Source organism: Candidatus Seongchinamella marina (assembly GCF_026262685.1).
Classification (GTDB): Bacteria; Pseudomonadota; Gammaproteobacteria; order Pseudomonadales; family Halieaceae; genus Halioglobus; species Halioglobus marinus.
Map to the genome: position 1 here is coordinate 576,716 of NZ_SHNP01000003.1, position 57,063 is coordinate 633,778.

Sequence of the window (57,063 nt, forward strand, 5' to 3'; positions counted from 1 at the left end):
AGCCCACGGTTTGTGTCATTGAAGACATAGACGCGCCCGGTTGTGTGTCCGCATGGTGGGGTGAAGTCCACACAGCCGTTCATTTGGGTTTGGGCGTGTCTGGCGCGTTGACCAATGGCGTGATGCGAGACTTGGATGACCATGAGCCGGGTTTTCCTGTCGTGGCTGGTTCCATTGGTCCGAGTCATTTGTTTTGTCATATCACCGAGCTCGATATTCCTGTAACTGTTTTTGATTTGGCCATTAGCCCCGGTGAAATAGTGCATGCCGATCAACATGGTGCGGTGGTGATTCCTGAAGACGTCATGCCGGTCTTGGGCGAGGCTATCAAAACCCTGTTGACTAATGAGCAAATAATCATTGGTCCCGCTCGTGAGCCGGGTTTTGATATCTGCAAATTAGAGGCGGCCTGGAAAATATTTGAAGAGGCACGAACATGATGAAAGGGTTTGACGAACAATATTCCGACCTGCCTGACTACATTTTAAAGTGCACGGCCCAGATCTGGGAGGGCCGAGATATTGCATCGCTCGACTGGCACTATGCCGACGATATATTCATCCGAACTCCTTCAGGTTTTAGTCGCGGTAACGAGGCTGGTAAATCTAACACGATGGCGACACTGGCTGAATTTCCAGACCGGCAATTGTTTGGCGAAGACGTGATTTGGTGCGGCAATGATGAGCAGGGTTTTCTTTCCTCTCACCGTATTGTTTCAAGCGCGACTCATCGAGGTGGGGCGTTTGGTCCTGCCACAGGGAAACGCGTTGTATTCCGAACTGTCGCTGATACGTTCTGCCGTGAAAATCGTATCTGGGATGAATGGTTAATTCGCGATAACGCTGCGATTGCTGTTCAAATAGGAACAAACCCGAAAGACATGGCGCGCTCTATCATCGCAAGAGGTGATGATGGTTTTCCGTTCACACCCGAGTCTAATGTTGTCGGCTTGTATACAGGCTCTGGAAATGACAATGAGTGGGGACAGCGGCATGCTTCGATCCTGCAGCGGGTTATGAACGCAGAATTTTCTATTATTCCTCAGGAATATGATCGAGCGTGTCATTTATCGTTCCCTCGTGGTGAGGACGTTCACGGTTGGGCCGAAGCTGATAAATTTTGGGTTGGAGTGCGCAGTGCATTTCCGGCAGCAGAATTTAAAATTGAACATCAAATTGGCCGCGTGGATGACCTACTGAGCCCTCGTAGCGCTATTCGTTGGTCGCTAACCGGGTGCCATGAGGGCTGGGGTCGCTTTGGCGCGCCTACTGGTGTCAATGTTCACATCATGGGCGTTAGCCACGCAGAGTTTGGCCCTAAGGGTCTGCGTAGAGAGATTACTCTTTTTGACGAAATTGAAATTTGGAAACAGATATTGCTACAAGCGCCGGCTGATTGCTGACGCCTTCACGCAAAGCCATGACACGATTATCACGGTATTCGCTACCCCGGTTTGTGATCTGCAGTGTAAAGTTCTGTGGACCGCATTATTGGGTGACCGAGCGCGTACATTCCTTGATACAGATTGGTGAAGTGCAGAGCTGGGGACGAAATTACGCCCCCTGATAGGTGCTACTTACTCGGTGATAAACACCATTTCTACTCGGCGATTTTTGGCTCTTGCCTCGAGGGAAGCGTCTGGTACCAGGGGCTTTTCTTCGCCCATTCCGACCACTTCCAAGCGCCCGCTGTCTACCTCATAATTGCTTTCAAGGTAGAGGGCAACGGCTTTTGCCCGCCGCTGGGACAAATCCAGGTTGTAGGACTCTTCTCCTTGGTCATCAGTGTGGCCCGCAACACGCAGTTTAAGTTGTTCCAACTCTGGGCTCACTAGCGCGGCACCGAATTCATCCAGTTGGCGAATGCCATCGGCGGCCAGTTCGTCGGAGCCAAACTCGAAGTTAATGCTCTGCACGTCGAAAGATACTTCGCCTATGGCATCGTTCAGGCCCTCTTCAGCTTCGGTGCTCTCGACGACTTTGCGGATTATGCCGCGAGTGGTGTACTGCAGGTCGGGATCGCTCATGGCCAGTTGGCTGTTGCCCACCAGGTAGCTGGTTTCCGCCAAAGCCAGTTGGCTGCTGGCTGCTGCCATACGTATATCGCCCAACAGCTGGTTTGTCCCGGTCTCATCCAAGGTTACGTACCCCGGAGAGTTATTCAGCAGGGTCTCAGCACTGGTCAGCGGCGCTTTCGCTATAATGGCGAATACGGTTTCCTTGCCCTCGGGTTCAGAAGCCTGCAGGCTGCCGCTGCTGGGGAAATAACTGCCGGCCTCGGCATTGCTGCAGTCGCTGGGACGCATCAGTGAGGTGGTGCCTTGGGTGTCTATGTGAACCAGGTAGCAGTGGCCGCCCTGACCTGCGTTCAGGTGATAGCGCACCGGATCGCCCAGTGCCAGGTTCTTTTTGCCACCTTCCAGCGCCACTGATAAGTCAGCATTCCAGGTGCTGTTGAGCTCGCGCAGTTGATTGGCAGCTGAACTTGCTAATGCACCATGACTAATGAGCAAAGCCGCGGCAGACGCTAGCAGCGTTTTACCAAAATGTTTTTGAGTGAATCGCATCGTATCTAATCCCCTTGGAGGCATACTCTGTCTCTCTCGATTATTTGAATAGTCCCTGGACTCGCTAGGCATACGATAAGCAAGCTACCACTTTTTAAGCTATGCTGGGGAAATAAAGGTGTACTTTTTGCTCTATTAGGGTGATATAGGAGTGGATCAGGTGCAAAACTGCGTCTAGCTGTATGAGGGTTTAGCGTCGTAAACGAGGCGCACACGCGGCTTGAGCAGGCATCTTATATAACTAATCGAAATACGGAATTTCGAAATAATAATGAAAAATACTAAGGCAGCATTACTTCCGTTGCGCCTGCTTTCCTTAAACGGAAAGTTGACGATGCTAACTATCGGGCTGGGTGTGTGTTTATCTACCAGCGCTGGCTTGAAATACACTCCGCCAGAAGAGGGGTTGGAGAACGCAGCAGGGCAAGTCCCTATCCAGCGCCCGGCGGCAATCGAAGAAGAATTTTTAGAGGCTGAAAACATTGAGGCGCTGATGGGCTCTGCACCCGAAGCCTTTGAACGGCAGAGCCTCAGCAATAGCGCCATGCGGATGGTGCCCGACGTCAGTGATTTTGAAGAGCTAAAACTGCGTTGGGAGAAAAGCTTTGGTGGAGTCCGTCCCGACGGCTTCACCGAAGTGATCAGCCGGCGTTCCGATCTCGCTACTATCGCCGTGGGCCACAACAGTTCCGACAGCTCCGGTCGTTCCGATGCTTGGGTCGTCGCTATCGGCGACGATGGCCAATTGCTCTGGGAAACTACCATTGGTGGAGCGCGCAATGATCGCGCCAATGGCGTTTACGATTTACCCGACGGCAGTCTGATTGTGGTGGGCGCTACTGTCAATGAATTCAGCGGCCGCTTAGTAGGGCTGGTAGCCAAGCTCGATGAATCGGGCGAGGTTTTGTGGCGCCGCGAGTTGAGTGGCAGCGATGATCTGACACTCAATACGGTAATTGCCGTTGCCCAGGATCGCCTGGTAGTGGCTGGTACCAGTGGTAAATTAGCCGGCTATGTGGCGGAGCTGGATGTCGATGGTAAGCCTGTATGGCAGCAAATGTTGAAGGATAAAGGGCCCGATATTGTTCACGCCCTGGCGCAATTGCCAAATGGCGAGATTGCCGTTGCCGGCGAACGCACCGAGCTGTTTTCCAGCGACGCCTGGCTGGTGCGTTTATCGGCTTCCGGTGAACCGGTATGGAGCGCCTCCTTCGGCGGTGTCGACGGTGATATATTTAGCGACCTACTGGCACTGACCGATGGTTCGCTAGTTGCTGTCGGTTCTACTTATACCGAAGCAGCGATGGAACAAGGCTGGATGGTGCGCGTAAATACCGACGGCGACATCGTCTGGGAGAAGAGCTTTGGCGGTATCGGCGTTGACAGTCTGTCTGGTGTTACTGTGTTGGGTGACCAGTCCCTGGTGGTGGTGGGACGCACTGATGCGGGTAACGAGCAGGCACCCAATTCCTGGGTGCTGCGGGTTAGCGATTCTGGTCAGTTGATCAAGGCCCGCGCCCTGGGTGAAGAATATGGCGACGGTCTGCTGGCCATTGCCGCTCGCTCCGATGGTAGCTTCGCTGCGGTTGGGTTTACTCAACCAGATTTCGACTCGCAGATCGACGGCTATGTTGTCTTGCTGGGCACACCCAGTAGTGCAAAGATGCGGCCCGTTTATGCGGCCGCAGATGCCCCAACCTTGTTTGTGCCGGGCGGTGGTCAGTTGCTCACCGAGCGCGCCACGGTAGAGGTGCTGGGCAATGTGATTCATAGCCGGCCGGTGCGCCAGCTTTTTGTCGACGGTCAGCAAACAGAAATTCTGCCCAACGGCGCCTTTGTGAAGCAGCTTAGCGTGCCACTGGGGCAAACCGAGATCACTGTGGACGCCGTGGACGACCGCGGCGTTATCGGCAGTACCACCATTAGAGTGGTTCGTACCGAACAGGGTCAGTTGCAGTCCGATGGTGACTTGGCGGAGCTCATGGCGGCGGTGGATTTTGGTCGCTACCATGCCCTGATCATTGGTAATAACAACTACCCGGCAGCCGATATTCCAGCGCTGCGCTCGGCGGTAAACGACGCTAGAACAGTGGCCGAAGTGCTAGAAAGCGATTACAGCTTCGATGTCAACCTGCTGGAGAATGCTACCCGTAGTCAAATTATCGCGGCACTGGATGAACAGTCGCGCTCGCTCGGCCCGCAGGATAACTTGCTGGTGTACTACGCGGGTCACGGCTATTACGACGAAGATGTCGACTTGGGATACTGGTTGCCCACCGATGCCTCTCTGGCGAGCAAAGAAGCCTGGATACGCAATAGCGCAATTACCGACGCCATCAAAGGCATGAAAGCCAAGCACGTTCTGTTGGTGGCCGACTCCTGTTTTTCTGGCACCCTGCTGCGCAACGTTGATGTAAAACGCACTGGCCGTTTCTATGAGCGTATGGCCGGGCGCAGTGCGCGCCTGGTGATGACCTCCGGCGGTATTGAACCAGTGATGGACGAGGGTGGTGACGGGCACTCGGTATTCGCCCGTAACCTCATTCGCAAGTTGCGCTCATCGGATCAGATTATCGACGGCACTAGCCTTTACCAGGCCATTCGTGAGCCAGTGGTCATGACCTCTGAACAGGTGCCACAATATAGTAATATTCGTTTTATCGACAGCGACGGTGGGGATTTCTTGTTCGTAAAGCAATCGCGATAGCGCTGACTTAGTTTTAGAAGGAGACAGCTTTGATGAAGGCCGGACGTCTAGGCAAGTTTTTTCTCGCAAGTAGCATCGCCGTAGTGGCAGGCTGCGCCACCACCCAACCAGATTCTGTGCGCGTGGACTTAATGCAAACGGGCGTAAAATACGATGACGATGAGTTTGTTGCCGTTTTTACACCCAAGTCCACCACAGCCGCTCTCGACACCACCGATGGTCCTCGAGTCACCAACCTAAAACAACTTACTAACAATACCGAGCGGAGCAACCAGTATAACCGCCCGGCTTTGTCGCCGAACCAGGATGCAATGGTCTACGTAGAGTTTGCTGGCGGCAAAAGCAGTATTTATCGCCAGAGCCTGGGCTCGCCTGCCAAGTCCCCAATTTCAAGTGATGCGGGCATGAATCTCACGCCCGCGTTTACACCTAACGGTCGTTTTCTAATTTTCAGTTCGGATCGCTCTGGTGAAAGCCAGAGTCTTTGGCGTAAGCGCTCCGACGGCGCCGGTGGCATTACCCAGATTACTAGCTCCAACTCCTTCGATTGGCAGCCGGCCATCGCCTCCGACGGCGAAACTATTATTTTCCAGAGCCATCGCAAAAATAATCAAGCGGCGTCCATCTGGAGTATCAATATGAACGGGGGTCTGCTCACCCAGTTGACGGAAGGACGTTCGCCAAGTATCTCGCCCGATGGCCGGCGCATTGTGTTTGTGCGCCCCAACGCCAGTACTGGCAAGGATCAGGTGTGGAGCATGCAAGTTGATGGCTCGGGCCTCACCCAACTGAGTTCGGGCAATGCCAACGATGTGGACCCCAGTTGGCACCCCAATGGCCGCTACATCGTATTCGCATCTGACGCCATGGTGGTTCAGGGCGATGTCTTCGCCGATTATAATATTTGGATTATGCGCGCCGATGGTACCCAGCGCGAACAGCTCACGGAAAACTTTAGTCACGACGACGCTCCGGTCTTCGACCGCCGCGGCCGCACCATTGTGTTCCGTTCAAATCGCGGTGGACATTGGAATTTGTTCAGCTTTAATCCGCAACTTTAATAGCCGGTAGAACGGTTGGGGTCAGTTATGCAGAGTCGGTCATCGTGTTTACGAGCAGCGGTTCTAATCTGCTCAATAGTGCCGTTGGTGGCAGTTGCTGACGTGAGTTTCGAGCGCTCGATATCAGTGCGGGCCTCCGGGCCGGTGGCCAGTTTAAGCGCGGAAACCCGCGTTAAAACCCAGGTATCCTCCGATCGCAGCCGCACTGAAGTGATTCCCTCCGATGACATGGCCGCCGACCTGTCGGTCGCAGATGTACGGCTCATCCGGCTCGATCAGGAAATGGGCTACATACTCAATCCCGATATCCAAAGCTATAGCCAATTTACGCTCGAGGCCCTGGCGGATGAACTCGCCGGCCTGCGAAGTCAGCTAAACGCTGAGGCTGGTGGTCAGGTGTTACCGGTGGCGACGGAAAACTGCGAGTGGTCGGAGGCGCGTTTCAAAGCCAAGAAAACTAAAGAGAAAGAGCGCATTGCCGGCAAGCGGGCTACACGCCATATTTTCACTATGAGCCAGTCCTGCACCGATGAAATCAGTGGCCAGTCGTGTGATATGCAGTGGATTATGGAGCCTTGGCTAGCAAATAAGCTGCCCGGCTATGAAGAAGTAAGCGGTTATTATGCCGATTTTTCCGACTATCTGGGTATGGACTACCTCATTCCCCAGATGTCCGGTGCCAGCCAAATGCTATTAGCGCTTTTTCCTAACCGTTGGGAAAGCCTGCTTGATGAATTAGAGGCTTTTAAGGGCTACCCCATGCGCACGATGATGACCATGAAAATTGGTGGCCGTGCCTGCTTCAATGGGGAAGGGGAGGCAGCTGAGGAAGATAATATGTGGGGCAATGCCGCAGACAGTGCCTCTAGCGCTGCCGTTGGCGCCACCGGCAGTGAGGCTAACAGTGCGATTAGTGATGCCACCAGCGAGGCCATGGGGGACAGTATAGGCGGCTCCATTGGTGGTTCGGCGATAGGCGCGGCGACGGGCGAGATCATCGGCGGTTTGTTTAGCAAGAAGAAAAAAACAGCAACCAAGAAGAAAAAGTCAGCCAATGGGCCAGTTACCGTGTTTCGTATTGTCACCGAGATCACCGAATGGGACGACGATCCCATTCCTGCGCAGCGGTACGATATTCCTATGGGCTGGCAGCTTCAGGAATAGCTGATCGTTTGGCGCGCACCAACTCGTAGCGCGCCCGCCAGGGGAGAAACTCCACTGCTTCAAAGCCCGCTGTTTGCAGCGCTCGGTGCATGGCTGCCCTGCTTTGGTGCCGGCCGGGAAACAGGAAGCCCCAGTAACCCGCTGGACGCGTCATAATCAGGTCGCTACCGGGCGCGGCGATTGCGCCCAGCTTTGCAAGCAAAGAGCGGTTGTCGGCAATAAACTCTGCTGCCTCCATGAATAACAGCAAATCAAATTTTTCATTTTGCATGCTGAGCCAAGTGTGTAGGTCTTGCTGTTGCAAGGTGATATCGCAAGCTTGGTAGGTGCTGTCGTTGGCAATCTGCTGTTTGAATTGAGCCAACATAGCGGCAGAAAAGTCTACTGCCAAATAGTGTGCTTTGATGCCTAACCGGGAGGCGGCTACCAGTGTGGCGCGGCCACTGCCGCAAGCCAGGTCAGCTATCCTGGCGGGGCTATCGTTGTGGCCCAATACAGTGACGGCCTCGAGAATAAGCGCGTCGTAAGCGCGGTAATCGTGCCGCTGCCATTTTTGGTGGTAGCCCGCTGCGGCCCGATTATACAGCCAGCGGTTGCCTTTACACGGCAGCCAGCTGAGCTCCCCGGGGTAAATTGCCCAGACACCGGCGATCGTTGCTACCGCCACTAGTAACCACAGCATCAGTGGCCGGCGACGGTTTCGAAGTTAGCTTGAGCACAACGGGTGAGTTGCTCGCTGTTGTAGTCGAACTGGTAAATATCTTGTACCCGGTACTCTCCGTCTTCGCTCAACGGTAGAACCTCGGCGATGGTGGCCACAGTGCGTTTGCCCGCTAACCGTTGCAGTTGGACCACGATATTAATCGCCGAAGCCACCTGGGCGCGCAAAAAACGCAGCGGAATTTCTTCTCCGGAAAACAGCGCAAGCGTTTCCAGTCGACGCAAAGACTCCACCGGGGAATTGGCGTGCACAGTAGACATAGAGCCGCCGTGGCCGGTGTTCATTGCTTGTAACAAATCGAGGGCTTCGCCGCCGCGACACTCACCTACAATGATGCGATCGGGCCGCATGCGGAGGGAGGAGTGCAGCAGGTCACGAATGCTCACTGCTCCTTTGCCCTTGCGGTCGGGCGCGCGGGTTTCAAGCGAAACCACATGCTCTTGATCGAGCTGTAGTTCAGCCGCGTCTTCAATAGTGACGATACGGTCGCTGTTGGGTATCAGCGCCGATAGCGCATTAATAAAGGTCGTTTTACCGGTGCCGGTTCCACCAGAAATTACCATGTTCTGCTCGCGTTCCATGGCCCGGCGCAAAAATTCGGTGGACTCCTCCGAAATTGAACCCAGCTTCACCAGATCGCTGAGACCAAAGCTGCTTTTACTGTGCTTGCGTATGGTCACTGATATGCCCGCCCGTGAAACCGGGGGCAACACAACGTGTACTCGGTGTCCGGCGGGTAGGCGGGCGTCGAAACGTGACACTTCATCGTGCAAGTGCACACCCACGTACTGGGCGATATTACGTACCGCGGCCATCAATTGCTCCGCATCGGTGAAGCGGTAATCACTGAGTTTAAGTTCACCATTTTGTTCGATGAAAATCTGGTCGTAGCCATTGATCATCACCTCGCGCACGGATTCGTCTGCCATAAGCTCGCTAATGGGCGCTAAAAAATAGCCCAAGGCGGCATTGAATACTCCTTCCGATATCGTATTCATGGTGCGGTGTCACCCTTGGGTACGATGTTTACCGTTACTATTTCGACCGCCAGCGGGGTTCCCGCTGCCTCGGTGAGCCACATTATTAATTGCTCGCCGGGAGAGGCCATTTCGCCAAACTCGTGGTAGCGGGCCCAGTCCTCTACCAGGCCGGAGCCCTCTATTTTTGGGGGCATGAGTGGTTTTCGAGTTAGCACCAGCACAATCCACTCTTGGCCCAGAGGTTCCGACGCAGCCATGTCTAATTCATCACCTACGGTGATATTAGTGTCGGCCAATACCCCCAGTGTGGCGCCAGCTGGATTAGGGTATACCAAGGTGGCAAAATTATCGGAACTCAGGTGGATAAAAGTGATGGCTCCTTCCATAGGCGGGTTGATAGCGATGTGCAAAGGGGTATCGATTGGCAGTGTGTAGCTGCCATTGTTTAGCGTAGCCGTGGGAATGGTGGCTCGAAAATGTGGAACCTCGGCCCACTTCTCGCTGAGAAATTTCATCGCGCTAGCGCTATCGCCGAGGTAGAAACTGCGTTCCAACTCCGCCTTGATCTGCAGTTGACCGTCGGTTTTAGAGGTAAGTTGTGAAAGACCCTTGGCCACCGTTAACTCCACCGGCTGATAGCCGGTTTTGCTAAAGCTGAGAATATCACCAATTTTAATCTCAGCGGTGGTGGGCGTGACGGCCTTTTGCGCTGCGCCGTTAATGCTAAAGGCGGCATCGGCTGGTGTACTGAGAAGTTCGATGTTGTAGACCTTGGGCTTTGAGGGCAGCAATAATAAGGCCCCCACAGCGGTGAGCAAGAGTACGCTAACGCCCATGGTCAGTTTGAACCACAGTGGTTTTCTGTTTTTCTCGTCGCCATCCGCTCCACTCTCTGCTTTGCGCGCCTTGACTCTGGGATCGCGGGCGGTGGGAGCACCCAGCCGCATAGCTTCGGCTTCGCGCAGGGCCTTAATTTCAGCGATAACTTTGGTGCAGTCAGCCGGTCGCTGTTCGGGATCGCGAGCAGTCAGGTTGGCGATGAACTCGCTAATTTCTCGAGATATGACCGGATTCAGTTCACACAGCAGTGGCATGACGACATTGCTGGACACCCAGCGCTGCCAAAATGTGGCCGTGCTATCGCGTGTCGGCGCAGCGCCTTCACCGAGCTGAATCAACATGGCCTCGCGAGCGCTCTTTTCGTACTGCTGAGAACCCAAAATCAACTCAGTGGCCATCACCCCAACAGAGTAGATGTCTGAACGCACGGAGATCGTATCCGGAGCATTCAATACTTCCGGCGCAGCGTACTTGCTGCCGACGAAGGGCAGTACGTCTTCATCGCCGCTCATCGCTACACCGAAGTCTGCCACTTTCCATTCACCCTGGTGGGCGAGAATGTTGTCGGGCTTTACGTCACGGTGAATGAGGCCGGCGTCGTGTATGGCCTGCAAGCCGCAGCATACTTCCTGTAGCATTTTTAATGTTTCATCTGGTGACATGGTCGAGGCTCCCACGCGGTTCGCGAGGCTGCCTCCATCCATGTACTCCTGCACCAGGGTTGCCGCTTCATTTTCGAGCAGTACGTCGTAAACCTGCACCACGTTGCGGTGTCTGACCTTGGCCATTTTTCGAGCCTCGCGCATGAACATGTCGCGAACCTCCGGGTCCTGACGCAATTCTTCGGCGATTTCTTTTAGGGCGACATCGCGCCCTACTACGCTGTCCCAGGCGCGGTATACGATCGCCATGCCACCTGCGCCGACATAGGTTTTATTCTCGTAGCGCTCGTTAGCCATTGTTAACTCGTTAGTTGATCGATCCCAGGCACGTGGCCCCGTAGCGATAAATCGGTGATTGAATATCTGCATCCAAACGCATGAGCACGCGGCACAAGCGTTTGACTTCGTATGTTCTCTCGTTGGCGCGCAATACCCGCAGGCGCACTAAAAGTGCCTCCGCCAAGTTCGCCCGCCGAGTCTTTTCTGCGGCACTGATTTCGGTGGGCTGGTAGGCCTCGTAAGCGGCGCTCAACTGCGGCCAGTCGTCGGGAATACCCGCGTTACGGCCTCCTTGCCAGCTGAGGTAGGCGGCAACACCGATAATGGCGACCAGGTACACTGCCAGGAGCGCACGCACAACGGGTGATGCCAGTAAGCCCGAGGAGGCCGCTTTCGTTGCGGCTGGCGCTTTCGCGTCTTTGTCCTCTTGCTTTTGCCGGCCAACCAATTGCCACTTTACTTCCAGTTGGTGGTGGCTGCCTATGGTGATCTGGGCACCGGGCTTAAGCACCGCTTCCTCTATAATCAGAGTGCCGTCTACTCGCGTTCCGTTGCCGCTGATGTTTTGCAGTATCACCTGGCCGTCGCGATCAAAGAGTGCAACATGGTTTCGCGACACCGAGCCGTCGGCGCCCGTGAGGATCAGCGCCTGCTGGTCCACCTCCGGACGCGGTTCGCGACCGATTAGTAAGTAGCCTAGGTCATATTGTTTGGTAGTCCCCTGCATGGGGCCCTGAGTAAAACGTATCTGCAGTGCTTGCATCCTAGAAGAGTCCTGAAGAAACGAGTTGAATTAGAAGGGGGCCAATGATCAGCAACAGCACTGACACCATGATCATCATATTGGGAAAAGTCATCTTTGTAGGTGCTTCCACTGCCATTTTTTCGATCTCCTGCAGCCTCCGTTCGCGAAACATTTCCGCCTGAGTTATCAGAGTGGCAACCATTGGTGCACCGGTTTCCTCGCCTCGATTAATCGCTGTGAGAATAGTTTCAAGTGACTCTAAGCCAACTCGCTGGCCCATGCCACGCAGCGCCGCGGCCTGGGTGGAACCTGAATCCATTTCCAGCAGAGTGATGCGCAACTCGTCCGCCAGAGGGTCATTCTGTAATGAAATTTCCTCCAGGCCTTCTCGCAGCGTGCCACCAGTTTCTAATACCAGGACCGATAAATCGAGGGCGTAGGGAATGCGACGATAAATCAGCCGGCTGCGCTGTGTGGCGTTGCTGTCGAGCATGGAGGGTTTAATCCACATTGCCCATAGCACCCCGCCTGCTGTGCCAAGGAGTAATCCTGAAACTGGCGACGACAGCAGACTAACGGCCAGCATGATGCTAATGCCACCTAACAAACCCTGCCATAGTCCGTCAGCGACATAGTCTTCGGCATTGCGGCCAACGCCAGCGCGCAGCAGGTTCTTCTTTGTTTGCCGAAGAAGTTTTTGTACAGAGGACATTGGCCGAACTGTCTCCAGTAAAACCGTGCGCACGAATTCGGCACCGGCTTCCACCTTGCTGACATGCGAGGCGCGTATTTTGATCCATAATTGCTCTCTGCGCTTGAGGGCATCGCGGATACTGAAACCTACAAAAAGTACTGTGCAGCTGGTGGCAATGAAAGCGGCAACCTGAGCAATAAGCAGTGTCTGATTCATAATAATTAAATGTCCAGCTCAATAAGCTTTTTCATTATGAAGTACGCGCTGATGTCCATGGCGATCGCAATAACCAGAACGATATTGCCAATCAAATTGTCGAATAACAGCATGACTTGGTCAGGCTCGATCAAATAAAGCAAGCCGCAAATGAAGAAGGGCATGAGAAACATGATTCGCGCCGATAAACGCAGACCGGCGGTTTCAGTGCGCACCCGCTCTTCGACCCGCTCTATTTCACGAGTCGACTCCGCTAAGCGGTCCATTAGCGATGCCAGGCGGCCGCCGCGTTCCAGCGAGATGCAAATAGTCTGGAATATCAGTGACAGCCGCGGCACCTGCAGCCGTTTATCGGCTGATTTAACGGCTGCTATCACCGGTTGTCCGGCGTCTATGCGTTCGCGAATCAGTGCAAATTCTTCAGATATCGGCGGGTACATGGTATCAACCATTTCAGAAAAGGCTTGCTCGATAGTCATACCGCTTTTGATACTGGCGCTAAGAGCGGTCATCACGTCGGCTGTTTGCGCCTCCAGGCGTTCACGGCGACGGCGCAGGATATTGTCCAGTAGTACTTCCGGAAGCAAGTAGATGACAATGCCAAGGAATATGCCGAATACGAGACTATTCATGAACCACAAGCCGATGAAAAAAGCGGCCAGGGTGCCCCCATACTTAAGGATCAAAAAGGTGCGTGCTTCGCTGCTGGTGTAGAAAATGTTTTGCAGCTTGTCGTCGATTTCTTCTTGATCGCTGCGCCAGCGCGTTACAGCCACCGGCACGAAGCTTTGTAAACCTGCGTATACCAATGCGGTGACAGAGACGGCAATAAGTGCGTAGGCAATGATCAATCCCATGCGAATAATTCCTCCAGCGACAGGTCGCTGCTATCCAACAAGCTGTCGGCAAAGCTAGGCAGGTAGCCAGTGAAGCGCAGCTCCGAGCCGCCTTCGGGCAGACTCACAAGTTTGAAGATATCCTCCATTACGATTTCACCCTCGGTGACATCGTAGCCGACAATTTCACTGATGTGGGTAATCTTTCGTGAGCGATCTCGCTGCCGCTGTATCTGTACGATGATGTCGACGGCGGCGGCAATCTGTTGGCGGATAGCGGTTATTGGCATGTCTTCACCGGCTTCCATCACCATCACTTGCAGCCGCTGAATCATTTCCCGCGGAGAGTTAGCGTGGCCGGTGGTCAGCGAGCCGTCGTGTCCAGTGTTCATGGCCTGGAGCATGTCCAGTGCCTCGCCGCTGCGGCACTCACCCACGACTATTCGGTCGGGCCGCATGCGCAGAGAAGCACGAACCAAAGCTTTAATGGGGATTTCACCTTTACCTTCGAGATTTGCTTTGCGGGTTTCAAGATTGACCTGGTTAGGTTGTGGCAGTTGCAGTTCAGCGCTGTCCTCGATCACTACCAGGCGCTGATCGAAAGGGATTTGAGACCCGAGCACATTCAGCAGTGTGGTTTTACCTGAGCCGGTTCCCCCGGATATCACCATGTTCTTGCGTGCTACGATGCAGGCGGCGAGAAAGCGGCCAGCCTGCGGTGTCATCGAACCAAAGCCGATCAGATCCGCCAGGGTGAAGGGTTCTTCACGGAAGCGCCTGATGGTAACCGAGGTGCCGTGAATAGCCACTGGTGGAATTACAATGTGCACGCGCGAGCCGTCTTCAAGGCGGGCATCGACAATGGGGTCGGCCCGGTTAAGCGCGCGGCCAATGGGGCGAACCATCCGATTCACCGCTACGTTCAGGTCGTCTTCGCTGGGAAAGGCGCGGCCGGTTTCCTCCAGGCCGCCACCCTTTTCAATGAATATTTTATCCTTGCCCACAACCATAATCTCGGTGATGTCTGGCAGCTTCATGAGGTCTTCCAGCGGTCCCAGGCCGTAAACCAGCGAAAGGATATCGGAGCGAATAGAACCTTTGGCAATGTACTGTTTTTGTCCGGGGGATAGGGCTTGAGAGTTGCGAGCAAACACTTCGTTGAACTTGTCGCGCACATCGGCAATGCGTAAATTGTCATAACTCTCGTCGATGCCGATGTCAGCCAAACAGGTAGAGACCAACTGGTCGAAGGCAATGCGATCGGCGCTGTTTTCCCAATCAAGGGAGCCGCGGCTGCTATCCTTGAGGCGGCCTCGTACCACTGTGTTAACTGCTTCTTCTCGGGTGGACCTTAATACAATATGTTCTAGCAGTTCATCATCGATGCTGTGCACGCGTTCCAGCAGTTCGGTAAGTTTGACTTCGATTTCGCTGGCCATTTCTGCGTCTTTGGACTCCATCACCACACCGGTGAGGTTGGCTTTTTCCAGTAAGTCAAAATGGATGATGCGTTTGAGTTCAGAAAGGTCACGCTCTTTTTCGAAGTCGCTAGCTTGTTTGGTAGGCCGCAATCCCGTTATGTGCAGCACGAATCCGGGCAAGGAAATGATATCTTCGGAATGCAGCTCCATACGCTGGCCGCGGGCGACATCCTGGTCATTTACCATTACGCCGTTGAGGCCCTTGGAATGCACATATACCTGGGGGCCTTCGGTTTCGAAGCGTGCGTGTTCGGCGGAAATATACGGTGACTCCAATACAATATCGCAGTCTGTTGATTTGCCCAGAGTCAGACTCTGATCCAGCCGGAATTCTCCAATGCGCTGGTCCTGCAAATCACGAATGTGAATCAGCACAGACACCTAGTTTTTAGCCTCCGGCTTTTTAATGATGACATTGTGACTGGGGCGGTTACCGATGGAATCAAAATTGCCGGACCGAACGCCTACCTCGGGCAGTCGTGAGGCGATGTCGGTGTCATCCTTGCTACGCAACAGTAGAGTGATATTGGCGTCGTAGTAATCCTGGGCAAATATCAGCTTGGCCGCTTCCTCACTGTCTACCAGCAGTGTTACTGATCCATAGGGCTCCATATTATGACGTTCCGATGCGCGGTATTCGCTGCCCACTGCCAGAACTTCAACAGCTTGTAGAATTGGTCGCGTCGATGCTTCAATCCGCGGCAGATCGCCAGCGGATGTAGCCCCGGGGTCCAGTGATGGAAATGTGCCCAGTACGTCGACAAGATCGCCCGGTTGAATAAAATACGACACCGAGGTTTTCTGGTCCACACCGACTGAAATAGCTTTTTTGCCGGCGGGAATGCTCGGGAGTACGCCGGGATCTATACTGGAGTCGAAGTGGCGGAAAAGCAAAATATCGCCGATCGCCACTTTTGCGCGCAACCTTGTTGTGCGCATGTAGTCGAGAAAGTTCTGATCAGGGGCCTCCTCCAAAGCGTCTGGAAACAGGCCGGCCGGCAGGGTAATTGCCTCAAGATCACCGCCCAGTATGTCGCCCACGCCTTTGGTTTTCGTGGCTTTGTAGACTGTTATCGTGTCGCCTTTCATTTCATCAATGTGCTGTTTGACGAAGAATGTCGCCCCTAAACCCGCCACTATAGCAATCACCAAAAGAATTTTATTGTTCACGGCCTGCCTCGCTTATCTAAATATTCATCATGGTGACGAGCTGAAAAGCCTCGTCAATCCGGTTGAGTGTAACCACGCATAAACGCGAATCATTACGAGAGTAAACTCTTTGTGCTAATTGGGGTTTTTCGTTTCCTTGGGGAACCTCACGCCAGCCGGCATCGCCTAATAGCAACCCCATCTGATCCATTGCCCTCCCGCCACGAGTCACGGTATCAACTGCAATTGCCCAGTTGCCTAAAGTCATATTGCTTTCGCGCACACTGCCGGCCAGGGTGGGAATTTGACTGGTGTTAACGTGACTCTCGGAATCTGTTAAATCGATTTCATTGCCATCAAAGGATAGCAAAGGTACGCGAACTTGCCCGTTGCCCAGATCGGCAGCACAGTCGCGAAAAACTGTTCCTACGGTTGCTTGTTCGGCCTCCTGGTGCATCCAAAACAGTGTCGGAGGCTCATTGTTGTCACTGATTGCCGGGGTTACGTTGCACTGGGGGCAGGTGTCATGAATGTAGCGCTCCCCAGCCCGCTCGCAGGGGCCTGACACATCTATTTCACGCATGGTGAAGCCGATGTTGCTGTCGCTGTCGAAAAAGTCGCCGGTAAAGCGCGCATCACCATCGGTGATCAGCATCGTCGAAGGTAGCGTGGTGCCAGCGCTGCTGTGACCGGTTTGCGGCGCCAGGCCCGCAATCGTGAAGGGGCGGTCTGGCTGGAAATAGGGTAATTGGCTACTGATGTAGAAAAACAGCACGATGATAAGCACCGAGCTCAGTAGCTTCATGGCAATGGTCCAAAAGGGCGCTAACATTTGTTGCTGCCTGTGGGTAGTCCGCCAAACGGTGCGAGCAAAATATTGCTGCCACTGGTGAGCTTATCCAGTATACCTATGCTGATGCCCTCGCCGGCGAAAGGGTCGAAATCGGTATTTTTCATTTCACAGTAGGTATAGGCGGTGCCACCTATGGTCAAGGGTACCGTGATGTCGCTGGCCTCAAACAGCCCATAAGGTGCTTTTCGGGAAACCGAGACCTCTAATCTGGAATTGCCGGACAGGCCGGAAATCAGCCCACCCATAAAGGACATTAAATCGTCATTGCCGGAGCTGATTTCGCTGGTCACTGAAATATTGGTGACGTTGAGAGAGACGGCATTCTCCTCGGCTGGGAATACCTGGCTGCCCACCTGGTTGGCCAGGCTCTGTGCATCGCCCTGAACATTTTCACCTTTGGTTTTTTTCTTCATCACTTCATGGCCAGCCAGGCGAGTGGTAACTTGTGCAGCCTGAAGACGGATGCCGGCGTAGCCCATGGTGAATAGCAGCATCCAGATCGGTACGATCAAAAACACAAATAACATCAGGGTTTCCAGCGCGGCTGAGCCCCGTTGTCGCTGCCTTGTCGCAATATTAGTGATTGTTAACACTGCCCAGAATTCCTTCGGCTATGCCGGCTTCGCTGCCCGGTAGGGATAACCCCTGGTCGCTGCTCAGTGCCGACTCGAGTAAGTTCGAGTGTTCCAGACGCGCTCGCCAGTCCTGAGTGAACATGTCTTCAGATAATTTATTGTACACCTGAGCCTGGGCATAGGCCGTTACCCGGGCGGGAGGTTCGTTGAACAAATTGCTCCAAAATGGGGGGTGTATGTCGGTATAGACCATGGCAATGTAGCGCATGCGGTTCTCAGGGTTGTCACCTTTGTCGATTAACAGTGGTTGTATCCGATTGCGGCAGCTTTTGGAGTCAGCGCTGTCATTGCTGTTGCTCGCTTCGGTGCTGGCGCTGCCGTTCGTTTGGTCCTGCACATACTCCTCAAGTTCATCACCCTCGAGTACTTTCTCGCCTGAGCTGCTAAGCGCCCACACGTAAATGGTGTAGCGATAGCGGGTAATTTCCTCGTCGTTTTCTATGAAGATGCCACTTTCTCTGGTTTCACTCAGAAAATAAATTCCGGTGCGCTCGGCGTCCAGACCGCTGGGATTGCGGGAGTGGGTCCCGCTGTAACGAGTAAATTTGGGATGGCCGTTTAGCCAACGGCACTGCCCAAAGCTTGAACCGCAAATTTGGCTCGTGCCCGTTTCGTTCAGCAGCGGGTAACCGCTGCCAGAATTACCTTCCGTGCAAGCGGCATTGACTTTCAATAAAGGCGACTCGGTTACCAGTGCTTGATAGCCGGGCCCTCGAGACAGTACGGGTTGGGGTTCAGCGGCTGGCACGTCTTCGCCATACTGACCGAGATCACCAAACTTGTCCTGCTCCTCTTGTGAGAGGCCGCCGCTTGAGCTGTTGTCATTGAGGGATGTCCAGGCCACGAAATCGTCAGCATCCCAGTCTCCCGCTGTAACCCAGTCGGTGCGTGAAAAAAATAAACGCCAGGTGGCGCTAGCGTTGTATTTGCGGCAGGTCGGCAGGTCGTAAAATTGGGTTTTAGATTTGTTATCTTCCGATTGAGCGTCGGGTGTACATCCCAACTGCGCCATGTAAAAACTGTAGAAACCATAGAAAATAGGGTGGGGTAATAAATTGAAAAAGGGAATAAAGACGATGTCCCAAATTTTTTTACCGAGTCGCACTGGTCCCTGATTGTTGTCATAGCCCTCCATTACATAGCCTGGGCCGCCGTCACTCATAGCGGAGCAAAAATCTGATGTCTCGTAGCCGTCAGATGTGACTGGTAGCTGCAGCGCGGTTGTGGGTGAGCCGGTGATGAGTCCGCCGTTCAAAGCCACCCCAAAAGATGCTCCGTTCTCACTGGCGATGGCTACAGCACTGACGGTGGCAATGCTGGGAAAGGTCTGACGAACGCCTTCGGCTGCACTTTGCAGGCCCTCCATAATCGTCCAGGCAGCTTTTTTACAGGAGGTGATAGTAGCGATTTTCTCTATAACGCTTTTCATCACTTTCATGACGTTTTTTTGTACGGTCACAATGGTCGCCATCACCGCGCAAAATGGCCCCACAAAGGGCACTGCGCTGCAGGCCTGAAAAGCAGTTTCCTGTACTTCGGCAACTGTCACTACGATGGGCAAAGTTTTGTTGAGCGAGTTAACCAGTACGGTCATGCTCAGGATTTTACTGTTGAGAACATTGATCATGGAGATCATATTCAAGCCGCGAGCCTGCCAAGTGGCGGCCGAGAGCGCTGTTACATCGGCAACTTCTTGCACACGCATTCTCTCGCGCACTATGTCGTTGCTGTTCATCACCATTGCCAATAAGGCCACGAAGCACACCGCAGCAGCCACCGCCAGGAAAGATACCTGGGCACTGTCGTCGCAATGCAGCCGCTCGAGAGCATTAGCCATCAGTAGGCCACCAGCTGAGGCCAGGTGGGCGTCACCACAGTGCTGCGTAAGGTCAACGTAGGTTCAGTAATGCCACTGGTTAGTTCGCTGCCGCCAAAGGCTATATACATCATGCGCCCAGCGTAGGGCACGTGCAGCCAAAAATCATACTCCACTGTAACGCTTAAAGTGTCGCTGGAGGAGAGATCATAGGGACCGTTGGCGGTGTTGCCATCTGCCAGGTTGCCGCGAGAATCTCTGCCGTTAATTAACACACGAGTGGCGGCTTGCGCATACAAGGCTTTCACTGCGGCCCTGCGCAATCTCGAGCCGCTCAGTATCATGCCGGGGCGGTGAATGGTGAGAGCGCCAATTTGCCCGGGCAGGCTGCCGAAGTCGATGCTGTCAAAGTTCGGCGCCGGGCCGTCTCCCAGCATTCCATGGGCTTGAGTGGACAAATACGCTTTGCCGGCCGACTCTGCGCTGCCAGGTGAAATGGCCAGGGTGCCGGGAATCGCTGCGCGCTCTATGCGCTGCCACTTCTCAGCTTCGGGTTCGTTGCGATTGAGCAGCACACCCTCAGCCTCGTTGTCCAGTTCCGTGAAAGCCACTGTGCTGGCGCTGCGGGCGGCAGCGTAGGCCGCGTAACCGACGTGAACCTGTGCGTTTACCATAAAGGCCAGTTGCCATACTGCAAGCACGAGCACAAGCAGGGGAAAGAAAACCAGCAAAAATTCAAGCGAGGCAGAGGCTTGTTCATCGCGCCTGAATGCTCGCAGGCGGTCGAAGGCGCCCCGGCGAAGCGGTAGTAGCAGCGTTAGCATCAGGGATAACAATATTGCAACCCCCAGGCTTAGCTGCCCGTAAAGAAGCCAGTGGTCCAAGTAATTTTGGATGCTGGCGCTGGTCACTCCGTTGGCGAGTCCCATTTCCATGACTGAATACTCAGCCGCTACCCATCAGGGTTGGCGGCACAACAATCAAGCAGCTGCCAATCGCTATGGCGACGCCAAAGGGAAATGAGTCCCGGTGCGCCGGTGGCGGTTGCGGCGCCTGGGAAAGAATGCCTGCACGATACCCTAGCGTACTCCACGCATACTGCACCAAGCCCCAAAGTCGTCCCTGCCAGATTAGAATCAGCGCCGCGCACAAACCCCCAACCATAATCGAGGCAAGCAGAGCATTGAGTGCGTTGGGGAAGCCGACTATGGCACCCACTGCGGCCATTAGCTTGACGTCTCCGCCGCCCAAAGAGCCGCTGAGAAAGATTAGGAACAGAGGGATTCCTGCGGCGAAAGTGCCAATGAGGTGATTGCCCAACCCCGTCCAGCCCCAGCTCAGCGCAGCCAGACATAGGCCCAGCACTAACGCGGGGTAGGTGAGGTAATTGGGAATGCGATGTCGAGTAAAATCCATCAGCGTTGCCGGGACCAGCAGTGCCAGCAGCAGATAAAGTTGTGCTTCGGTAGCGTAGCTATACATGCCGAAGAGTAATTCCGTTGCCCTTTTTGTGTTTAGCGCACTGTTTAGCCCAATTCTACGCCCATTACCTCATTCCATTTGCCTTCCGCTGCTGTGTAAATTTCTTGTCCGAAGATAGAAATAAGGATAATCAGCGGGATAAGCACTAGCGCCAGAAGTAGCAGGCGTCCTAGGTTTTCATTGTCTCCGCGCGTGTCTACATGCAATTGCATCAGTTTGATAAACGCGAGTTGAATAAACTTCATAGTATGTCTCCATTCCTTATTATCAGTAACTTCAATGGCCACCTGGTTTTTCTAAAAAAACGGTGAAGAGATAAAAATCTGCCCAAACGTAACATACTCGCGAATGACATCTTCCAACAACCACGCCGCACCGATCATGGGGAGTACACCGAAAGTCAAAATCATTAACACTTCCATAGCTTGCTCCCCGCTATCGTCGCGGTGCAATCGTCGCCATACGGTATTTTGAGTAGATGCCACCATCCTGTCACCTGAGTCATCGCTTGCGGGTACCCGGCCGTAACATTATTAACGGCCGATCGCTCGGTGTGATGCATGCCAAAGCCTTCCTTAGCTAGAACTAGCATTGTAAAGCTATGTATCTATTACTATTTATAGACAAAATTGCTCCTAGTAGCAAGCGCCCTCTGCTGAACCTTGCAGCCGTCGGGGCGGGAATAAACGGCTACAGCGGCGACGATTTGCCGGACAGAAGCATGGCGGCGGCGTTCAGTGGCGTTAAGCACGGGGGAAGGCGCGTCACACTACCGTCGCCAATAGGAGCACATCGACAATTTTTATGGGCGTGATTCAATAGTTGAACATTGGGATCTATCATTCGCTTCGTATCGTATACTTCAGTGGTCTGATTCAATAAAGAAATGAAAGCAATGCGCGTACTTATCGTCCTGACCTCTCACGATCAGCTGGGTGATAGCGGAGAGAAAACCGGCTTTTGGTTGGATGAATTTGCCGCCCCATACTATCGGTTGTTGGACGCCGGGACAGATTTGACACTCGCGTCTCCGGCCGGTGGACAACCTCCGCTAGACCCGAAAAGCAGTCAACCTGATGCCCAAACCGATGCCACAAAAAGATTTGATGCTGATTCAGGCGCCCAGGCCCAACTTGCTAATACCCTGCGGTTGGCTGAGGTGAGCGCAGACAACTTCGATGGCGTCTTTTATCCGGGCGGTCACGGGCCGCTCTGGGACCTGGCGGACGATAGCGATTCAATTGCACTGATAGAAAGGTTTATGCAGCAGGGCAAACCCGTTGCGGCAGTTTGCCATGCACCCGCGGTGTTAGTTAATGCCAGCGCTGCGGACGGCGGCGCACTGGTTAAAGGACTTAATGTCACTGGCTTTAGTAACAGTGAAGAAGCCACGGTCGGTCTGACCGAGATTGTGCCGTTCCTGCTCGAAGATCGCCTTCAAGCTCTGGGTGCACATTACACCGCGGGAGAGGACTGGCACCCCCACGCAGTTGTCGATGGTTTGCTTATTACCGGGCAGAACCCGGGTTCATCGGAGATTACCGCCGATCATTTGCTTGCGGCGCTCAATGGAAAGTAAGCTGTATCCGCGAAGCTAAGGCCTGTTAGAGGAGGCGTTATGTACAGGATGATATACAGAAGCCGAAGTGTTGAGCCTCTGAACTGGGAGATCGTGCGCAGCATCACCAGCAAAAGCGAGGTTTACAATGAAGGCGTAGGTTTGACCGGTGTGCTGTTAGCGAGCCGAACCCACTTTATGCAAGCGATTGAAGGTAATTTCGAAGATGTGAATGCGACTTTCCGGCGCATCTGTCGTGATGAAAGACACACGGAGATAAGCATTGTTGCTTTCAGTATTATCGATGCGCGGCTGTTTGGCGGCTGGGGCATGCGTGGAATTGGCGCCTTCGATTTTAATCAAAAAATAGAAAAAGAACTGAAGGGCAAATACGGAGAAGAGGAGGGTGGCATTCACTTTCCCCTCGAAGAGTGGCAAGCGCTGGCGATGATCAACGATATAAAAATGATGCGCGACCTGCCGGCCTGGAAAAAGTAACCGGTTGTTGTAACTGTCGCGGAAATTTCAGGGTAATTCCGCCTGGCTGCGCAAGGTCACTGTTCACTCAAACCCCTCTGGCTCCTGACTCCCGCTCAGCCCACACCGGTCCTCAGGTCGTTATCGCAGGCCACCCCCAGAAACCTCGAGTCTTGTCTCTAATCCGAGTATAGCTTTATCCGGTATAAGTATTAAAACCAGTTAAAAGGCCGAATGTGCATAGCTGAAGTAACCTGACTGTAGCCCAAAAAAAAACTGCGCTCAGGCACGGGAACACTATCGGGAACACTCAGTATGCATAAAAAGAACGAAATTGAGCGTGAGGCGCTCGAAACCTACGATCGATTTGTCGCCCAGCGCGACCGAATTGACATCGGAGATGTCGGTTGGGACAGCCTCGCTGATTTCTTTACTGAAGACGCCGTCTATCTGGACCCGGCCTGGGGCCGCCAGGAGGGGCGTGAAACGATTCGCGATTTCTTTATCCGATCCATGGCAGGGCTTACCGGCTATGGTTGGTCCACGCCCGAGCGTTGGACCATGAGCGATGGCCATCGTCTTGTGAGTCATTGGGACCAGGTGTTGGGTGATAAACCCGACGGCGGCCAGTGGATTGTTCCAGGGTTATCTATTCTCTACTACGCGGGTGATGGACTGTTTTGTTACAGCCACGATTATCTCAATATGACGTACATCGGCGAAACCATGAAAGCTATGGCCTGGAAACCGCCAGCAGAGTTCAACATGCCTCCACGCAAACCGGATTGGTCCACGCATTTGCCAGCTGCCTGGGTGCATTTACCTGATGTTTTCGCGGGGGCAGAATAATGTTTAAGGTCATTCAATGGGCCACCGGAGGTGTGGGTAAGGCGGCAATCTCCTACATCGCCGCACATCCGCAACTGGAGCTGGTCGGTTGCTGGGTGAGTAGCGATGATAAAGTGGGGCGAGACGTCGGTGAAATTTGCGGGCTACCGGCACTGGGCGTGATCGCGACTAGCGATGTAGAAGTGTTAATGGCGCTGGACGCAGATTGCGTTATGTACAGTCCGGTAATGGCGGACAGAGCATTAGTCAGCCGTCTGTTGGCTTCAGGTAAAAACGTCGTGACCCCGTTGGGGTGGTTTTATCCGGGGGACAGAGATGTCGGTGATCTCGAGGCTGCGTGCATGGAAGGAGGCACAACACTGCACGGCACTGGTATTCACCCTGGCGGTATAACAGAGCGCTTCCCGCTAATGGTGTCTGCGCTCTCCGCGAGCATCACGCACGTTAGAGCAGAGGAGTTTTCGGATATTCGCACCTACGGCGCGCCCGCTGTTATCAGCGACATCATGCTGTTTGGCAAGACACCGGAGGAAGCTGCCACCAGTCCGATGGTTCAGTTTTTAGGCGATGGCTTTGGCCAGTCTATGGAAATGATTGCAGCAGAACTGGGGTTTGACCTTGACCCCGATCCGCGCGCATTGCATGAGGTTGCGGTTGCCACAGCGCCCATTGAATCTCCTATTGGTGTGATTAAGCCTGGGCTGGTTGCCGCACAGCGTTTTACCTGGCAGCGGACAATAAAAGGCGAGCCTGTGATTACCGTGCGGGTCAACTGGTTCATGGGTGAGGAGAACCTGGATTCTGGTTGGGGCTTTGGCGAAGGCGGCGAGCGTTTCGAAGTTGAGGTGACCGGTGACCCGTCGTCTCATGTCACCTTCCACGGTTGGCACCCGGAGTCTATTGCGGCCGGACTTGAGCGAAACCCTGGCATTGTTGCCACTGCGAATCACGGTGTCAGCGCCATTCCCTATGTTTGCCAGGCCGAACCTGGCATTAAAACTTACCTTGATCTTCCGTTAATTGCCGGACGCGCAGCGCCAGCATTGTCGGTCGCTGAATGATTACTAAAGGAAGCATACGATGAGTTTAAGAGTTGTTACCTGGGGCACTGGAAATGTGGGCTGTTATGCAGTGCGTGCGGTGCTCAATCACCCGGAGCTTGAGTTGGTTGGGCATATTGTCAGCTCTTCGACAAAGTCAGGCCAGGACGTTGCCGTGTTGGCGGGACTGGGCGAATCTTGCGGCATTTTAGCAACCGACGATATCGATACTGCGCTGGCGCTGAAACCAGACTGTATTGTTTACACGGCTCATTCCGAAACCCGGATGATGGAGGCCGCCGAGGACCAGGCGCGCTGCTTGCGCCAGGGTATTAATGTCGTTTCCAGCTCGCTGTTCATGTTGCAGTATCCTGACAGCCCCGATATCTCCTTTTTAGCAGACCCGTTGAAAGCCGCATGCGAGGAAGGAGGCACTACATGTTTTAACAATGGCATCGATCCCGGTTTCGCCAACGATACCTTCCCTCTGGTCTTCACCGGTTTATCCGAGTATTGGAGCAGTGTTCGCATGCGCGAGGTGATCAACTACGCTACCTATGAGCAGGAGCACACGATTCGTGAGGTAATGGGCTTTGGCTATCCGGTTGACCATGACTGCATGTTATTTCGGCCGGGAATGCTGTCGCTGGGATGGGGCGGATCGGTACGTTCGGTGGCAGCAGGTTTAGGTGTTGAGTTGGAGAAAGTATACGAAATACACGAACGCCTACCCCTGGACGAAGACATTGAAAATGGCATGGGCAAGTTTGAAGCGGGCACTACTGGTGCCATGCGCTTTGAAGTGATAGGGGTGGTTGATGGCCGCGATGTTATCGTGCTTGAACATGTTACCCGGCTCACCGATGACATTGCCCCCGATTGGCCCAAGGGCAAAGGGTATAAAGTGATTATTGAGGGCGAGCCGCGTATGGAGGTCAGTATGGATATGGAGGATCGTCATGGTGATCATGCTGTGGCAGGCGTTATTCAGACGGCAACGGCGATTGTTAACGCTGTGCCGGCAGTCGTTGCGCAGGCGCCCGGTTTGGTGGCTGCCCTGGATTTACCAAAAATTACTGGCCGGGGATTGTATAAACCGGCCTAGGTTAAAACGCCATTAGCGGCGGCTTGAGGCTGTGGCTATTTGTATAAATCCAGCCGACGCTATCGTCTGGTGTGTCTATAATAATACAGTCAACAGGTGGGTAAGCCATGAACAGACAAGATAGTCGACTGCACGCTGCGCTGATTTCAGGAACCTTTCTTACGGCAACCGCGTTTTCATCATCGATGTTTAGTACCGTGGCCGCTGCCCAGGTGCTGGAGGAAGTGATTGTTACTGCGCGTAAACGTGCAGAAGCGATGCAGGACGTGCCAGTATCAGTGACGGCTTTCACCGGCAATCAGCTGCGTAATGCGGGCATTGTTAACCTGAAAGACCTGGGATACCAGACGCCTGGTTTGCAAATAGACCAGAGCAGTGCAGCCCAGATCTGGATACGGGGTATTGGTCAGCGGGATGATGGCTCGCGAGTTGATGCCCCGGTTGGCGTCTATATCGATGGTCTCTACATTCCGCGTAAAGATGGTCAGTTACTGGATCTGCTAGACACCCAAAGCATTCAGGTTTTGCGAGGTCCCCAGGGCACCTTGTTTGGCAAGAATACAACTGCCGGTGCTATTGTGATTACCACTAATGGGCCCGAGGCAGATTTTGGCGGCTTTGTTGACGTTCGTGTTGGTAACTACGATCGGCAGGACCTGAAAGCAACGGTCAGCGTCCCCCTAATCGATCAAACGTTGCTGTCGAAGATTACCCTGGGGTCCATCTCGCGAGAAGGCTATCAGCGCAATATCAACACCGGCCAGCGTGCCGCATCAGAGGATCGAAAATCCGCTGCCCTGCAGCTGACATGGCTGCCAAGCGATAGCTTTAGTATGGATGCGCTGGCGTACTACGGTAAAACGGATGAAGTGCAACCCACGACCAACTGTCGCTTTATGGTGGGCAGTAGTTTCAACGGCGAAGACTCCCTGTTCGGCAATCGCATATTTCCCGGAGATACTGTTCCTGTCGATGCCTACGATGATAACGATACGCCCCTGCGCGAGGGTCACGTTGCCCAGAGCCCGATATTAGAAGCAGGGTGCGCTCGTTCGAATGCGCAAAATAAAGATTACCGGTCTATTTCCGAGCACCGTATCAACTTTGAACTCGATAACCTGCTGTTGGGCCTGACGCTGGAATGGGAGATCAGCAATGACCTTAGTTTCAAAAGCATTACCGGCTATGGCGATCAGGAGAAGTCCGGCAACTTTGGTAACCCTGATAATGATGTAACGGACGAGGTGATTTCTGCGCGCTATCGCGTTGGCGATACGTCCAGTAAGCGCAAGCACCTAAGCCAGGAATTTCAACTCAACGGCACGGCTTTTGATGATCGTTTCACCTACACGGCAGGCCTATTTGCGATGAAGGAAGACATAGACGATGGCACCGACACATCGTCTGGATCTCCATCTGGTTCGTTGCTTTATGTTCCGCAGCCACTCATGTTGATTAATGATCCCAGCACGGAGCGCCAGACCTATGACCTGGAAAATACCACTTACGCGGTGTTTTTCCAGGGTAGCTATGACCTGACAGACAATCTGGAATTGACGGCCGGTTTGCGCTGGACCAGTGAGAAGCGCGAGCAGACCGTTGATCTGGAGTTCCTGGATCAGGCTGCCTTCAGGGATATAGCTTTTGCTGCCATTGAAGGTGTCCCCGGGATAGTGCCTATAAAGGCTTCGGGGATAGGGTTGGTTACTGACCTGGACGCATTAATCGCCGCTGATATTTTTTCGCTGATTGCCGCCGAATTCCCTCGCGATGCCAATGACCAGTTTGTTTATGACTTGGTGCCGGCTAGAGAGCTGGTGCCGGACATTGACGAGGATGCCTCCGAGACCTGGAAAGAGATTACACCCATGGTGAGTCTGGCCTATCATCTGCCAGATAACTTACTCAGAGATTCTGGTGTGGATGCCGCCATGTTCTACGCAAGTTATGGCGAGGGTTTTAAGTCAGGTACCTTTGAGCCTATCGGCGTCGATGGTCAGCAGACTGTGGAGCCTGAGCTTGTGGAGAACTACGAATTTGGTTTCAAGCTTGATTTTCTTGACGCGCGGATGCGCTTGAACGGTGCGGCGTTTCGCACCAACTTTGATAACATGCAGCTGCGTCAGGTGCTGCTGGACAGCGGTGGCACGCCGCGCGTGGTGTTAAATAACGCTTCAAAAACTCGCATTGTAGGCGGTGAATTGGAGTGGTCCTGGTTGCCCACCGATAATTTGCTGCTAGTTGCGACCGCCAGTTATAACGATTACAAATATCTCGATTTTGAAGAGCAGCAGTTCAGCAGCAAGGCTTTATTTACTCAGGTGCCTCTGCCCGTGGTAGACCGCAGCGGCGAAACGTTTGCGGAAGTGCCCGAGTCGACATTTAGTCTTGGTGTTCAATACACCTGGGAGAGCAGTTGGGGAACCTTCGTTCCGCGAATCGATTACAGCTACGTGGATGAGATTTTCATGGGGCTGGACGCTGGCTCGGGGCAAAACCCAGACCAATCAACGTTTGACGATTACGGGCTGGTGAACGCGCGCCTGGGTTGGTCAAGCCCCGAAGGACGGTTTGAGGGTGCGCTCTACGTCACCAATCTGACCGACGAGTTCTACTACATGGGGGCGGCAGCAGTAGGTGATTCGACCGGCACTTTTCAAACCACTTCCGGGTTGCCGCGCATGTATGGAATGGAACTACGCTACTCTTTCGAATAAACCAAGTGCTGACTCAGGCGCCCGCGTCCTGGACCTGCACTTCAACCATGATCTCGTTGCGCCGCAGAAACGGGGGAGTCCAGGGCGGGTTGTACTGATTCAAGGAAGGCGTGCCAACGGCTTCAATACCATGTTGCTTAAGTGTGGCGATCAACTGCTGCGTGTTGCGCTTCACCTTGCCGTCTGTCGCCCACCCGGAAAAGCGTATGGCGGCCATTGTGCGGCCGGGAACCGTCTGGATTTGCACGCTGTCGTCGGCAGGTTCAGGAAGGTCTTCTAACTCGTACTCACTGGGCAGAGTGAATGCCATCAGGGGCTGGTTCGCCTCTAGTGATTCTTCTACCGGCGCGGTCATGGCGATCTTCTCGCCAGTCTCGTTGCCACCAAAAATGAATCCCGCCAGGCGTTGAAAGCCGGCTGAAGTTTGGCCTGAGTGGTCGAGCTGCGTTACCGCCTGAATGCTCGGGGCGTATTCGCGTAACTCGACCGTTTCGACCGTGTCCACCAGAGTCCAGGAGGGTTCTTCAATATCAGATGCCATGGCTGTGTTGCCCAGGGTGAGTGCTAACAGAGTCGTATAAAAGCGCTTCATATCCAGATTCTCCTGGAGTGTGTTGAATGCTTTAAGATACGGGCTCCCAGGCTGTTCGGATTACCTGGTTACTCGGCTGCGACCCGCTCGATATCAGCCCCCAGACTAGCCAGTTTGTTTTCCAGGTGTTCATAGCCCCGGTCAAGATGGTAGATACGGCTGACCTCGGTTTCACCCTCGGCCACCAGTCCGGCCAGGACCAGGGAAGCGCTGGCGCGTAAATCGGTAGCCATCACCGGAGCAGCTCCAAGGCCCCCGCTGTTGCCGCGGACCACGGCGACCTGACTCATGGGGGTGATGTCTGCTCCCAGACGAACCAATTCCTGCACATGCATGAATCGGTTTTCAAATATTTGTTCGGTGATAACCGAGGTGCCGCTAGCCTGAGTCATCAATGCCATGAATTGGGCTTGCAGATCGGTGGGAAAACCGGGGTGAGGTGCGGTAGCAATGTCGACAGCCTGCCAGCTTTTGGTCGCCTGTACCGTCAATGAGCTGTCGTCAGTATCAATCCGAAAACCAGCATCACGCATTTTTTCAACGAGAGATTGTAGGTGCCCCGGTACGCAATTATCCACGGTGACTTTGCCACCGGTAATTGCACCGGCAATCAGCAGGGTTCCCGCCTCAATGCGATCTGGCACAATCCGATGCGACGCAGGCGAAAGTTCATCAACACCTTCTATCGAAATCACGCTGGTGCCAGCGCCCTCAATTTTCGCGCCCATGGCTATCAGGTAATTTGCAAGGTCTACCACTTCGGGCTCTTTGGCTGCATTTTCGATAATCGTGATGCCGCGAGCCAGACTCGCAGCCATCAAGGCGTTTTCGGTACCACCCACGGTCACTTTTTCAAACAGAATACGGTCGCCGACCAATCGCTGGGCCCGGGCGATCACATAGCCGCCCTCGCTGGTGATATCTGCTCCCAGTCGACGCATGGTTTCAATGTGTAGGTCTATGGGGCGTGAGCCGATGGCACAGCCACCGGGAAGACTCACTTTGGCCTCACCATATCGCGCAAGTAGCGGACCCAGGCAGAGAATACCTGCGCGCATCTTCCGCACCATTTCGTAATCGGCCACGTGGGCCGCGGGTGAACTGACGTCGACCACCAGGGTGTCGTCCTCACGACCGCTGCTGGCACCGAGAGATTTCAGCAGCGATTGGGTGGACTCGATGTCTTTCAGATAGGGGACGTTAGTAAAACGGTGTTGACCATCTGCCAACAATGAGGCGAACAGAATGGGCAAGGCGGCGTTTTTTGAGCCGCTGGTGCTGACGGTACCATTGAGGCGATGACCGCCGCGAACGATGATTGAATCCAAGTGCTGCTCCGATAGTACTGCCAGCTCGCGGCCGGTGTTGGGCGTAAAGGTAAACGGGCGCTAGGGTAGCAGTAACTCCTCTTGAGAGAAACTGCCATCACCGTCCCTCCAATGGTTCCCCTGTGGCCCGTCAGGAGTTATCTTGGCATATTGGACCCTCCAGACACGGAAATTATCCCCAAGCCTATGACTAACGCCAAGGACCTGACACTTGAGCAGTGCATCGGCCTTAAATTGATGCTGGACATTCGCGCCTTCGATAGTGGGAATGGCCCTGTGCCGGTGCAGCAGTTGCCGCCTCAGCTGAAGCACGGTTTAGTTGAAATAAGCCCCTGTGGGGTGATTTTGTTTCGCGAAAACCTGGCATCGATAGCGCAATGCCAGCAGCTCACCGCCGAGATTCGTGAATGTCTGCCCGCCAACACTCTGATTGCAATAGATCAGGAGGGAGGGCGTGTCACTCGCCTGCCACGACAAGTATCCACCAGCTTTAGTGGCAATATGGCCTTGGCCGCCTGTCCGGCGGGAGAAAATGAGCTGCTGGCGCGAGAAGTTGGAGCGGCCCAGGCTGCGGAGCTGAAAGCGCTGGGAATTAACATCAACTTTGTTCCGTCGCTGGACGTGAACAGCGACCCAGCTAACCCGGTGATCGGCGTTCGTTCGTTCGGCGATGATCCTGCCGCGGTTGCTTCCCTTGGGAGCGAGTTGCTCAGCGGTTTACAGGAGGGAGGCGTGGCCGGGGCACTCAAGCACTTCCCCGGGCACGGCGACACCAGCCAGGATAGCCACATTGACTTGCCCTGCGTCGGTCGAAGTCGTGATGAGGCGTTTGCAGTTGATCTGGCGCCGTTTTCCCGGGTGATTGCGCAGGCGAATCCCGCCATGGTGATGACGGCACATATCCAGTATCCAGCCCTGGATGACTCCTGTATCGCGGGCACTGATGTCGCGGTGCCGGCAACGCTTTCCCGAGCGATGATGATTGGCCTGTTGCGTGAACAGATGGACTTTGACGGGGTCATTATTACGGATGCCCTGGATATGAAAGCTATCAGTGCCAGAATGACGCCAACTGAAGCGGTTTTGCGCTGTTTTGCTGCCGGAGTAGACATCGCCCTGATGCCGCTGTTAATTCGCTCCAGCGCGAGCTTCAACCAGTTACAGCAGCTTGTCTCGACTGCCGTCGAGGCCATTCACAGCGGCGAGCTGGATGAAAGAGAGGTACGGGCCTCCGTCACCCGTATTCTTGCCCTGCAACAAAAATTTGCGCCGCAGCAGCCAGGTTCAGAGGCGATCAATAACGCAGTGATTGCCTGCCCACAGCATCTGGCATTAGAAAAACGTATAGCTGAGGCGAGTCTGACGCTAGTGAGCGGCCAGCTCACACCTCTGGGGAAAACTGCAAGGATTCACCTGTTGATGCCTGGCGAAGAGGCCGCGCTAGCCCTGCGCTCCGCGCTGCTGCAGGTGAACGCCTCTTTAACAGTCAGCTGGCAAAGCCTGGAAAATTTTAACGCAGCGCAGGAGCGGGACTGGCTGGCAAATGCAGAAGCCTATCTGGTGGGCGTCAGTGAGCCAGCAATCAGCGCGGTGGCCCTGGGTGGCGCTGAAGACCTGACTGATCTCCCCGATCACAGTCCTGCATCGGTGCAAAAAGCGCTCTTGCTGCAGGCGCCTGCGATGCAAAGAGTGGTGATTATGCTGAATTCACCTTATCGAGCCCCGGAGTATGAGCCGCTGACCGACGCCGTACTGGCCAGTTATGACGGTGCTCCCGCTGGTGTGGCAGGTGCTCCTGGGCCCGCTTACATGGCATTGGCAAAAGTGCTCTGTGGTCAGCTAGAGGCAGAGGGCAAATTGCCCGTTACGCTCTCTACCAAGCTCGCTTGAAGTTCTTGCAGACACAAAAAACCCGGCCTTGGCCGGGTTTGGACACACGTGGTCGTCTAGAAAGGAGGAAATCCGCCTAACACCCGCGCCGCTGCTTCATTAATTTCGCTGGGATCATCCTCGTCCCTTTTACCCTTGAGCTTCGATTGGGTAACACTGCGCCAAACGCTTTTTTTCAAGGCGGGGTCGATCATATCGATGATAAAAGTGCCCTCGGTATAATCGCTCACCCGCACTTCCGTGTTGGAACAGTTCCAGCAGTTGTACATGCTGTAGCGATTATAACCACCGTAGCGGCCATAGCTGGCACCGTAGGAAGGTGTTTCGTAAGTTCGCACGTCGGTTTTGTGCTGGGTGCCAAGGTGCCAGCTTAGTAACAGGTCCGCTTGCGCTGGGTCATTTACTACATCCAGTCCCTTGTTGCGCAGGGCATTGGCCAGAGCGTTATCGATGCGTTCTTTTTGAAAATCGCTCAGTTGCAGCGGGTTGTCACCGGTAACCTGTCCTGAGTTTTTGTAGAAACCAATCTTCTGTACTCCTGAAAAGTCGAAGTCCTCTTTGTAGTCTACTACTGGCTTGGGAGTGCTGGCACAAGCAGCGAGCAGCAGCAACGAGCATACAAGTCCCAGGGAGGTTGAGATTCGCTTTGGTGTCAGTGTCATTGGTTTCTCCGGTATGTTAGTTGAGCGCTAGTGTATCCACTTTTCAGGCTGGTGACAGCATCAAGAATCCATTCGGCAATTGGCGAGCGTTTGCTGTAATCGCGAAACGTGTTGTTTCGGTTTGCCTGCCAGTACTTTTAGCGCTGAGTTCCGACTTTCGCTCCAAACCAGGTAATTTGCCGGTAGTTTGGTCCTGAGTTGATGCTCCAGAGCGAACAGAGGCGGAAGCAACTGGTGGTAGCGCCGTCCCAGCATCGCTGCCCTGGGCTGAATGCCATCGATAAAATACTTTCGCACTACGTTAGGCAGAATTTCTGCCGATTGGGGCCGCCTGGTTGCTGTGCACAATGGGCCGCGTTGCTCGAGTTTGGCGTTGGCGGAATCCAGCCATTGTCCCTGATGCAACAGGGCGCGCCATAACTGCCCGCCGTCGCCACCAGCAACTTCGCTCAATTGCAGCTCGAAGCTCTGGTTGTCAGCGCGGTAGTTTCCGGCCAGCCAGCGGGCGCTAGCCTGGTTGATGTGCTCCAGCGCAGTAATGACTGCGCTGGATGTGTTTGCGGGGTATTCCTTGGACACTGGTGCCGGGCGCCAGAATGCTTGAAATTCTTCACTGGCCAGCGTTGCGTTGAAAATGAGTGATGGGAGGAGTTCAAGCTTTTGGCGCCTCGCTTGATCGAGTTTTTTGGCCAGTTCAAGTTCGCCAGCGGCCGTCAGGTAGTCGATGCATGCGGGTGCCAGGTGCAGGAATTCCAATGCCAGCAGCAATTTTTGGGAATCCCGGGCCAATCGCCCCAGGCTGCTGTTACTTTTGCCGATAGTGACCTGTAGCTCACAGCCTCGCAAGTCCATGAAATCAAGTGTGTTCAGCGTGTCTGCAGGAATTTTCAGACGCAGTTTGCCGGGACGCGGGGGGCGGGCAACCGACGCATGCGGCACCCTGGTCTGGCTGCCAAGGTCTAACGTCCGTCCCAGTCGTTCGAGGTAGACCTGAAATGCGGTGTCAGCATTTTCCTCGGCACAGTCGACGAGCAGTAGCACGGTGATCAAAAACGCGGCAGTTGCGGTGAAGTGTTTAAGCTTAGTTTCCATTCGACTGTTATACAGTGGCGGGGCGCAAATAGGCTCACCATATTCGTTCGGTGACGATGAGCTCCGGCTAAAAATAGAACGCTATCTGGGCAAACAGGGATGGCCCAGTGCTGAACTGCAGCCCATCGATGGGTGTGTCCAGCCCACCGAACTCGGTGCCTTTGCCGCCAAAGGGCAGATTTCCCGCAAGCAGTATCTGCCAGTTCTGGGCCAGGTCGTAATTGCCAACCAGTTGCACCAACCCGGAGCTATCGCCCAGGTTGAAGAACATGTTGGGCGTGAACATAAACAGAGGCGTCATTTCAATGTTCAGGCCCCCAGCCAAATAGTGACGGCCCAGAGTGAAAAGTTCTCCCCGCTGCAGCCTTTTGGTCAGGTCTGGGTGCTGTTCCAGCTGCTGATACTGGGATTCGTTGACTCCCATACCATTGAAAAAGTATTCCAGTACACCACTGATATTTTTGTCGAATCCGACCCACGAATAGCTCAGGTTGATCACGGCACTGGCGTAGGTATCAAGCTCGGTATGGGTTAGCAAAGCATCACCGCGCACTATGGCCCCGCCCAGGTTGTTGAGGCCTCCAACGCTTACGATGTCGTCGTCGTAGTGGCGCGCTGCCAACAGGTCCAGTTCTCCTTCGCCGATGAACGCATGATACTTCAAGGTTTGGGTGTTGACTTCATTGCCGGTGTTGCCGTTTTTATCCCGCCTCCAGACAGCGACGAACTCGAAATCATTGCCACTGTCATGCAGGTACTGTCCGTAGAGCATGTCGTCGCCACTCTTGTATTCTTTATCGACGGCAGCCGGGTCAAAGGGGTTGAAGAAATCCACCGGATTGTAAATCAGGCCATTACCCCAGCTGATCGCCTGGCGACCGACTCTTAGGACAGCCTGGTCGCCGGTGTAGCCTGCGTGGAGTCGGTCCAGCCGGTGCACCAGTACATAGTCATCGTGATCTGAGATGGTGCGGGTTAAATCCATCAGGCGATGGTCGTCATTGAGGTCAGCACTGGGAATCAGGAAACTGCCCTGCAGTGCGCGGCTCAAATCAAGGGTATCGCCGCTGCGGCCAACGAGCTGGTAATCAGCTTTCCAGTTCAGACGGTCCTGGTCGCCACCTACCAATAGCCGCAGGTCGCCGTTGATGTCGTGGGTCGGTGTTCCCACTAGTTCACGCAGCAAACTGTCATCCGGATAGCTGGCCACTTGATACTGGCCTTTGGCATGGCCGCTGTTAAATTGCAGCAATTCAGCTTTGGCTCCACAGGTAAGTAGTAGCAGTATGAATAGCGAGCTGCGCATCAGCTGGGTTGGGGCTGAAGTTCCCCGGACTTGCCGGTTCGCTCCTCATCGCTGATGATTTTGCCATCTTCCATGCGTATCAGGCGAGGGCAATAGGCCATGACCCGGGTATCGTGAGTGGCAATCACAAACGTGATGCCGCGCTCCAGGTTGAGCGCAACGAACAATTCCATCAATTGAGTCGCGCTGGTGGAGTCCAGGTTTGCGGTGGGTTCGTCTGCGAGCACCAGGGTCGGGCCACTGACGATAGCTCGGGCCACCGCCACCCGCTGCTGCTGGCCGCCTGAGAGCTGAGATGGAAGGCGATCTTCGTGATCGGCGAGGCCAACCTCTTCCAGCATCGCTATTGCCTTGTCGCGACGTTGCGCCGTGGGAACTCCCTGTATTTGCATGACAAATTCAATATTTTCTCTCGCGGTCAGCACCGGAATCAGGTTATAGGCCTGAAACACGAAACCAATGCTGTGCAGGCGCATATCTGCGAGGTCACTTTTGCCCAGCAGGTCAACGTGTTTGTCTCCCACCTGAATCTCGCCGCTGTCTGGTTTGTCCAAACCACCCATGGCGTTGAGCAGAGTAGTTTTGCCTGAGCCGGAAGGGCCGGACAGGCAGACAAATGAACCTTCTTCGATATCAATAGAAACATCATTCAGGCCGCAAATGATCTGGTCACCCTGGGTGAACGTTTTGTTGAGCTGACTGCAGCGAATAGCCGTCATAATCGTTTCCGTATCAGGTTCTGGCCAAGGCCTGGATGGGGTTGTAGCGAGACGCTCGCCAAGCGGGAAGCAGGCTGGCGAGCAGGCCCAGAACCAGCACTACCACGGTAGATAGCACCATGTCAGATAGACGCAGAGAGGGGTACAGCGTTGACCCCATTCCAGCCATTTCCAGACCTTTTGCCAAGGCTGAGATATCGATGCCATCTTCCAGTGGCAAAATCGTTGCGACCGCCAGCAAGTTGCCCAGTAACAGGCCCAGGCCAAGCAGAATGATGCTCTCTAATAAAATCTGGTACATGATCCACCCGGGACGCATGCCCAGGGCCATCATCAGGCCGATTTCTCTGACCCGCTCAAATACCGCCATTACCAGTGTGTTAACCAAGCCGAACGACAAGGTCAGGAAAATGACCACCGTAATAATGACATTAAAGCTGGTCTGCATTTTCATCATGCTTTCCAAGTAGCCGTCTAGCTCCATCCAGGGCACTGTTTCAAGCTCTGGGTCCGTGGCTTGCTGGATTTGAGGCCACCAGCTGGCAACCTGGCGAAAATCGTCCCCCGTAATGGCGATTTCAGAGACCTGGTTGTCGACATTGAGCATTTTTTGCAGGGTTTCCAGTCCCCCATATACATTTAATTCCTCGGTGGCCTGCAGCCTGGCCTGGTAAATGCCTACAACCCGTATGCCCCGATCCGCGACATTATTGTCTGGGTCCTGGGACATGATCACTACGCGCTTGCCTAATCGAGTTTCGAGTCGCTCGGCCAATTTGCGGCCAATGACCAGGCCTTTATCATCGGGCCCCTCGAGGAAACGTCCCTCTACAATATCGGTTGGGTCAAAGCCAAGACTGACTTCCTGTGCCGGGTCAACCCCAAGGAGTTGTATGCCACGATTGGCTCGCTCACTGGAAATCATGGCGGGTACTTTAATGCGCGCAGCCCAGCCTGTTACCGGTGGGCTGTTGAGCCGCTCCAGTAAGGCCCCTTGCGGGGCGTCGATACTGTTGGCAATACTGGGATCGTCGCGATAGTCGGGGTGATGAATCTGGACTTCGCCAGGCAGCGTTCGCAGGCCACCACGCACCATTTCGTCGACCATGCCCGCCATCAGTGAACTGAACAAGATCATTGCCCAGACTCCGATCACAATAGCGATGAGCATGATCAGGGTGCGCCGATGGTTGCGCCATAGGTTGCGCCAGGCGAGGGTGAACAAAACACCTGCAGCAGGTTGATAGTCGGCCATTTACACTGCCCTCATGGCCGCAACAGGCTGCAGGGTATGCAGGCGCAGTGCGGGGTATATTGCAGCCAGCATGCCTCCCACAAATACAATAAGAGGGCCACCAAACAGGCTTATTATGGAGAGTTGTGGATAGAGCCTGCCTTCAATGTTATAGCGCTCCAAGGCCTCTTTCATGGCGTCCAGGGAAATTCCGGTGTGTGCCAGATAAGCGGTTAATAGACCACCGGCCACGCAACCGAGCAGTAAACCCAGCGAAGACATAATTGCGGTCTCGAGCAATACCAGTCTTCCCAGCTGGCCCGGACGCACGCCCAGAGCTGTCATTACCCCAAACTCGCGAGTGCGTTCCAGTACTGACATTAACTGGGTGTTAAGGACGCTAAAGGCGACCAGTACAATCAGCACGGCATACGTCAAGAAGGAGCTGAACATGTCTGCCTGAATGGCTTGACCCAGGCCAGGCTGCAGTTGGTTCCAGTCCAGTACGGTCAATGACGAATCACCCAGTTGGCTTTGTATCTGTTTTTTCAGTGGTGCGACCTTATCAAGGTCATCCACCTTAACCACGATACTGTGCACGTCATCCTCCATCGCAAAAATGGACTGAAAGTAGTTGAGAGGTATTTCGGCGATCGCGCGATCAACATCGGTTATTCCGGAATTGATAATCCCGACGACTGTCGCAATACCGGCGGCAAAGGAGTCGTCGCGTCCAGATCCAAGAAATGTGATTTCATCGCCCACCCCGATTTTCAGGTTTCGAGCCAGCACCGTTCCAATGACAATTTCTGCTGCGTCGCTGCTTTGCAGGTATCGGCCTTGGTCAATGAGTCCTGGAAGCGTGGACACTGCAGATTCGAATTGCGGCTGCACGCCCAATATCTGAATGCCAAAAGAGCGGTCTTCGCTGGAAGCCAGGGCGAAGGCGCTGCCGCGGGCTGCAATTGCAAGGTTGCCAGTGGAATCTCTCAGTGCCTTGGCAACCGCGATACCGTCAGGCACGGTGTAGCGCATTTTCGATTCTTCGTTATATCGCTGTTCCTGTACTTGCAGGTGGCCGGTGAGAAAGCCCAGAGTTCCATCAATCATCATGGCGTAACTACCGAGCTGGCTGGAGATCAGGAATACCAGCAGGGCGTTGCAGAAAACCATGGCGCCAACAGTCAACCATGTGCGCCTGCCATGGCGCCACAGGTTGCGCCAGGCAAGGCGCAGGGTCACGCTCACTGGCGAGGGTTTCTCAGGTTGGACAGGGTGAACAGATTGATGGGTAGTTCAATGTCGAATTTGCTGCTGTCCACGCGCATTTCAGTCCACTCATCAGGTTTTTCCTCCTCCTGCATACGCATCACGGTAGCTACCATGCGCCCGTCCAATTCGCGTACTTCATGGGTGCGGAAGGTCTTCACCAAGACACCGTCCTGGTCCCAGAACTGTTGTTCCATAAGCACGTAGTCATCTCGAATGGACCAGACTTCTTTGCCCCAGACTACCGCTGCATCTTCATTGGGAATGGATTGTATGACCCAGGTCTGGTGTCCCTGGCCCTCGCGGGTTTCCAGTAATGTATGTGTATATTGATCGATAATGTCGGTCGATTTACTGATGTCCTTGTTCGACAAGTCTGAACCCATCCAGCTTTGGCTCATCATCGAAGAGGGGACCTTGATTACCCGATTGATTTTCGGGGCATAGCTCCACATGTTGTCGTCCATCACCAGGGAGCCATTGCCAGCGTCCCTGGCGGGCGCGGTCACCCTGACCAGGGAGAGCTTGTCGCCTTCTGTCCATGCTTCCATGGACATACTGCGTTCCCAGTCGGGGCGATGTATGACCATAGTCATCTCGCCATAGGAAGTAACACCCCGCCAATGGTCCATTGCCTTGCGAATCAGGTCAACCGGGTCCGGGCTTGCGGCCATAGAGCTAGCAGACAGCAGAGCCAGCATTATGCCGATGATGTATTTCATGTAGTAACTCTCGTATTTAGCCCAATTCAGCGGTGGCTCGTGTGATGTACTCATGCAACCTGGTCAGCTCTTCGGGTGGTTTGCACTTAACCCAGCCAGAGAAGCCAACGGCAACCAATAGATCGATATCTGCGAAAGAGAACTTGTCGCCAGCGATAAACTGGCGCTTCGCCAATTCCCGGTTTAACTCTTTCCAGGCCCAATTGATGCGAATTTTCGCACGCTCCGCTAGCTCTGGTATTTGCTCCAAATCCAGCGGGCCAGGCAGCGCACGCCCCTTGAAACCTGGGCTGGTATTGCGCAAAGCATCGGCTATTGAAGAATAAAGCATGGAGTAAATTTTCGAATTCCAACTGGTGATCATAGCCTTTTCAAGGGGGGTGCTGCCCAGTAACGGAGTCTCCGGATAAAGTGCCTCCAGATAGGCAATAATGCCAATGACTTCACTCAGCACAGTGCCATCGTCTAACACCAGGGCAGGTACGGTCTGGTCGGGCACAATCGCCCTGTATTCGTCGCCCAGGTGCTCCCCGGCCGTCATATCGATTTGTTGAGTGTCGATGGTGATGCCTTTGTACTTCATATACAGGGCTACGCGCTGAGGACTGGGGGCTGCATCGTAGGTGTAGAGTTTCATCGGGTTGTTTTCCTTTTAACGGTAGGTTGCGGTCTCTGTTGGTCAATATTAGGGGTAATAGCCCATTGTGCCAATATGTTGCACATTTATTAGGGTAAAGGATGAGTTTTCTCATGCCGTCAATAGTGGCTATAATGCGCGCCGGACTTGTAGAGGACCTCAAAGTGATTATTCGATATGCACTTGGCTTGACAGCCATGCTCGTGGCGCTCGCAGCCACCGCCGTAGAACTGAACGATGACCAGCGCGCAGCGATGGAAGAGCGCTTAAAGCCAATTGGTGAAGTCTGCCTGCAGGGCGACACTCATTGTGGTGGCGCGGCGACGATGGCCAGCAGCGGTGCCCGTTCTGGCGAAGACGTGTATAACTCGGCCTGTTTGGCGTGCCACGCAACAGGCGCCGGCGGTGCTCCGCTTTACGCTGACGTGTCTGCGTGGGCTGACAGGATTGCCAAAGGGACTGAGGTCTTGTATGCCAGCGGCATTAACGGTGTTGCAGGTACTAGTATGATCGCCAAAGGCGGTTGCATGGACTGCTCTGATGAAGAGATAGAGGGCGCCGTAGACTATATGATCGCCGGCAGTCAGTAACATCGCCTGATCTCTAGAGGCAGCGCGTTCAATTGCCCAAACAGGTAACGTGCTAGTAATCGGAATGTCTGCCAGGGAAGGCGTTCGAGCCGTGATAATTTTCGGCGCTCATACTGCCCCCTAGGCAAATAGCCCTCTCAAGCCAGCCAAAGTTTCCTGCCCGCGCTCTTCGTTGGCTTGCTCGTCATCCGTGCCGCCCCCCTGCCAGGTGAGGTCATCCTGCGGTAGTTCGTCAATAAAGCGACTGGGCTCACAGTTGATGGTCTCGCCGAACTGGCGGCGCTTTGCAGCCATGGTCATCGCCAGTGTCTGTTGGGCGCGGGTAATGCCCACGTAAGCAAGTCGCCGTTCCTCTGCTATGTTGCCATCTTCGACGCTGGCGCGATGCGGCAGCAGGTTTTCTTCCATCCCGATAATGAATACGTGGGGGAATTCCAGTCCTTTTGAGGCATGCATCGTCATCAGTTGCACATTGTCGGGGCTGGAGTCTTCTTCTTCCTGTTGTTCCAGGAGGTCTCGCAGTACCAGCCGGGCAATGGCATCGTCCAGTTCAACGCCTTCCTCGGCCATTACCTTGTTGAGGCTGTCTATCAGGAAGTGAACATTACTCATGCGCCTTTCGGCCACCTGTTCGCTAGAACTGAGCTGGTTCAACCATTCCTCGTACTCCATGTCGCGGATCATCTGGCGAATCGCAGAGATGCCACCGCCGCCCTCGCATTGACGCCGAATTCGATCCATCCAAAGGCGAAATTCCCGCAAGCGTCCGAGGCCGGCCTCCGGGAGGGTGCCACTGCCGACCCGGCCAATAGCCTGACTCAGGCTGCAGTGTTGTTCGTTGGCGAAACTGCCCAATGACTCGAGGGTAGAAGCGCCCAGTTTGCGGCGCGGCACATTGGCAATGCGCAGAAATGCATTGTCATCGTTCTCGTTAATCAACAGGCGCAGATAGGCCATGATGTCCTTCACCTCGTTACGAGCAAAGAAGGAGGTACCGCCGGAAAGGTGATAGGGCACCTGTTGTTGTTGCAGGGCGAGCTCAATCAAACGTGATTGGTGGTTGCCACGATACAGAATGGCGTAGTCACCAAAGCGGGTACGCTTGCGCAGCTTGTGATCCAGGATTTCAGCTACCACCTGCTCAGCTTCGTGGTTTTCATCACTGCAACGAATGACCCGCAGCGGATCGCCATAACCAATTTCGCTCCACAGCTTTTTGTCGAAGACGTGATCGTTATTGGCGATTAGCGTATTTGCGGCCTTGAGAATGCGTGATGTAGATCGGTAGTTCTGCTCCAGCTTGACCAGCTTTAAGCCCGGGAAGTCGTCCTGGAGCTGCACCAGGTTTTCCGGACGAGCGCCTCGCCAGGCATAGATGGACTGATCGTCATCGCCTACTACGGTTAGCGCACCGCGCACACCGACGAGCTGCTTCACCAACAGGTACTGGCTTGAGTTGGTGTCCTGGTATTCATCGACCAACAGGTAGTGAATGGTATTCTGCCATTTTTCCAGAGTGTCCGGGTTTTGCTCAAACAGGACCGTGGGTAACAGAATAAGATCATCGAAATCCAGGGCGTTGTAAGCTTTCAGCGCACGCTGGTAACGGCGGTAGGCTTGAGCGCATAATATTTCCGCCGGACTCTTTGCGTGAGCCACGGCCTGCTCTGGCAATACACGATCATTTTTCCAGTTGGAAATCTGGTTTTGTATGGTGCTTGCCTGATCGCCGTCTGAGCCGTGCTCTTGGATCAGTAAGTCCTTGATCAGGGTTTGGGTGTCCTGACCATCAAAAATCGAAAAGCCGCCTTTTAGCCCTAACAGTTTACGCTCAGTTCGAATGATCTTGAGACCCAGCTGATGAAATGTGCTTACCGTCAGGCCCTCAGTAGAATGAGTGCCTAGTAGTTTGCCAACACGCTCTTTCATTTCCCGAGCAGCCTTGTTGGTGAAGGTCACCGCGGCAATGCGGCTGGCACGTATTCCGCAGGTCTCCACCAGGTAGGCGATTTTACGGGTGATCACACTGGTCTTGCCGGAGCCAGCTCCAGCGAGCACCAACATGGGGCCATCAATGTAGCGCACTGCCTCGCGCTGGCGGGGATTTAATTGGGACACAGAACTCTGGAACCGGAAGGTATCACTGAAGCGTCAGTCTATCAGAGCGCTCGGAAATAACCGAGCCTCAGGGGGCAAGCTCATCGATATATCCACTTGCAGCAGCGCCAGGTTGCCGTCGCGCACACTGGCAAAAACGCGGGAGGCCACCCGCATCATGGGCGCGACTTGCCTAGCCCATGTAGCGTGCGTAGATTGCTTGTTTATAGGCTTCGGTTCCCAGCGGAGCGCCGGTGGCTTTTTCGATTAATTCATCCGGCGTATACAGGCAGCCCTGGCTGCGGATATTTTTATCCAGCCAGCCGTAAAGCGGCTTGAAGTCACCCTGTGCCAAGCCGGGCAGAATGCCAGGCTCCGCGGTTTTGGCGGTTGCGAATATTTGCGCCGCTGCCATCGCGCCCAGAGAGTAAGTGGGAAAGTAGCCGAGGATGCCCTCGGGCCAGTGTACGTCCTGCATGACACCATCCTTGTCATCGCTGGGGCGTATGCCCAGATATTGTTCCATCATGTCATTCCACGCTATGGGCAGTTCGGCGATGGGTATGTCGTCGGCAATAATCGCCTTTTCCAGTTTGTAGCGCATGATGACGTGCAGGGGGTAAGTGACTTCATCGGCGTATACTCGAATCAGGCCCGGTTCTACCTTGCGGTAAACGCGCAGCAGGTTATCGATATCCCAGGCTGGCCCCTCGCCTTTGAGAATCTTCTGGGCCACAGGTCCGATGAACCTGATGAATTCCTCAGACCGCGCCGCCTGCATTTCCAATAGCAGAGACTGACTTTCATGCAGTGTCATTCCCCGTGAATCCCCAACAGGCTGGCCGCGCCAATCGTGAGGGCGGCCATTTTCATAAAGTGCATGTCCGGTCTCATGAATAACGGCCATCAGGCTCTTGGTGAAATCATCCTCCTCGTAACGGGTAGTAATTCGCAGATCACCTTCGGCACCGCCACTGAAGGGATGAGCTGCTGTGTCCAGACGACCGTGATCGAATGGAAAGTCGAGGATTTGCATGACCTCCTTGCTGAGTTGGGCCTGGTGCGTCACCGGGAAGGGGCCTCGAGGCATTAGGATGTCAGGACCTGCTGATTGCTTCTCGAGTGCTTGTTGCACGAAATCGGGAAGAAAGGCTTCCAGGTCGGCAAAGATGGCGTCGACCTGGGGTTCTCTGCGGCCCGGGTCGTATTCGTCCAGGAGAGCTTCATAGGGACTTACCCCCATGGCTTCGGATTTGATCGTAGCGACCTCACGTTGCAATGAAAACAAAGCGTCCAGTTTTGGCGCGAGAGACTTGAAGTCGTTCTTCGGCCTTGCCTCTCGCCAGGCCATGGTGCTTTCCGATCTGGCCATTACTATTTTTTCAACCAGATCAGTAGGCGTGGCGTTCGCATGCAGATAGAGCTGGCGTATCTCTCGCAAATTTGCGCGTTGCCAGGGATTTAGCTGCTCTGCTTGCTCTTCAGCCTCCGCAAGCAGGTCTGGCAATTGCTCGCCAGTCTCCAGTTCGTGCACCATCAGGCTCATTTCTGCCAGCACTTCGGCTCTGGCGGGTGCGACACCGTCGGGCATCATGGTTTCCATGTCCCAATGCAGTATGCCCATCGCATTGCCGAGGGCTGCAACGCGTTTGCGGATGGCTTCCAGGGATTGATAAGCAGTCATAGCTCACTCCATTGACGCGCCCCGCGGGGCGGCGACGGTTCCTATTTAGTGAAGCGATGATACAGCGAAAATCGCCCGAATGGGCGGGTTGAGTCAGGCGGCGGTGGCGCCCGCGAGTTCAGGGTCAAACGTAATGTTCAATTCCTTCATGGCGTTGACGAAGAAGGAGCGCACGTATTTTGGCTCGCCCCTGAATTGTGGGTTGCGCAGCCTCGGGATGATTTCTTCGAACATCACATTCAGCTCCAGGCGTGCCAGGTGTGTACCGATACAAAAGTGCTGGCCAATGCCAAAAGAGCGCAGCTGATTGTATAGATCAGGCATGCGCTCAGCGCGGGTAACATCAAAGGCCATGGCGTCGTCGCCGAACACCTGCTCGTCGTGATTGGCAGTGTGGTAATGAAGAATCACTTTGTCGCCGCTTTTGATCAGCTGCCCACCGACATCCACATCTTCTGTGGCAGTGCGCCGCATTGAAATGAACGCTGTGTTGTAGCGCAGCATTTCCTCGACCGCATTGCTGATTTTGTCGGGGTTGTCGACCAGGTATTGCAGCTGCTCCGGATGTTCCATTAACAAGCGCATCCCCTGGGACATAACCGTGCGGGTAGACTCATTGCCGCCCACCAGGATGAGAATGAACATCCAGCCGAATATGTCCTCGGAAACGGGTTCGCCATTCAGCTCAGCGTCAAGCAAGGCGCTGGTAATGTTGTCCATAGGTTCTTCGTGGTGCTGCGCTGCCAATTGCATGGCGTAGCCAATAACTTCGATGGCAGCCAACTGACCTTCTTCCTCTGAGATGGACATATCCGGGTCATCGGCGAAAATCATGGTGTTGGTCCACTGGAAGAACTTCTTCCGATCCTTCAGGGGGACGCCCAGTAACTCAAGGATAGCGATGAGGGGCAGTTCAGCGGCGACCTCTTCTACAAACTCGCACTCGCCCTGGCTGGCTACTGCATCGACGATCTCCCTGGCATGCTTGCGAAATTCGGCCTCGTAAGAATCGACTCGCTTGGGCGTGAACGCATTGCGCACAATGCGGCGTACTTTCTGATGAAGGGGTGGATCCATGTTAATGATGGTGTTTTGCTGCATCTCCACGGTGAACTCATCCATTTCCATAGGGAAGGCAGAGCGGGCGGCGGAAGAGAATAACCCGGGGTTTTTCGAGACGAAGTCCATCTCTTTAATGCGAGTGACTGCCCAATAGGGAATTCCGGTGATTGGGTCTTCGATTTTAACCATCGGGCCCGCATCACGAATTTCCTTCAGGTCCTTATAGGGCATGCCATCCTTATAGGTATCGGGATCCAGCAAGTTGGAAAAAGGGCATTGGCTCATGATGGCCTCCCGGCAATTTGGTTGTGTGGATGGAGTGCAACTAACGCCTATTAGTTCATAGTTAATTCTGGCATAAGCCGGTTATTGGGTAAAGTCAGACCGGTATTCCCTGCTGCACTGCAGGGTTAGGGTTTTAGTGCCCGCGGTACCCCAGGGCTTCGCTCAACTGGGGCTCATAGACTCGCTGAAGGCCCTCCATATCAGCAATCGTGCGAGCCACGCGCAACGAGCGGTGTAATGCTCTACCCGACAGCAGCATTTGCTCTGCCGCCTGCTCCAGCATCTGTTTGGCGGATTTATTCAGCTCACATATATCCAGTAATCGGTCGTTACCAAGGCGAGCATTAATGCAGTGCTGACGCGAGTGCTGGGTCTCCCGACACTGATTTACCCTGGCGCGAATTGCGCTAGACGATTCGCCGCTACAGTCTTGCGCCAGCAATTGGCCGGGTGCAAGTCGGGGGACATGAGCGTGGAGATCTATGCGATCCAGCAGGGGTCCGGAAACTCGACCACGGTAGCGCTTAATCTGGTCGGGGGTGCACCGGCAGGGCCGCTCCGGATCACCGAGATAACCACAGGGGCAGGGGTTCATTGCAGCAATGAGTTGGAAACTGGCGGGGTAGCTGAGTTTGTGTCGTGCCCTGGAGATTGTCACCAGACCAGATTCCATTGGTTCTCTTAATACTTCAAGGCAGTGGCGGCTGAATTCAGGCAGTTCGTCGAGAAATAACACGCCTCCGTGGGCCAGGGAGGCCTCTCCGGGACGAGGGTCGCTGCCGCCGCCAATTAAGGCGGCGGCGCTGGCGCTGTGATGAGGACTGCGAAAAGGTCGTCTTAGCGCTGCATCCTTGGCTTCCTTGCCCTGAAAATCTCGCAGTGCCAGGGTAACCAGAGCCTCCTCGCGGGATGGGGGCGGCAATATGCCGGGGAGGCGGCTGGCCAACAAGGTCTTGCCGGTGCCCGGAGGCCCACTGAACAGCAGATTGTGGCCACCGCTGGCAGCGATCTCCAGTGCCCTGCGAGCTGACTCCTGGCCAACGACATCACTGAGGTCGGGATAGCTCATTTCTGCTCGCATAATGTGGCGATCAGGCTCAGGCAGAGTTGCAGAGCCGTTGATGTGGGCACACAGGGTAAGTAAATCGGGCGCGGCGAGGACTGAGGCGTCCGGAACCAGGCTGGCGTTGCGCTGGCAGGGAGTGGGTACTATCAATCCATTACCGCACGCACTGGCGGCCAGAGCGGCGCAAACTACGCCCGGAACGGATTGTAAACTACCGTCCAGGGCGAGCTCACCCAGATATTCGCAGGGCGTCGTTTGTTTGTCTTCTAACTGTCCCGAGGCCATTAAAATGCCCAGCGCAATGGGCAGGTCAAAACGGCCACCGTGTTTGGGTAAATCTGCGGGTGCCAGATTGATGGTAATACGGCGGTCTGGGAACTCGAAGTGGGAGTTGAGAATAGCGCTGCGCACCCGCTCCTTACTTTCGCGCACTGCGGTTTCAGGTAAGCCGACAATATTAAAGGCGGGCAGCCCATTGGAGAGATGGGTTTCCACGCGCACCGCTGGGGCGGAAAGACCGGACAGTGCCCGGCTGTGAACAACAGACAGTTCCATGGCTCGTCCTTGAGCACTGGGCCGGTGATCCGGCGTTTATCAGCCCTCGGAAGAGAGCGCCTCAAATTCCTTGGTCATGGCTTCCAGTTCGGCTTCCAGTGTGACCACTCTTTCGCGCGTGCGTTTGAGGATCTCTGATTGGGCGTCGAACTCCTCGCGGCTTACAACCTCCAGGCGGGAAAGTGCCGACTGAGCCAGGGCGCGCACGCTTTTATCTACTTCTCCTTTGAGGCCGGAATTACCCACCATTTCGTTAACCTGTTGCAGGACTTCCCAGGGAGGAGGGGGGGGTTTAATCGCCATTGCTATCGACCTTGTTGGGCAGGGTGGCATGAATGTTAGTCGATTTGGCGCTGGGAACCCAGATCAGATTCGGGCAAAAACCGTTGTTGACTCGTAAAAGGAGGAGACTTTCTGCCAGACGCTTCATTTTGGTGCGCCAAGTGGTGGCGCTGATCAATTTGGGTGCATTGAGCAGCCCGCCGGTAGTGCTTCAAGGGTGCTATTTAATGGCCATTTTCAGCCCAACACTCTGATTTTAATGAAAATATTTCTATTTGGCACAGCCGATGCAATACCCAGTGCAGAGCGTCACAGCGCACACAGTGTGCCCGTGAAGAGATGGCGCATTACACAGCTAACACCCAGTCAAACAAATCATGGAGATATGAAACATGTTGAAAAAAGTACTTCCCGCAGCAATTGCAGTCTCATTACTGTCTGGAGCTATGGCTACCACCGTGCAGGCTGGCGAAATTAGCGCCAACGTTTCACTGGTCAGTGACTATCGCTTCCGTGGTATCTCGCAGTCGAACGAAGATATCGCTATCCAGGGCGGTTTTGATTACGCCTTCGATAACGGTATTTATGTCGGTACCTGGGGCTCTTCGGTCGATTTCGATAGCACAGATGGTTTCAACGGTTCCCTGGAGCTGGACTACTATGCCGGCTGGGCCATGGAAGTGGGTGAAAACTCAGCCATCGATGTGGGCTACATGTATTACGACTATCCCGGAGACGATGGCGCCGAGGGCGACTATCAGGAAGTTTACGGCAGCTTTTCGTTTCACGATTTTACCATCGGCCTGAATTACTCCGATGACTACTACGGTGAAACCGATACCTTCTTCTATTACTACGCGAACTACAGCTTTTCCCTTGGCGAAAACTGGGGCCTGGACGTTCATGTCGGTTATAACGACCTGGAGGAAGATGGAGGTTTCTTGGGTACCAGTGAAGGTTCCTATACCGACTATTCCGTGGGCCTGACCTGGTCTGTTGTGGGTGTGGACCTTGGTGCTGCTTATGTGGGCACAACGCTTGATGAGGAAGATGTGTTCGGCACTGACTGGGGTGAAAACACCGTGGTTTTCTCAATATCCAAAAGCATGTAGTCGAAATTGAGCCGAACCGGGGGCGCCCAAGTTGGCGTCCCATATTAAATACCAGGAGACAAACATGAAATTAATCACGGCGGTAGTGAAGCCCTTCAAGCTGGACGATGTGCGCGAGGCATTGTCTGAAATCGGCGTTCAGGGCATCACTGTGACAGAAGTAAAGGGTTTTGGTCGCCAGAAAGGCCACACCGAGTTGTATCGAGGTGCTGAATATGTTGTCGACTTTCTGCCCAAGGTAAAGATCGATGTGGCGGTAGCCGACAGTGTCGTTGAGCAAACGATTGAAGCAATCACCAATGCTGCAAATACAGGGAAGATCGGTGACGGAAAAGTTTTTGTCTCGCCCCTGGAGCAAGTGATTCGGATTCGGACCGGTGAAACCGGCGAAGAAGCCATCTAATCCCTGAACTGAATAAGAGAGAGTTATTCTAATGGAAGACAATATTTTTCAACTGCAGTACGCGCTGGACACCTTTTACTTCCTGATATGCGGTGCGCTGGTCATGTGGATGGCTGCCGGATTCGCAATGCTGGAAGCAGGTTTGGTTCGCGCCAAGAACACGACCGAAATATTACTTAAAAATGTCGCGTTGTATGCGGTCTCCTGCACCATGTACATGATATGCGGTTATATGATTATGTACGGCGGCGACCTGTTCCTTTCCAACATCACCGGCGACGGTGTTGCAGGCGCTGAAGAGGCTGCCACTTACGCACCATCGGCAGACTTTTTCTTCCAAGTGGTATTCGTTGCAACGGCCATGTCCATCGTATCCGGTGCCGTGGCTGAGCGCATGAAGCTGTGGGCTTTCCTGGCATTTGCGGTGGTCATGACCGGTTTTATCTATCCGATGGAAGGTTCCTGGACCTGGGGCGGAAATGCGGTGTTTGGCATGTATACCCTTGGCGACCTCGGTTTCTCTGACTTCGCAGGTTCTGGCATTGTGCATATGGCTGGCGCCGCGGCAGCGCTTGCAGGTGTTATTTTGTTGGGTGCTCGCAAGGGCAAGTACGGCCCCCAGGGGCAGATCAACGCCATTCCCGGTGCGAACTTGCCACTGGCCACGCTCGGCACATTTATTCTGTGGATGGGCTGGTTCGGCTTTAACGGCGGCTCGGTGCTGGCAACGGCCAGCGTGGAGAGCGCTAACTCGGTGGCGGTCGTATTTATGAATACCAACGCGGCCGCAGCTGGTGGCCTGATCGCTGCTTTGCTGGTTGCCAAAATTATGTTTGGCAAGGCAGACCTTACCATGGCCCTCAACGGCGCCCTGGCTGGACTGGTCGCGATTACTGCTGAACCTTCCACTCCTACGGCGTTGCAATCGACTTTGTTCGGCGGCATAGGTGGGGCTTTGGTTGTGTTCTCTATCGTGACCCTCGATAAGCTGAAAATTGATGATCCGGTCGGTGCGATCTCTGTGCACGGTGTGGTTGGATTGCTGGGCCTGCTGCTGGTGCCGCTTACCAACGACGGCTCCTCCTTCAGCGGCCAGTTGATTGGTGCGGTAACTATCTTCGGCTGGGTATTTGTCACTAGCCTGATTGTCTGGGGCGTGCTCAAGGCAGTGATGGGCATTCGAGTCAGCGAAGAGGAAGAGTACGAGGGTGTGGACCTGGCGGAGTGTGGTATGGAAGCCTACCCTGAGTTTACGACCAAGTAAGCACTACTATCTTGCAGGCGCATGGTTAAATGCGCCTTACTTGGGGCCTTATGGCCCCTTTTTTATTTTTACAGGCTGCGCTGGTCGCAAAAGGGTACCAAGCTGCGCAGACGACGCACGGCAGCTATCGATGATCCTCATCAATTTACTCCCGGTGTAAATGTCCCTATGATGAGTCGCTTCCAGATAAGGAGACCTCACTAATGAAATTGGTCACAGCCGTTATTAAACCTTTTAAGTTGGACGACGTTCGAGCTTCGCTGTCGCAGATAGGCGTGCAGGGAATCACCGTGACTGAGGTCAAAGGCTTTGGTCGTCAGAAGGGCCACACGGAGTTGTACCGTGGTGCAGAGTATGTGGTCGATTTTCTACCCAAGGTGAAGTTGGAAATAGCTGTAGCTGATGGTGACGTGGAAAGCGCCATAGAGGCCATTGCTGCTACTGCCAACAGCGGAAAAATTGGTGACGGCAAGATTTTCGTGTCTGATCTTGAGCAGGTGATCCGCATTCGCACCGGCGAAACTGGCGAAGACGCAATTTAGCTATTGTCGTGAGGCGATGGCCGCTATGGCGTCAGGTAAGTCCAACAAGTTGTCGATCTCCTGATCAGCCCTGCCCCCCCCAGGCCATTGCTCGCCTTGTGAGTTCATCCACACCGTAAACATACCGACCTCCCGGGCACCTTGAATATCGTGCTCAGGATTGTCACCCACGTGAATAATTTCATCGGCTGCAACGTTCGCAGTGGCCATGGCTGCGTGGAACATATCGGGCGCCGGCTTGCTGGCACCGAATTCTTCCGCCAAAAAAGCGAAATCAAAGTACTCTCCCGCGTCCGTTTTATAAATGTCCGCATTGCCGTTGGTGAGGGCTCCCAGGCTGTATTGCTTTGCCAGTGTTTCCAGAACGCCGAGAGCCTCCTCGTAAAGCTCTACCCGGTGCCGCTCTGCGAGGAATTCAGCGAACGCCCGCTTCGCCCCTTCATGCGCTTTTTCTTCTTCGTAACCGGCGGCCATTTGCAGCTCCAGTAGCATCTGGTGACGCATGGCGCTGACGTTGTGGACAAAATGCGGGAAACGCTTCCATACTGATTTTTTGAATTCCCAAAGGGCCTGATGATCGTATTGCTCTATGGTGCCGGGGCGGTGCTCTAGCAGCCAGACACGCTGCGCATCTTCCGCGCGCAATAAAGCCGGTTCCACATCCCACAGGGTGTTGTCCAGATCGAAGGTAATTACTTTTATCGTCACACGCTAGTCTCGCTTTCGTCGCTTGGCCCGGGGATGGGCCGCGTCATACACCTTGGCTAGATGCTGGAAATCAAGGTGGGTATAAATCTGGGTAGTGGAAATATTAGCGTGCCCCAGCAGTTCCTGCACTGCGCGCAAATCTCCGGAGGACTCCAGCATATGACTGGCAAACGAATGCCTCAACATGTGGGGGTGAACATCCTGGCGCATTCCCGCCTTGCGGCCCTGCAGCTTCAGTCGCGCCTGAATATTGCGCACGCTGATCCGCTGTCCTCGGTTGCTGGTAAAAAGGGCGACGCTGGCGTCTTCATCGGCTGCAATATCGGGGCGCGCGGTCAGCCATTTATCAATCGCCTTCAGGGCAGCACTTCCCACAGGCACTGTGCGCGTCTTATTGCCCTTGCCGGTTACGGTGAGCAGTCGGGAGCCGCGATCTATATCATTTATGTTGACTGAATTGAGTTCGGCCAGGCGCAGGCCTGAGGAGTAAAATAATTCCGCCATGGCGTGGTCGCGCAGGGCGGTGGGACTATCGTCCTCGAACATCAGGTAGCGATCTACCTGATCAGCATCCAGTGTTTTGGGCAGTTTTCGGGGTTTGCGCGGTGCCTGAACCGCGGCGGCGGGGTTGCGTGGGTGACCATTGATGCGGCTGAGATAGTTGAAGAAAGAGCGTGCAGCAGACAGGCTGCGCTGAATACTGCTGCCGGCCAGCCCCCGGCGATGTAACTGGCTCACCCATGCGCGAATATCTGCTTCGTCCAGTTCCGCGGCTGTTTGTTTTTTGATCTGTTCACCGTAGCGCTGCAGGGAAGCCAGATCCCGTTGGTAGTTTTCCAGGGTATGAGGTGACAACTGACGCACGTCTCTCAGGTAGTCAATAAACTCCTTACAGGCGTCTGTTAGCGCGCTCTTCACATCAGCTTACTTTAGGTGCGGCAACAAGCGGACGATGACGTCGGCGATATGGGTGAGGAACAAGGTACCCATGCTGCTGCTGTAGCGGTTGGCGTCAGCGCTACCCACGGCGATCAGTCCCAGTTCTTCGCCGTTGGCCAGAGGCATCAGCGCAGCGGAGCCTACTTCACCTGCATCGGGAAACAGGTAGGCCAACTCTTCCTTGCGCAATACTCCGCAAACCGGCTTGCGGCCTTTTAACAGTGCGCCGATCTCTATTTTTGCGGCCTCTGAGGTTTCGACACGGCACTTACCGTCAGAAGACGGCTCGCCAAACAGGATAAGACTGGCATAATCGACCTTGAAGTCTTTCTCCATGGCATCCATAAAGGCGCTGTAAACGCTGTCCAGGTTACTGGCATCCAGCAGGGCAAGCACCAGTTTGCGAGTTTGTTCGTAGAGTTTGTCGTTGTCGCGCGCGTTGGTTGTAAGCGCGTTGAGGCGGTGACGCATGTCGATATTGCGCTCGCGCAGCACGCTCACCTGCTTTTCTACCAGTGAAACCGCGCTGCCAGAGGCGTGAGAGATATGCAGGTGGTCGAGCATATCCGGGTTGCGCTGCAAGAAGTCGCCATTGAGCTTCAGGTATTCCCTGACCTGCTCATCGCTAAGTTCTGTTGCCGGTGCAATAGCCTGCGCCTGTTCGTTAGACATGGTGTCGCTCCCCTGGTCTTTCAGAGGTCACCACACATGGCACCTCAGATTCTTATTGTCCCCTCGAACACCGAAGCGGTGGGGCCGGTCATAATCACAGGTTGGCCGGGGCCCGCCCATGATATGGATAGCTTACCGCCCGAAAGATTAACTGTCACGGTATCGCGCAGCCATCCGCGAGATAAACCGTAAACCACCGCCGCACAGGCGCCGGTTCCGCAGGCCAGGGTTTCGCCTACGCCGCGCTCGAACACTCGCAGCTTGATCTCGGTCTCGCTGACAATTTGCATAAAGCCAGCGTTGGTTCGCTGCGGGAAACGTGGGTGATGTTCAATTAATGGGCCAAGGTGCTCGATGTCTATGCTATCCACGTCGTCTACTCGGCAGACCGAGTGGGGGTTACCCATCGATACTGCGCCTATTTCAAGCACGTTTTCTTCGACCTGTAATGGATAGCTCGTCGCCTCTTCAGGCGCATCGAAAGGAATTTTTTGCGGTTCCAGTACCGGCGCGCCCATGTCGACTTCTACCTGGTTGTTGTCGCGCAATCGCAGTTGGATCACGCCGCAGGCTGTTTCCACGGAAATGATCCGCTTGCTGGTCAGTTTGTTATCGCGCACGAAACGGGCAAAGCAGCGAGCGCCGTTGCCACATTGCTCAACTTCACCACCATCGGCATTGAAGATTCGATAACGGAAGTCTATATCCGGTCTTCCAGGAGGTTCTACTATTAGCACCTGGTCGCAGCCTACGCCAAAGCGTCTATCCGCCAACTTGCGTATCTCGCGGGGCCTTAGCTTGCAGCGCTGGCTAATCAGGTCGACAACGATAAAATCGTTGCCCGCGCCGTGCATTTTGGTGAACTTCAGCAGCATGGTTTAATCCGGCAGGCGGTGTTCACCGTGAATAATGTCAGCAATGGATTCTCGCTCTCGCACCAGGTGAACCTTTTCTCCATCTACCATGACTTCGGCAGCACGGGGTCGGCTGTTGTAGTTGGAACTCATCGTAAACCCATAGGCACCCGCACCAAAAAGTGCCAGTAAATCGCCCTGTTGCAGGCTTAGCTGTCTCTGCTTGCCGAGAAAGTCGCCGGTTTCACAGACCGGACCCACGACATCCCAGCTAGCACTTTGGCCGACATTGCTTTCGCGAGTGTTGCGAATATCCAGCCAGGCCTGGTACAGCGCAGGGCGAATCATATCGTTCATGGCGGCATCAACAAGGGCGAAATTGTGTTCAGGTGTAGTCTTTAGGTATTCCACCGTGGTGAGCAGTAAGCCTGCATTGGCGGCGATAGACCGCCCTGGCTCGAAAACCAGCTGAAGAGGGCGATCACCCAGTTCTTCGCGCACTGCTGCAACGTACTGCGCGATAGAGGGAGGCTTTTCATCCTTGTAGCAAACACCCAGCCCACCGCCCAGGTCGAGGTGACGCAATACAATGCCTTGCTCTGCCAGCTCGTCAATCAGAGCCAGCAAGCGTTTCAGTGCATCAATGAAGGGGCTGATCTGGGTCAACTGTGAGCCGATATGGCAGTCGACCCCGACTACCTCAATATTGGGGAGCTTCGCCGCTCGCTGATACACCAGTAAAGCCTCTTCCATCGTAACCCCGAACTTGTTTTCCCGCAGTCCGGTGGAAATGTAGGGATGGGTCTGGGCGTCGACGTCCGGGTTTACGCGCACCGAAACGCGGGCAGTTTTGCCTGCATGTGCGGCAACTCCTGCTAGCACTTCCAGTTCTGCGGCGGATTCAAGGTTAAAACAGGCAATATCCAGCTCCAGCGCCTGTGCCATTTCGTCGGGCTTTTTGCCAACCCCGGAAAACACCACTTTGCTGGGGTCTCCACCTGCGGCGATTACGCGATGAAGCTCGCCTGCCGAAACAATGTCGAAGCCCGCGCCAAGCCGGGCAAGGGTATCCAGCACCGCCAGGTTGGAGTTGGCTTTTACCGCGTAGCACACCAGGTGCTCGCAACCGGCCAGTGCATCCTGATATTGGCGAAAGGCGCCTTCCAGTCCCGCGCGCGAATAGATGTAGCAGGGCGTGCCGAAGCGGTCAGCAATGTCGCTGACTGATGTGTCCTCGGCGAACAGTTCACCGTCGCGGAAAGGGAAGTTTTCCATGATTTATCTCGTTGTTTCAGTTTTCTTCGGTGGTGCTCTCTGGCTCGGAGCTGCCTGGCATGGAGCTTCTGCTTTCTGGCTCGTCACCCGGCAGATATAGCGGACCAGTCTGTCCGCAGCCGGCGAGCAGGCCCAGCAGTGTCAGTGTGGCAATGTAACGCATGAGCCTTCCCGAAATGCAAAAGCAGCGATTATACCCGCCGGTAGTAAGCCATGCGAGCAGCCCGTATCATGTGGGCAATTTCAACACAGGATAATCGAAGGTGATTTCAGAGGCAGAGTTTGGTGAACGGGTTGATGAGGCTTTCGAGGCGGTGGAGTATGCCCTCGATGAGGTAGACAGTGACCTCGACTACGAAGCCGGTGGCGGGGTACTGACGGTGACCTTCGAGAACGGTACGACTATGGTTTTTAGTCGGCAGCCGCCAGTGCGGCAGCTATGGCTGGCCGCCCGCTCCGGTGGCTTTCACTATCAATATGACGCGGAGGCTGAAGACTGGCGCAATACCCGCGATGGTAGCCTGTTTCGGCCTTTCGTCGTGGAGCAAATGAAAATTCAGGGGGAAATTGACTTCCGATGGCTTTGAAGACCCAGTCACTATGCTTATTATTGCTGGGAGCGTGCTCTGCCGCTGCAGAGCCTCTTTATGTAAAGAACCTGAGTCCGATAGCTGGCTTGTTGGGACTTCCCTCCCAGCGCAGCGCGGATATTGCTCCGACAGGCAGTCTAGACCTGGCGGTGCACGGCAGTATTGCCAGCCATTACGTCTCTGAAGATAACAATAGCGAGTCTCTCAATTTCGATGGCGAAACCGTGCGTCTGGCGATCGAGGCACGCTATGCCCTTGCCGATAATTGGGACCTGCAACTGGAGCTGCCCTGGCTGGACCACAGTGGGGGCAATCTGGATTCGGCGATTGAACGCTGGCATGACCTTTGGGGTATGTCCGATGGAGGCAGGTCCAAGGTCGTTCAAGATTTACTGGATTACCGCTACGTTGGAGGCGATGACTTCTCGTTACAGGACGATGCATCGGGATTGGGCGATATTACCCTGGCGCTGAGTCATCGTTTCTACACTGCCGACACATCTTCGGCCGCGGTTGTCCTGGGCTACAAGTTTTCTACCGGTGACGAGGATGAGTTCCTGGGGTCGGGATCAGATGACTTTTACCTTGCAGTTCGGTTTTCAGGCGATCATGGCAGTGAATTACCTCTACGCTGGCACGGGCAGCTTGGGTATCTTCGCGCAGGCGACCTTGATCTGGCCGGCAATATGCAGGAGCAGGACTTGTGGTTTGCTGGCCTTGGGCTGGACTGGAAACTGACTGCGGCCTGGTCATTGCTGGGGCAGCTGGATCTCCACGCAGCACCCACTGACAGCGATATTGACGCCTTGGGTGAATCCGCGATCATGTTGAGTGCGGGGGGGCGATGGCGCTTCGCCGAACATTGGGCGCTGGATCTGAGCATTGTTGAAGATGTGCAGGTGGAAACAGCGCCCGATGTGACCTTTCAGGCGAGCCTTAGATACGCCGGCTGGTAGGAGACTCTTTCGCTATTGCCGCGAAGGCGAGGACTCTTTGCGC

At 54.4% G+C, this 57,063-nt stretch carries 57 protein-coding genes (2 of these 57 only partly in view); 19 read left to right on the forward strand and 38 right to left on the reverse strand.

Going from position 1 to position 57,063, the window contains the following annotated elements:
- Together EYC87_RS10975 and EYC87_RS10980 are read left to right on the forward strand one after the other, a co-directional pair.
- Positions 1–440: the 3' portion of an RraA family protein gene (locus EYC87_RS10975; protein WP_040542539.1), read on the forward strand. 253 nt of this gene lie to the left of the window's left edge; the window shows 440 of its 693 coding nt (coding positions 254–693); the start codon falls outside the window, past its left edge; the stop codon is at positions 438–440.
- Positions 437–1,402 carry a nuclear transport factor 2 family protein gene (locus EYC87_RS10980; RefSeq protein WP_007230544.1) on the forward strand — a complete coding sequence of 322 codons (966 nt, stop codon included), beginning with the start codon at positions 437–439 and terminating at the stop codon, positions 1,400–1,402. Before EYC87_RS10975 ends, EYC87_RS10980 begins: the two co-directional genes overlap by 4 nt.
- A gap of 174 nt (positions 1,403–1,576) precedes the next feature.
- On the opposite strand, the gene EYC87_RS10985 is transcribed toward EYC87_RS10980, so the two are convergent.
- Positions 1,577–2,566, reverse strand: coding sequence for an OmpA family protein (locus EYC87_RS10985; RefSeq protein ID WP_279252907.1), 990 nt, complete (start codon positions 2,564–2,566; stop codon positions 1,577–1,579).
- Positions 2,567–2,900: 334 nt separating this feature from the next.
- Between EYC87_RS10985 and EYC87_RS10990 the strand changes: the two genes are divergently transcribed.
- From EYC87_RS10990 to EYC87_RS11000, 3 genes are all read left to right on the forward strand, one after another.
- Positions 2,901–5,273, forward strand: a complete 2,373-nt coding sequence (locus EYC87_RS10990) for a caspase family protein (RefSeq protein ID WP_279252908.1) — start codon at positions 2,901–2,903, stop codon at positions 5,271–5,273.
- Between the two features lie 32 nt (positions 5,274–5,305).
- Entirely contained in the window at positions 5,306–6,334 is a 1,029-nt protein-coding gene (locus EYC87_RS10995; protein WP_279252909.1) for a hypothetical protein, read from the forward strand.
- An 87-nt stretch (positions 6,335–6,421) separates the two neighbouring features.
- A complete protein-coding gene (locus EYC87_RS11000; RefSeq protein WP_279252910.1) occupies positions 6,422–7,498 on the forward strand; it encodes a hypothetical protein in 1,077 nt (358 codons plus the stop codon).
- Here the strand turns inward: EYC87_RS11000 and EYC87_RS11005 are convergent.
- Genes EYC87_RS11005 through EYC87_RS11075 form a run of 15 tightly spaced genes read right to left on the reverse strand, consistent with a single transcriptional unit; the run spans position 7,473 to position 21,375 of the window.
- On the reverse strand, positions 7,473–8,180 hold the full coding sequence (locus tag EYC87_RS11005; RefSeq protein WP_279252911.1) for a class I SAM-dependent methyltransferase: 708 nt from the start codon (positions 8,178–8,180) through the stop codon (positions 7,473–7,475). The two genes, EYC87_RS11000 and EYC87_RS11005, sit on opposite strands and share 26 nt — an antisense overlap.
- Positions 8,180–9,217 carry a TadA family conjugal transfer-associated ATPase gene (locus tag EYC87_RS11010; protein WP_007230546.1) on the reverse strand — a complete coding sequence of 346 codons (1,038 nt, stop codon included), beginning with the start codon at positions 9,215–9,217 and terminating at the stop codon, positions 8,180–8,182. The genes EYC87_RS11005 and EYC87_RS11010 overlap by 1 nt, the downstream gene beginning before the upstream one ends.
- Positions 9,214–10,998 carry a serine/threonine-protein kinase gene (locus tag EYC87_RS11015; RefSeq protein ID WP_279252912.1) on the reverse strand — a complete coding sequence of 595 codons (1,785 nt, stop codon included), beginning with the start codon at positions 10,996–10,998 and terminating at the stop codon, positions 9,214–9,216. The genes EYC87_RS11010 and EYC87_RS11015 overlap by 4 nt, the downstream gene beginning before the upstream one ends.
- 10 nt (positions 10,999–11,008) lie before the next feature.
- Entirely contained in the window at positions 11,009–11,743 is a 735-nt protein-coding gene (locus tag EYC87_RS11020) for an FHA domain-containing protein (protein ID WP_040542530.1), read from the reverse strand.
- Position 11,744: 1 nt separating this feature from the next.
- Positions 11,745–12,635, reverse strand: a complete 891-nt coding sequence (locus tag EYC87_RS11025; protein ID WP_279252913.1) for a type II secretion system F family protein — start codon at positions 12,633–12,635, stop codon at positions 11,745–11,747.
- A 5-nt stretch (positions 12,636–12,640) separates the two neighbouring features.
- Entirely contained in the window at positions 12,641–13,492 is an 852-nt protein-coding gene (locus EYC87_RS11030; protein ID WP_279252914.1) for a type II secretion system F family protein, read from the reverse strand.
- Positions 13,483–15,333: a TadA family conjugal transfer-associated ATPase gene (locus EYC87_RS11035; RefSeq protein ID WP_007230505.1), complete on the reverse strand. Its 1,851-nt coding sequence runs from the start codon at positions 15,331–15,333 to the stop codon at positions 13,483–13,485. Before EYC87_RS11035 ends, EYC87_RS11030 begins: the two co-directional genes overlap by 10 nt.
- A complete protein-coding gene (gene cpaB, locus EYC87_RS11040) occupies positions 15,334–16,122 on the reverse strand; it encodes a Flp pilus assembly protein CpaB (protein ID WP_040542526.1) in 789 nt (262 codons plus the stop codon). It lies immediately after the preceding gene.
- Between the two features lie 16 nt (positions 16,123–16,138).
- A complete protein-coding gene (locus EYC87_RS11045) occupies positions 16,139–16,933 on the reverse strand; it encodes a hypothetical protein (RefSeq protein WP_040542524.1) in 795 nt (264 codons plus the stop codon).
- Positions 16,927–17,547, reverse strand: coding sequence for a hypothetical protein (locus EYC87_RS11050; RefSeq protein ID WP_279252915.1), 621 nt, complete (start codon positions 17,545–17,547; stop codon positions 16,927–16,929). Before EYC87_RS11050 ends, EYC87_RS11045 begins: the two co-directional genes overlap by 7 nt.
- Positions 17,531–19,426 (reverse strand): hypothetical protein, encoded by a 1,896-nt coding sequence (locus EYC87_RS11055; protein WP_279252916.1) that lies wholly within the window; start codon positions 19,424–19,426, stop codon positions 17,531–17,533. The genes EYC87_RS11050 and EYC87_RS11055 overlap by 17 nt, the downstream gene beginning before the upstream one ends.
- Entirely contained in the window at positions 19,426–20,340 is a 915-nt protein-coding gene (locus EYC87_RS11060; protein WP_279252917.1) for a TadE/TadG family type IV pilus assembly protein, read from the reverse strand. Before EYC87_RS11060 ends, EYC87_RS11055 begins: the two co-directional genes overlap by 1 nt.
- 10 nt (positions 20,341–20,350) lie before the next feature.
- Positions 20,351–20,887, reverse strand: coding sequence for an A24 family peptidase (locus EYC87_RS11065; RefSeq protein ID WP_279252918.1), 537 nt, complete (start codon positions 20,885–20,887; stop codon positions 20,351–20,353).
- Between the two features lie 44 nt (positions 20,888–20,931).
- Positions 20,932–21,132 (reverse strand): hypothetical protein, encoded by a 201-nt coding sequence (locus tag EYC87_RS11070; RefSeq protein ID WP_279252919.1) that lies wholly within the window; start codon positions 21,130–21,132, stop codon positions 20,932–20,934.
- 51 nt (positions 21,133–21,183) lie between these two features.
- Entirely contained in the window at positions 21,184–21,375 is a 192-nt protein-coding gene (locus tag EYC87_RS11075; protein WP_279252920.1) for a hypothetical protein, read from the reverse strand.
- 407 nt (positions 21,376–21,782) lie between these two features.
- Here EYC87_RS11075 and EYC87_RS11080 point away from each other — a divergent pair, with 407 nt between their 5' ends.
- The 6 genes from EYC87_RS11080 (at position 21,783) to EYC87_RS11105 (ending at position 28,633) form a co-directional block, all read left to right on the forward strand.
- Positions 21,783–22,466: a type 1 glutamine amidotransferase domain-containing protein gene (locus EYC87_RS11080; protein WP_279252921.1), complete on the forward strand. Its 684-nt coding sequence runs from the start codon at positions 21,783–21,785 to the stop codon at positions 22,464–22,466.
- Positions 22,467–22,505: 39 nt separating this feature from the next.
- A complete protein-coding gene (locus EYC87_RS11085) occupies positions 22,506–22,943 on the forward strand; it encodes a BLUF domain-containing protein (RefSeq protein ID WP_279252922.1) in 438 nt (145 codons plus the stop codon).
- A 294-nt stretch (positions 22,944–23,237) separates the two neighbouring features.
- A complete protein-coding gene (locus tag EYC87_RS11090) occupies positions 23,238–23,771 on the forward strand; it encodes a YybH family protein (protein WP_279252923.1) in 534 nt (177 codons plus the stop codon).
- Positions 23,771–24,832 carry an NAD(P)H-dependent amine dehydrogenase family protein gene (locus tag EYC87_RS11095; protein WP_279252924.1) on the forward strand — a complete coding sequence of 354 codons (1,062 nt, stop codon included), beginning with the start codon at positions 23,771–23,773 and terminating at the stop codon, positions 24,830–24,832. Before EYC87_RS11090 ends, EYC87_RS11095 begins: the two co-directional genes overlap by 1 nt.
- Before the next feature lie 19 nt (positions 24,833–24,851).
- Positions 24,852–25,916 carry an NAD(P)H-dependent amine dehydrogenase family protein gene (locus EYC87_RS11100; RefSeq protein ID WP_279252925.1) on the forward strand — a complete coding sequence of 355 codons (1,065 nt, stop codon included), beginning with the start codon at positions 24,852–24,854 and terminating at the stop codon, positions 25,914–25,916.
- 107 nt (positions 25,917–26,023) lie between these two features.
- On the forward strand, positions 26,024–28,633 hold the full coding sequence (locus tag EYC87_RS11105) for a TonB-dependent receptor (RefSeq protein WP_279252926.1): 2,610 nt from the start codon (positions 26,024–26,026) through the stop codon (positions 28,631–28,633).
- Positions 28,634–28,646: 13 nt separating this feature from the next.
- Here the strand turns inward: EYC87_RS11105 and EYC87_RS11110 are convergent, their stop codons facing one another.
- Both EYC87_RS11110 and murA read right to left on the reverse strand, forming a co-directional pair.
- Positions 28,647–29,225, reverse strand: coding sequence for an SOUL family heme-binding protein (locus tag EYC87_RS11110; RefSeq protein ID WP_279252927.1), 579 nt, complete (start codon positions 29,223–29,225; stop codon positions 28,647–28,649).
- Positions 29,226–29,293: 68 nt separating this feature from the next.
- Positions 29,294–30,553, reverse strand: a complete 1,260-nt coding sequence (gene murA / locus EYC87_RS11115; protein WP_279252928.1) for a UDP-N-acetylglucosamine 1-carboxyvinyltransferase — start codon at positions 30,551–30,553, stop codon at positions 29,294–29,296.
- Positions 30,554–30,703: 150 nt separating this feature from the next.
- Between murA and EYC87_RS11120 the strand changes: the two genes are divergently transcribed.
- On the forward strand, positions 30,704–32,443 hold the full coding sequence (locus EYC87_RS11120; protein ID WP_279252929.1) for a glycoside hydrolase family 3 protein: 1,740 nt from the start codon (positions 30,704–30,706) through the stop codon (positions 32,441–32,443).
- Between the two features lie 56 nt (positions 32,444–32,499).
- Here the strand turns inward: EYC87_RS11120 and EYC87_RS11125 are convergent, their stop codons facing one another.
- The 8 genes from EYC87_RS11125 to EYC87_RS11160 all read right to left on the reverse strand — a co-directional run bounded on the left by EYC87_RS11125 (position 32,500) and on the right by EYC87_RS11160 (position 40,084).
- Complete coding sequence (locus EYC87_RS11125) at positions 32,500–33,105, reverse strand: DUF4136 domain-containing protein (RefSeq protein WP_279252930.1); 606 nt, start codon at positions 33,103–33,105, stop codon at positions 32,500–32,502.
- A gap of 60 nt (positions 33,106–33,165) precedes the next feature.
- Positions 33,166–34,197: a DUF3080 family protein gene (locus tag EYC87_RS11130; protein WP_279252931.1), complete on the reverse strand. Its 1,032-nt coding sequence runs from the start codon at positions 34,195–34,197 to the stop codon at positions 33,166–33,168.
- Positions 34,198–34,264: 67 nt separating this feature from the next.
- Positions 34,265–35,449: a hypothetical protein gene (locus EYC87_RS11135; protein ID WP_279252932.1), complete on the reverse strand. Its 1,185-nt coding sequence runs from the start codon at positions 35,447–35,449 to the stop codon at positions 34,265–34,267.
- Positions 35,450–35,502: 53 nt separating this feature from the next.
- Complete coding sequence (locus tag EYC87_RS11140) at positions 35,503–36,222, reverse strand: ABC transporter ATP-binding protein (RefSeq protein ID WP_279252933.1); 720 nt, start codon at positions 36,220–36,222, stop codon at positions 35,503–35,505.
- A 13-nt stretch (positions 36,223–36,235) separates the two neighbouring features.
- Positions 36,236–37,477, reverse strand: coding sequence for an ABC transporter permease (locus tag EYC87_RS11145; protein WP_279252934.1), 1,242 nt, complete (start codon positions 37,475–37,477; stop codon positions 36,236–36,238).
- On the reverse strand, positions 37,478–38,704 hold the full coding sequence (locus EYC87_RS11150; protein ID WP_279252935.1) for an ABC transporter permease: 1,227 nt from the start codon (positions 38,702–38,704) through the stop codon (positions 37,478–37,480).
- Positions 38,701–39,447: an outer membrane lipoprotein-sorting protein gene (locus tag EYC87_RS11155; RefSeq protein ID WP_279252936.1), complete on the reverse strand. Its 747-nt coding sequence runs from the start codon at positions 39,445–39,447 to the stop codon at positions 38,701–38,703. Before EYC87_RS11155 ends, EYC87_RS11150 begins: the two co-directional genes overlap by 4 nt.
- A 16-nt stretch (positions 39,448–39,463) precedes the next feature.
- Positions 39,464–40,084 (reverse strand): glutathione S-transferase family protein, encoded by a 621-nt coding sequence (locus EYC87_RS11160; RefSeq protein ID WP_279252937.1) that lies wholly within the window; start codon positions 40,082–40,084, stop codon positions 39,464–39,466.
- Between the two features lie 134 nt (positions 40,085–40,218).
- Between EYC87_RS11160 and EYC87_RS11165 the strand changes: the two genes are divergently transcribed.
- Complete coding sequence (locus EYC87_RS11165) at positions 40,219–40,674, forward strand: c-type cytochrome (protein WP_279252938.1); 456 nt, start codon at positions 40,219–40,221, stop codon at positions 40,672–40,674.
- Between the two features lie 120 nt (positions 40,675–40,794).
- On the opposite strand, the gene rep is transcribed toward EYC87_RS11165, so the two are convergent.
- The 5 genes from rep to EYC87_RS11190 form a co-directional block, all read right to left on the reverse strand.
- Complete coding sequence (rep, locus tag EYC87_RS11170) at positions 40,795–42,792, reverse strand: DNA helicase Rep (protein ID WP_279252939.1); 1,998 nt, start codon at positions 42,790–42,792, stop codon at positions 40,795–40,797.
- 172 nt (positions 42,793–42,964) lie between these two features.
- Complete coding sequence (locus EYC87_RS11175; RefSeq protein WP_279252940.1) at positions 42,965–44,455, reverse strand: carboxypeptidase M32; 1,491 nt, start codon at positions 44,453–44,455, stop codon at positions 42,965–42,967.
- A 93-nt stretch (positions 44,456–44,548) separates the two neighbouring features.
- Complete coding sequence (locus EYC87_RS11180; RefSeq protein ID WP_279252941.1) at positions 44,549–45,802, reverse strand: cytochrome P450; 1,254 nt, start codon at positions 45,800–45,802, stop codon at positions 44,549–44,551.
- Positions 45,803–45,935: 133 nt separating this feature from the next.
- Positions 45,936–47,423, reverse strand: coding sequence for a YifB family Mg chelatase-like AAA ATPase (locus EYC87_RS11185; RefSeq protein ID WP_279252942.1), 1,488 nt, complete (start codon positions 47,421–47,423; stop codon positions 45,936–45,938).
- 39 nt (positions 47,424–47,462) lie between these two features.
- A complete protein-coding gene (locus EYC87_RS11190) occupies positions 47,463–47,726 on the reverse strand; it encodes an accessory factor UbiK family protein (protein WP_007230543.1) in 264 nt (87 codons plus the stop codon).
- Between the two features lie 371 nt (positions 47,727–48,097).
- Here EYC87_RS11190 and EYC87_RS11195 point away from each other — a divergent pair, with 371 nt between their 5' ends.
- From EYC87_RS11195 to EYC87_RS11210, 4 genes are all read left to right on the forward strand, one after another.
- Positions 48,098–48,817, forward strand: coding sequence for a TorF family putative porin (locus tag EYC87_RS11195; RefSeq protein ID WP_279252943.1), 720 nt, complete (start codon positions 48,098–48,100; stop codon positions 48,815–48,817).
- A 64-nt stretch (positions 48,818–48,881) separates the two neighbouring features.
- A complete protein-coding gene (gene glnK / locus EYC87_RS11200) occupies positions 48,882–49,220 on the forward strand; it encodes a P-II family nitrogen regulator (RefSeq protein WP_007230504.1) in 339 nt (112 codons plus the stop codon).
- Between the two features lie 31 nt (positions 49,221–49,251).
- A complete protein-coding gene (locus tag EYC87_RS11205) occupies positions 49,252–50,484 on the forward strand; it encodes an ammonium transporter (RefSeq protein ID WP_279252944.1) in 1,233 nt (410 codons plus the stop codon).
- A gap of 203 nt (positions 50,485–50,687) precedes the next feature.
- Positions 50,688–51,026, forward strand: coding sequence for a P-II family nitrogen regulator (locus EYC87_RS11210; protein ID WP_040542510.1), 339 nt, complete (start codon positions 50,688–50,690; stop codon positions 51,024–51,026).
- On the opposite strand, the gene EYC87_RS11215 is transcribed toward EYC87_RS11210, so the two are convergent.
- From EYC87_RS11215 to lptM, 6 genes are read right to left on the reverse strand one after another with little or no spacing between them, the layout of a single operon-like run.
- On the reverse strand, positions 51,027–51,734 hold the full coding sequence (locus EYC87_RS11215) for an HAD family hydrolase (protein WP_279252945.1): 708 nt from the start codon (positions 51,732–51,734) through the stop codon (positions 51,027–51,029).
- 3 nt (positions 51,735–51,737) lie between these two features.
- Positions 51,738–52,652: a tyrosine recombinase XerC gene (gene xerC, locus EYC87_RS11220; protein ID WP_279252946.1), complete on the reverse strand. Its 915-nt coding sequence runs from the start codon at positions 52,650–52,652 to the stop codon at positions 51,738–51,740.
- A 6-nt stretch (positions 52,653–52,658) separates the two neighbouring features.
- Entirely contained in the window at positions 52,659–53,345 is a 687-nt protein-coding gene (locus tag EYC87_RS11225; RefSeq protein ID WP_279252947.1) for a DUF484 family protein, read from the reverse strand.
- Between the two features lie 44 nt (positions 53,346–53,389).
- Positions 53,390–54,220: a diaminopimelate epimerase gene (gene dapF / locus EYC87_RS11230; RefSeq protein WP_279252948.1), complete on the reverse strand. Its 831-nt coding sequence runs from the start codon at positions 54,218–54,220 to the stop codon at positions 53,390–53,392.
- Positions 54,221–54,223: 3 nt separating this feature from the next.
- A complete protein-coding gene (gene lysA / locus EYC87_RS11235) occupies positions 54,224–55,474 on the reverse strand; it encodes a diaminopimelate decarboxylase (RefSeq protein ID WP_279252949.1) in 1,251 nt (416 codons plus the stop codon).
- A 16-nt stretch (positions 55,475–55,490) separates the two neighbouring features.
- Positions 55,491–55,637 (reverse strand): LPS translocon maturation chaperone LptM, encoded by a 147-nt coding sequence (gene lptM / locus EYC87_RS11240; protein WP_279252950.1) that lies wholly within the window; start codon positions 55,635–55,637, stop codon positions 55,491–55,493.
- A gap of 100 nt (positions 55,638–55,737) precedes the next feature.
- Here lptM and cyaY point away from each other — a divergent pair, with 100 nt between their 5' ends.
- A complete protein-coding gene (gene cyaY, locus EYC87_RS11245) occupies positions 55,738–56,061 on the forward strand; it encodes an iron donor protein CyaY (protein ID WP_279252951.1) in 324 nt (107 codons plus the stop codon).
- A complete protein-coding gene (locus EYC87_RS11250) occupies positions 56,052–57,020 on the forward strand; it encodes a DUF3187 family protein (RefSeq protein WP_279252952.1) in 969 nt (322 codons plus the stop codon). The genes cyaY and EYC87_RS11250 overlap by 10 nt, the downstream gene beginning before the upstream one ends.
- A gap of 12 nt (positions 57,021–57,032) precedes the next feature.
- On the opposite strand, the gene argH is transcribed toward EYC87_RS11250, so the two are convergent.
- A protein-coding gene (gene argH / locus EYC87_RS11255) for an argininosuccinate lyase (RefSeq protein ID WP_279252953.1) crosses the window boundary here: on the reverse strand, positions 57,033–57,063 show its 3' portion. 1,391 nt of this gene lie beyond the right edge of the window; 31 of the gene's 1,422 nt are visible here — the last part of the coding sequence; its start codon lies off the right edge, out of view; the stop codon is at positions 57,033–57,035.

Coding starts and splice junctions, on each gene's coding strand:
- EYC87_RS10980 (WP_007230544.1), top strand. CDS start 437: ATGATGAAAGGGTTTGACGAACAATATTCCGACCTGCCTGACTACATT.
- EYC87_RS10985 (WP_279252907.1), bottom strand. CDS start 2,566: ATGCGATTCACTCAAAAACATTTTGGTAAAACGCTGCTAGCGTCTGCC.
- EYC87_RS10990 (WP_279252908.1), top strand. CDS start 2,901: ATGCTAACTATCGGGCTGGGTGTGTGTTTATCTACCAGCGCTGGCTTG.
- EYC87_RS10995 (WP_279252909.1), top strand. CDS start 5,306: ATGAAGGCCGGACGTCTAGGCAAGTTTTTTCTCGCAAGTAGCATCGCC.
- EYC87_RS11005 (WP_279252911.1), bottom strand. CDS start 8,180: ATGCTGTGGTTACTAGTGGCGGTAGCAACGATCGCCGGTGTCTGGGCA.
- EYC87_RS11010 (WP_007230546.1), bottom strand. CDS start 9,217: ATGAATACGATATCGGAAGGAGTATTCAATGCCGCCTTGGGCTATTTT.
- EYC87_RS11015 (WP_279252912.1), bottom strand. CDS start 10,998: ATGGCTAACGAGCGCTACGAGAATAAAACCTATGTCGGCGCAGGTGGC.
- EYC87_RS11020 (WP_040542530.1), bottom strand. CDS start 11,743: ATGCAAGCACTGCAGATACGTTTTACTCAGGGCCCCATGCAGGGGACT.
- EYC87_RS11025 (WP_279252913.1), bottom strand. CDS start 12,635: ATGAATCAGACACTGCTTATTGCTCAGGTTGCCGCTTTCATTGCCACC.
- EYC87_RS11030 (WP_279252914.1), bottom strand. CDS start 13,492: ATGGGATTGATCATTGCCTACGCACTTATTGCCGTCTCTGTCACCGCA.
- EYC87_RS11045 (WP_040542524.1), bottom strand. CDS start 16,933: ATGTTAGCGCCCTTTTGGACCATTGCCATGAAGCTACTGAGCTCGGTG.
- EYC87_RS11055 (WP_279252916.1), bottom strand. CDS start 19,426: ATGGCTAATGCTCTCGAGCGGCTGCATTGCGACGACAGTGCCCAGGTA.
- EYC87_RS11060 (WP_279252917.1), bottom strand. CDS start 20,340: ATGGAAATGGGACTCGCCAACGGAGTGACCAGCGCCAGCATCCAAAAT.
- EYC87_RS11065 (WP_279252918.1), bottom strand. CDS start 20,887: ATGTATAGCTACGCTACCGAAGCACAACTTTATCTGCTGCTGGCACTG.
- EYC87_RS11070 (WP_279252919.1), bottom strand. CDS start 21,132: ATGAAGTTTATTCAACTCGCGTTTATCAAACTGATGCAATTGCATGTA.
- EYC87_RS11075 (WP_279252920.1), bottom strand. CDS start 21,375: ATGGTGGCATCTACTCAAAATACCGTATGGCGACGATTGCACCGCGAC.
- EYC87_RS11080 (WP_279252921.1), top strand. CDS start 21,783: ATGCGCGTACTTATCGTCCTGACCTCTCACGATCAGCTGGGTGATAGC.
- EYC87_RS11085 (WP_279252922.1), top strand. CDS start 22,506: ATGTACAGGATGATATACAGAAGCCGAAGTGTTGAGCCTCTGAACTGG.
- EYC87_RS11090 (WP_279252923.1), top strand. CDS start 23,238: ATGCATAAAAAGAACGAAATTGAGCGTGAGGCGCTCGAAACCTACGAT.
- EYC87_RS11095 (WP_279252924.1), top strand. CDS start 23,771: ATGTTTAAGGTCATTCAATGGGCCACCGGAGGTGTGGGTAAGGCGGCA.
- EYC87_RS11100 (WP_279252925.1), top strand. CDS start 24,852: ATGAGTTTAAGAGTTGTTACCTGGGGCACTGGAAATGTGGGCTGTTAT.
- EYC87_RS11105 (WP_279252926.1), top strand. CDS start 26,024: ATGAACAGACAAGATAGTCGACTGCACGCTGCGCTGATTTCAGGAACC.
- EYC87_RS11110 (WP_279252927.1), bottom strand. CDS start 29,225: ATGAAGCGCTTTTATACGACTCTGTTAGCACTCACCCTGGGCAACACA.
- EYC87_RS11125 (WP_279252930.1), bottom strand. CDS start 33,105: ATGACACTGACACCAAAGCGAATCTCAACCTCCCTGGGACTTGTATGC.
- EYC87_RS11130 (WP_279252931.1), bottom strand. CDS start 34,197: ATGGAAACTAAGCTTAAACACTTCACCGCAACTGCCGCGTTTTTGATC.
- EYC87_RS11140 (WP_279252933.1), bottom strand. CDS start 36,222: ATGACGGCTATTCGCTGCAGTCAGCTCAACAAAACGTTCACCCAGGGT.
- EYC87_RS11145 (WP_279252934.1), bottom strand. CDS start 37,477: ATGGCCGACTATCAACCTGCTGCAGGTGTTTTGTTCACCCTCGCCTGG.
- EYC87_RS11155 (WP_279252936.1), bottom strand. CDS start 39,447: ATGAAATACATCATCGGCATAATGCTGGCTCTGCTGTCTGCTAGCTCT.
- EYC87_RS11160 (WP_279252937.1), bottom strand. CDS start 40,084: ATGAAACTCTACACCTACGATGCAGCCCCCAGTCCTCAGCGCGTAGCC.
- EYC87_RS11165 (WP_279252938.1), top strand. CDS start 40,219: ATGCGCGCCGGACTTGTAGAGGACCTCAAAGTGATTATTCGATATGCA.
- EYC87_RS11175 (WP_279252940.1), bottom strand. CDS start 44,455: ATGACTGCTTATCAATCCCTGGAAGCCATCCGCAAACGCGTTGCAGCC.
- EYC87_RS11180 (WP_279252941.1), bottom strand. CDS start 45,802: ATGAGCCAATGCCCTTTTTCCAACTTGCTGGATCCCGATACCTATAAG.
- EYC87_RS11185 (WP_279252942.1), bottom strand. CDS start 47,423: ATGGAACTGTCTGTTGTTCACAGCCGGGCACTGTCCGGTCTTTCCGCC.
- EYC87_RS11190 (WP_007230543.1), bottom strand. CDS start 47,726: ATGGCGATTAAACCCCCCCCTCCTCCCTGGGAAGTCCTGCAACAGGTT.
- EYC87_RS11195 (WP_279252943.1), top strand. CDS start 48,098: ATGTTGAAAAAAGTACTTCCCGCAGCAATTGCAGTCTCATTACTGTCT.
- glnK (WP_007230504.1), top strand. CDS start 48,882: ATGAAATTAATCACGGCGGTAGTGAAGCCCTTCAAGCTGGACGATGTG.
- EYC87_RS11205 (WP_279252944.1), top strand. CDS start 49,252: ATGGAAGACAATATTTTTCAACTGCAGTACGCGCTGGACACCTTTTAC.
- EYC87_RS11210 (WP_040542510.1), top strand. CDS start 50,688: ATGAAATTGGTCACAGCCGTTATTAAACCTTTTAAGTTGGACGACGTT.
- EYC87_RS11225 (WP_279252947.1), bottom strand. CDS start 53,345: ATGTCTAACGAACAGGCGCAGGCTATTGCACCGGCAACAGAACTTAGC.
- dapF (WP_279252948.1), bottom strand. CDS start 54,220: ATGCTGCTGAAGTTCACCAAAATGCACGGCGCGGGCAACGATTTTATC.
- lysA (WP_279252949.1), bottom strand. CDS start 55,474: ATGGAAAACTTCCCTTTCCGCGACGGTGAACTGTTCGCCGAGGACACA.
- lptM (WP_279252950.1), bottom strand. CDS start 55,637: ATGCGTTACATTGCCACACTGACACTGCTGGGCCTGCTCGCCGGCTGC.
- EYC87_RS11250 (WP_279252952.1), top strand. CDS start 56,052: ATGGCTTTGAAGACCCAGTCACTATGCTTATTATTGCTGGGAGCGTGC.